Raw genomic sequence first — 55094 nt, forward strand, 5'->3', positions numbered from 1 at the left:
ATCTCGTCGGCGTGGCGATCGGCTATCGGGCCAAGGACGGCTGGATGACGGAAGGCTGGTGGCAGGTGCCGGCAACGACCTGCGCCGTGTTGATCGAGGGAGAATTGCAATCGCGTTATTATTACCTCTACGCAGAGGACGCCGCCCGGGGAGGACGATGGACGGGGGACGTGCAGATGTGCGTGGCGGAAAACGAGTTCAAGATCTCGGGTGTGCAGGATTGTTATGCCCGCGGTTACCAGAAGATGGGTTTCAAGGAATATGACACGGGCCGCCAGGGCAGCTGGATGGTTCAACTCTCCGACACCCCAGGGACGCAAGAAAGCCAGAATTGATGAAGCGTAATCGCAAAATTAAAATCCTCGCCACCCTCGGGCCCGCCTCCGCTGAGGAATCGATGATCGAGAAGCTGCATCAGGCCGGCGCCGATGTCTTCCGCATCAATATGAGCCATGCGAGCCACGATGTGATGCGTACGCTCATCCAGCGCATCCGCTCGGTCGAGGCGCGCTCCGGCCGGCCGATCGGCATTCTCGCCGACCTGCAGGGACCGAAACTGCGAGTCGGCAAGTTCGTCGACAGCAAGGTCGACCTGAAACCCGGCCAGACCTTCACGCTCGACAACAACGAAGCGCTCGGCGACCAGAACCGCGTCTATCTGCCGCATCCCGAGATCCTGGAATCGGTGCAGCCCGGCCACCGCCTGCTGATCGACGACGGCAAGCTCGCGCTGCGCGCCGAAAAATGCGATGGCAAAAGCATCGTTACCACCGTTATTTCGGGCACGCGCATCTCCGACCGCAAAGGCGTCAGCCTTCCCGACACGCTGCTCGGCGTCGGTGCGCTGACGGACAAGGACCGCGCCGATCTCGACGCCGTGCTTGCCACCGACGACGTCGACTGGGTGGCGCTTTCCTTCGTGCAGCGTCCTGACGACCTTGCCGAAGTGCGCAAGATCGCCCGCGGCCGTGTCGGCCTGATGTCGAAGATCGAAAAGCCGCAGGCTCTCGAGCGTATCGAGGAAATCATCGAGCTTTCCGATGCCTTGATGGTCGCTCGCGGCGATCTCGGCGTCGAAATGCCGCTCGAATCGGTTCCCGGCATCCAGAAGCAGTTGATCCGCGCCTGCCGCCGTTCGGGCAAGCCGGTGGTCGTCGCCACGCAGATGCTGGAATCGATGATCTCGGCGCCGGTGCCGACGCGCGCGGAAGTTTCCGACGTCGCAACCGCCGTCTTCGAAGGCGCCGATGCCGTCATGCTCTCGGCCGAGTCGGCCTCGGGGGACTATCCGGTCGAAGCCGTTTCGACCATGGCGTCGATTGCCACCGCCATCGAGCGCGAGCCGCATTATCCGGGCATCATCTATGCCCAGCGCGCCCAGCCGGAAGCGACTGGTGCCGATGCGATCTCGCTCGCTGCGCGCCAGATCGCCGAGACGCTGAAGCTGTCAGCGATCGTCTGCTACACCTCGTCGGGCACGACAGGCCTTCGCGCCTCACGTGAGCGTCCGCAGGTGCCGATCCTGGCGCTGTCGCCGATCATCAAGACGGCACGCCGTCTTGCCGTCGTCTGGGGCCTGCATTGCGTCGTCACGCATGACGCGACCGATCTCGACGACATGGTCAACCGCGCCTGCCGCATCGTCGCCGACGAAGGCTTCGGCAAGCCCGGCGACCGCATCATCATCTCGGCCGGCGTGCCGCTCGGCACACCCGGCGCCACGAATATGATCCGCATCGCCTATATCGGTTCCGACGGCCAGAGCGGCATCTGATCCGATCGCATCCCTTCGAAAGCCCGCCGCCTCAAAGAAGCGGCAGGCTTTTTCGTTGATGGCCGGGGCATTGCCAAGGGCGCCGGTGCATGCAAGTTTCCTCCCCTATAGCGCTAAAGCGCGTCGCGATCTTTCAGATTCGCTTGTCACGCTTTAGGTCTTTGTTTTTGCCCATGTCTTTATCGCAAAACCGCTGCACACTTTTGCGAGACATGCTCTAGGTTCGGAGGGATCATCATGGATATCGTTACGCTTATGGCTTTTGCAGCCGTTTCCTTTGTCGGTATCGCCACGCCGGGCCCGACAGTGCTGCTGGCGCTGACCAACGGTTCGCGGCATGGCCTCCGCCGGGCAATGGCCGGCATGATTGGTGCCGTCCTCTCCGATTTCGTGCTGATCGGTGCTGTGGCGGTGGGGCTCGGTGCGCTGCTGGCGGCATCGGAATTCTGGTTCTCGATGCTGAAATGGGCCGGTGCCGCCTATCTCGCCTTTCTCGGCATCATGCTGCTGCGCTCGAAGGGCGGGATCGATGCGGCGTTGAAAGCAGGTGCGCCGGCGGGGACGACGTCGACTTTCTCGATCGGGCTGAAGAGCTTCATGGTCGCGGCGACCAATCCGAAGGGCTATTTGTTCTTCTCGGCCTTCCTGCCGCAGTTCATCGATCCGGCGCTGCCGCAGGTAACGCAATATGGGCTGCTCGCGCTCACCTTTGCCGTGCTCGATTTCCTCATTATGTTCGGCTACGCCTTCTTCGGCTCGCAGGCGGTGCGTTTCCTGAAAACCTCGGGCGCCCTATGGCTGGAGCGCGCCTGCGGCGGCGCGCTGCTGGCGCTTGCCGGCTCGCTCGCCCTTTATCGCCGGGCAACCGTTTGAGTTCAGGTTCGAGGCAGGGATAGGTGACCGAGGCGATAGGCCTGCATGTGCTCGCCGCACTCGGGGATTTCTCGCCATAGCCTGAAGCGCACCCGCGTCCATGTCGTCGGCTCGAAACCGCGGATGGAGGCGAGGGCGCCTGCCCGAACCTCTGCTTCAGCCTCAGCGCTTTCGGCGTCGCGAATATCGGCAAGCGGCGCATACGGCTCCATTTGCAGGATCTCGCGGGTGGCAAACCTGGCAGCGGCAATATCGGGCGAGACTTCCGCCTGCCAGACGATCCAGGTTTTTACCTGCGGCCAACCGAAGGCGCCGGCGAGCGTTTGGAAAGCGGGGCCGCAGAGGAAGTCGCTTGCCCCTTGCGGCTTTTGCCAGAGGTAGAAGGGCGCATAAAGATTGTCGGGGCTGGCGAATTCGCCATGGCGGGCGCTGAGATAGGCCTTGAAGCCGAGATTGGGGAAACCGTCGAGCAGCGGTCCCTTGTCGCGGATGCGGCGGTCGATGATCGACATGTCGTAATCGGCGGGCAGGGTGAAGCTGTATTGCATGGCGATCATGATCGTGCCTCCACCGGCTGCAACCATTCGACGATGCTGCCGTTTTCCGTTGCTTGAATGCTGAGATAGCCGAAGGGACTGTCATGGGCCGCGCCATGCCAGTGACGCTCGCCGGCCGCAAACCAGACAGCGTCGCCGGCGCGCAGTTCCGCGACGGGACCACCCTCGCTCTGCGCCAGCCCATGACCCGAAAGCACATAGAGCAACTGGCCCCGAGGGTGCGTATGCCAGCGGGTGATGGTCCCGGGATCGAGTGTGGCGCGCATGGCCGTGTTTTCGCCATCGGCGCTGCCTTCGAGCAGCATCTCGACCCAGAAAGGCGCCGTGGCGACACCCTCCGGCGAGCGCACCGCCCTTCCGGGGCGGCTGACCGTCATGGCCTTCGGGTTCAAAGCGCTCATCGTTGGCCTCCGGCCGCCCGCAGCCGCCAATCGGGGTCGGTCATCTGGGCGATGCCGTTGCCGAAGGACCAGTCTTCCGGGGCACTAGTGCTGATGACGATCATCACATCCTCGGGCCGGAGGCCCGGTGACTGCGCCAGCAGATCGGCGAGCCGCCGATAGAGCGCCGCCTTCATCTCGACCGTGCGGGGCCGGCCGATGGTGATCGAGATATAGACGAAATCGTTTGAGCGCGGCCCGGCAAGATAGCTGCTGTCGAAGATCAGCTCGTTTTCATCATGCTGATGGATGGCCTGAAAGCGGTCGTTTTCCGGCACGTCGAAGGTTTCGACCAGGGCGCGCTGGATGGTGTCGGCGAGTGCCGTAAGATACTCCGGCGACTTGCCTCTGCGGAGAGAAATGCGAACGAAGGGCATCGGGGGCTCCATGGTTTGGGCCGTTCGTCGGCCTTGACAACAGCACCATCGCACGACACGATGGTACCGAAAATCAGAATTTTATGAACTGATAATCCTAAAAAATGGGATTGTATGATGCGACGGACGATCTTCGATCTCGATGTGCTTCGAGCCTTTTCGACCGGCATGGAACTCGGCAATTTCGCCAAGGCGGCCGAAAAGCTCGGACGTTCAACCTCGGCGGTGAGCGCGCAGCTGAAGAAGCTGGAGGAACAGGCGGGCACGCCGATCTTCCGCAAAGTGGGGCGCGGGCTGGCGCTCACCGATGCCGGCGAGACGATGCTCGGTTATGCCAGGCGGCTGCTGGAGTTGAATGACGAGGCGGCTGCGGCCGTGCACAGCATCGAGCTGGAAGGCTGGGTGCGGCTCGGCCTGCAGGAGGATTTTGGCGAGACCCTGCTGCCGGAGGTGCTCGGCCGCTTCGCGCGGGCGCATCCGAAGGTCCGCATCGAGGCGCGGGTGGTGCGCAATGTCGAACTGCTTGAGCGCGTCACCTCAGGCAAGCTTGATCTGGCGCTCGCCTGGAGCGACGGTACGGTGACGGCACATTGCGACCGGATCGGCGAGGTGCCGATGCGCTGGATCGGGCCTGTCGAGAGATCGCCCGGCTGGCATGCGGCAAGTGGCGAGCCGATACCGCTCGCCTCGCTGGAGGCGCCGTGCCTGATGCGCAGTGCGGCGACCCGGGCACTTGACGAGGCCGGCATTTCCTGGCGTCTCGCCTTCGTCAGCTCCAGCCTCGGCGGCCTCTGGGCAGCGGCGGCTGCAGGCCTCGGCATCACTATCCGCACACCGATCGGATTGCCGGCAAAGGTCCGGCCGCTGGCGCCGGAGACGATCGGCTTGCCTGATTTGCCGAAGCTCGGGCTGGTCCTGCATCGGGCCGAAGCCGAACCGCAGCCGGCGGCGTCCCGGCTTGCCGAGCTCGTGCTGCAGTCGGTGAATGGCGCGCTTCGCGGGACGGCGGCCTGACATTGCCGCATTGACCCTTCGATCGCGTGGCTATAGCTTCGGACTGCTATGAAGACGATCACTCTCAATATCGCTACGGCCTTCTTCTTGAGCCTTTAAAGCTCTGCCTTCGGGCATCGGAAGATGCGGCCGCTTGCCAACCTTCGCGGCTGGCGCGTTGCCGTGGACTGCAACCACCCTGCATCTGGCCAAGGAAAGAGCCAGCAGGATTGGCGATAGAGAGATATTTCATGACATCGAATGTTTACCCACCGGCGCTGAGCGCCGCGCAGATCGAGCAATTCATCGAGGATGGCTTTATCCGGATCGACGAGGCTTTTCCCCGCGAATTGGCCCAGGAAGCTCGTGCCATCATGTGGTGCGATATTCCCTTCGATGCGGATGATCCAAGGACATGGACGCAACCGGTCGTGCGGCTTGCCGGTTATGGTGGAGGCCCGTTCGAGAAAGCTGTCAACACACCGGTATTGCATTCGGCGTTCGACCAGCTTGTCGGCAGAGGGCGCTGGGAGCCACGCACCGGGCTTGGCAGTTTCCCGGTGCGCTTTCCCCATCCGGACGATCCCGGCGATGCCGGCTGGCATGTCGATCTGAGCTTTCCCGATGGGGGTTCCGATCCGAACGAGCAGCGGGACTTTTCCGCCTGGCGGGTGAATATCACCTCGCGCGGACGGGCGCTGCTGATGCTTTTCCTGTTCTCGGATGTCGGGGAAGAGGATGCGCCGACCCGCATCCGTATCGGCTCGCACAAGGATGTCGCGCGCCTTCTGGCACCGGCGGGTGAGGCGGGTATGGCCCATCTCCGGCTGGAGCATGTCGGTGAAGCCCGGCCGCTGGCCTTGGCGACGGGGCAGGCCGGCACGGTCTATCTGTGCCATCCATTCCTGATCCATGCAGCACAAAAGCATGGCGGCAATGAACCGCGCTTCATGGGACAGCCCGGCCTTGCACCGTCCGAACCGCTTCGGCTTGAGCGGAAGGACGGCGTCTATTCGCCGGTCGAGATAGCAATCCGCCGGGCGCTTCACTCCATCTGACGGTTGAATGCGGCATTCGGCTCAAGAGAGCCGGATGCCTCACGATGCCCTCAGCCGAAGCGTTCCAACGCCATGGCGAAGATATCTGCATCGACATTGCCGCCGGAGGTGACGGCGACCACCGTGTCGCTTTCCAGCGCCTCGCCATGGAAGAGGGCGGCGGCGAGCGCCACCGCGCCGCCCGGCTCGACCACGATCTTCAGCCTGACGAAGGCGAGCGCCATGGCGCGCAGCGCCTCTTCGTCGGTGACGACGATGCCGGCGCCGGCGAGGCGCTTGAGGATCGGGAAGGTGATATTTCCCGGCTGCGGCGTGACGATCGCATCGCAGATAGAGCCTGATATCGCCACGTTGCGCTCGATCCTGCCGGAGGCGAGCGAGCGGGCGGTGTCGTCGAAATCCTTGGGCTCGCAGGGCCGGACGCGAAAGCCGGGGGCGCTGGCTTCAAGCGCGAGCGCGATGCCGGAGGTCAATCCGCCGCCCCCGCAGGGCACGAGGACTTCGGCTGATGTCACGCCTTCCTCTTCCGCCTGCTCGGAGATTTCGAGGCCGGTCGTGCCCTGGCCGGCGATGACAAGCGGTTCGTCGAAGGGCTTGATCAGCGTCAGGCCGCGCTCGGCCGACAGCCTCGCGCCGATCTCGTCGCGGTCCTCGTTGACGCGGTCGTAGAGCACCACCTCGGCGCCGAAGGCGCGGGTGTTGGCGATCTTCAGCTTCGGCGCGTCGCTCGGCATGATGATGACGGAGGGCACATTGTGCAGCTTGGCGGCAAGGGCGACACCCTGGGCATGGTTGCCGGAGGAAAACGCGATAACGCCCTTCGCGCGCACTGCCGGATCGAGGCCGGAGACGGCCGACCAGCCGCCGCGAAACTTGAACGAGCCGGAATGCTGCAGGCATTCGGCCTTCACGAACAGACGCCGGCCGGCGATCTCGTTCAGGAAGGGAGAGGAGAGAAGCGGCGTGCGCCTCGCGTGGCCGCGCAGACGGGCGCGGGCGGCGACAATCATTTCAATGCTGGCCATTCGGGAATCGTCCTGCTTGCGGGTTCGCTCATGCTTAGGGCGCGGCCAGCCATTTGTGAACGGCGACTTTGTCACCGTGACATGAATGGCCTGTCGCATTTGCCGCCCGCTGCTGGCGACCGTCAGTAGCCGTTCGCCGAGCCTTCCGCCGCGCGGCTGTCCATGGCGCCGTTATAGCGCGCACCACCGCCCTTTTCGATGGCGGCGAGGCTTTTGCCGCCGACGAGGATGCCGGCGGCCTGGCCCCAGAGCGGCGCATCATTGCCGCCGTCGAAGCTGTAGCCCATGGCGGCGAGGGTCTTTTCCGTATCGGGCGAAATTGCATAGGGTTCGAGATAGACCTTGTCGGGCTGCCATTGATGGTGGATACGCGGCGCATTCACCGCCTGGCTGATATCCATGCCGAAATCGACGACGTTCAGGATCGCTTCCAGCGTGATGGTGATGATGCGCGAGCCGCCGGGGCTGCCGATCACCATGAAGGGCTTGCCGTCCTTGGTGACGATCGTCGGGCTCATCGAGGAGAGCGGTGTCTTCTTCGGAGCGATGGCGTTCGCCTCGCCCTGGACGAGGCCATAAAGGTTCGGCACGCCGGGCTTGGAGGTGAAATCGTCCATCTCGTTGTTGAGCAGGACGCCGGTGCCGGGCGCGACGACCGCGGCGCCGAAAGACCCGTTCAGCGTATAGGTGACGGCGACCGCATTGCCCTCGTCGTCGATGATCGAATAATGCGTCGTCTCGGTGCTTTCCTTGCCGCCGAGCGGTTTAAGGTTGGCCGACGTGCCGGCCTTGTAGGGATCGATCTTGGCAGCGATCTCCTTGGCATAGGTCTTGTCGATGAGCTTTGCGACGGGGTTCTCGACGAAATCGGGATCGCCGAGCGCAGCGTTGCGGTCGACATAGGCGTAGCGCATGGCCTCGACCATCACATGCGCGGTGTCGGCCGAGCCGTAGCCCAGGTAGGAAAGCGGATAACCTTCCAGAACGTTGAGGATCTCGCAGATTATGACACCGCCGGAGGAAGGCGGCGGCGAGGAGATGATGTCGTAACCGCGATAATTACATTCGACCGGCTTCAACTCGCGCACGGCATATTGCTCGAAATCTTGCCTGGCGAGGATACCGCCCTTGGCCTGGCTTGCCTTGACGATCGCCTCGGCGGGCGCAGCCTTGTAGAAGGCGTCAGGACCTTTTTCGGAAATGGCCGCCAGGACCGCGGCAAGGTCGGGCTGCTGGAGCTTTTCACCCGATGCATAGGCTTTGCCATCGGGTTTCAGGAAAATCTTCGCCGCCGCCTCGTCCTTGGCGAGCCGTTTGGCGCTGCCGGCGAAACTTGCGGCATCGCCCTGTTCCAGCGTGTAGCCTTCCCTGGCGAAACGAAGTGCCGGTGCGATCAGATCCTGGCGCGGCTTTGTGCCGTATTTCTCGCGCGCGGTTTCGAAGCCCATGACGGAACCGGGAACGCCGACGGCAAGATAGCCGTCGAGGCTGGCGCGCGGCACGATATCGCCTTTGGCATCGAGATACATGGTCTTCGTGGCGGCAAGCGGCGCGCGTTCGCGGAAATCGAGGAAGGTCTTGGTGCCGTCCTTCAGGCGGATGGTCATGAAGCCGCCTCCGCCGAGATTGCCGGCCGAGGGATAGACGACCGCCAGCGCATAGCCGACGGCGACGGCTGCATCGACGGCATTGCCGCCGCCCTTCAGCACCTCGACGCCGACATCGGTCGCCAAATGCTGGGCGGTGACGACCATGCCGTGCTCGGCCTCGACAGGCGCGGGCGAGGCGGCGAAGGCCGACGTCAGGCTCAGCGACAGTGCCGAAATGACGGAGATCGTGCCGATATGCAGGCGGTCCATGATTTCCCCTCCTATGGACAATGATGGAAAACATATGGGGCTGCGACGGCCCGAGGCAATGCAAGGGATTAGCTTTAGGCAAGAAGCTCGGCGAGTTTCCGGTTGGTGTCTTCATCGTCCAGCGGCGTGTAGACAACGAGCTTCATCTCCGGCCGGCTCGTCAATGTCAGCCCTGTATGCTCGAAGCACATGCGGCCTTTAACCGGATGATCGATGCGCTTGATACCCGACAGCGGGCTGACGACCTCGTGGCGCTGCCACCAATCACGAAATTCAGAGCTTGCCTGTTTCAGCAGTGCGATTAGGCGCTCGAAATCCGGATCACCGGCATAACGCGCGCTGTCGGCGCGAAACATCGCCAGTGAGACGCGGGCAACCGCCTCCCAATCGACGAGCAGCCGGCGATGCGCCGGGTCGGCGAAGAGGCGATGCATAGTGTTGCGCTCGTCACGGTCGAGTGTGTCATAACCACCGAAGAGTACTTCGGCGGCGCGGTTCCAGGCGAGCACATCCCACCGGCGGCCAAGCACATAGGCCGGTTGGTGGGTGAGGTTGGCGAGCATGCGCTTCAGCGGTTCGTCGACGAATTCGGGCGCGCTGGATACTGTCTGCGCCGTCTGGCGGTCGTTGAGGGTGAAGAGATGTTGGCGCTCGGCCTCGTCGAGGTGCAGCGCATCGGCAAGGGCATTGAGCACCTGTGCCGAGGGTCTGATGTCACGGCCCTGTTCCAGCCATGTGTACCAGGTGGTGCCGACGCCGGCGAGCATGGCGAGTTCCTCACGCCTCAGACCTGGCGTGCGCCGGCGAAAACCCTCCGGCAAGCCGACTTCGGACGGCGCCAGCCGCTCGCGACGAGAACGCAGGAAGGCTGCGAATTCACGGCGGCGGGCTTCGAATGTATCGGCTCTCTGGTCCATGCCGGGGATCATATCAGTATTGATACCAGGATAAAAATGGAACTGTTTGACATTTCCAGGCGGCGCATGATGCAGGCGTCGCGGGTGATTGAAGCGCCTGCGGCTCGACTGGAACAGGATGATTTTAGGCCCGGTCGGCCTAAAGTCTGAATCCTGTTCTAAATTCAAGAGTTAGAGCATGATGTCGTCCAAAAACCGCTCATACTTTTCGGCATCATGCTCTAATCAAGGAGCAGCATCATGTCTTTACAGCATGTCGTCGTCATCGGCGGTTCTTCCGGCATCGGCCTTACTACGGCGAAACTACTTTTGAAACAGGGATATACGGTCACCATTGCGGGCCGTGATGGTGACAAACTTGCCGCGGCAAAAGCATCGCTCGACGGTGATCTGCGCAGGCCTCGTGCTCGATGCGGCGAAGCTATCCGCACTCGGGAAGGCTTTTTCCGGGATCGGCGCGTTCGATCATCTGGTGCTGGCGATGGGCAGCGGTCACGGCGCCGGGCCTTTTGCTACACTCGACATGGCTGATCTGCTGGCCGGGTTCCAGACCAAGCTCATTCCGCATGCCGCGGCAGCCCAGGCGGCGCTGCCGTTGTTGCAGCCGGGCGGCAGCATCACCTTCGTTTCGGCGGTCAGTGCGCAGGCCGCGATGCCCGGTACGGCTGGGCTTGCTGCCGTCAATGCCGGCATCGAGGCAATGGTGCCGGTGCTGGCCGCCGAATTGAAGCCGTTGCGTGTCAACGGCGTTTCACCTGGGGTCATCGATACGCCGTGGTGGAGTTTCCTGCCCTCGGAGCAGCGTGACAACGTCTTTGCGGACTTCGCCAGCCGCACGCCGGTCGGTCGCGTCGGCAGGCCGGAGGATATCGCGGAGGCGATCGCCTTCCTGATCGGAAACGGCTTCATGAGTGGCCACGTGATCACCTGCGACGGCGGTGTGCGTCTCAGCGCCTGATGCGGGTTTCGGTGTTGCTGCCGATGGTTTCACCGGCGGAAACTCGAGCCGTAGAGGTTATGCGCCGTGAAGGGCGCCTGGCCGCAACGATGGCACGGCTGCAAGCGTTCGATCGCGTGATGCGGCGGCGAGCCTCTCTTCGGCCCGGCGCGCGATCGCCTGCAGGTCGCGCGGCATGCCGGCGATCTTCTCGATGGCGGCAATGGCGACATCGGTTGCGAGATAATCCGGCTTGTGGCCGACGCCGCGAACGGTGATGAGTTCGGAGCCTGCTATATCACGGGCCAGGCCGCGTGAATGCAGGTGCTCCCAGACGATCTCGTCACTGTCGCCTGTGATGATGACGGTCGGCGCGGTGATCTGAGAATAGCGCGGCGACTGTTCCTTCACATAGGCAAGCAGTCTCTTGAAATCGGCGGCATTGTTGTGGAAAGCGTCGGGCCGCAGCACCAGCGAGGGACCGGTCCTTTCGATGTAATCGGCGGGGCGCGGATTGGGGTGGAAGACGTTCCGCGTTCCGCGTTCCAGCCGGCTGAGACCGAGCGGCACGACGATCGCGTGGTTGAAGAGCCAGCCGAGGACCGGCACGGTTGCGACGTGATAATACCAGTCGATGCCGCCCGGCCAGGGGTGGGTGGCGGGGGCGAGGAAAAGCAGGCCCGAGGTCTTGTCGGGATGGCGCAGACCGAAAGCGGCGGTGATTGCGCCGCCGAAGGAATGGCCGACGATGACAGCTTTTTCGATGCCGCGCTTTTCCATCAGGCTGGCGATCGCATCGGCCTGACCGGAAGGGACAGCGTTGTCAGGGCCGCCGCGTTCGGAATAACCGTGGCCGGGACGATCGACGAAGAGCATCTCGGCCCGGCCTTCGAGTGCTGCGCGAAAGGCGACGACCTGGTCGAGCAGATTGCCGCTGGCGCCGTGAATGAAGACGAGGGCCGGCAGGTCGGCGCCTTCGGGACGCTCGATATGGACGGCATTCATGCGGTAGCCGCCGACATCCGTCAGTTCGCCGATATTCGGATAGGTCTGTTCGAATTGCCGCGCCTTGTAGGAGGAGTAACCGATAGCGGCGGCGAGCGGGGCGAGAAGAGCGGAAACTTCTGCAAGCATGATCTTAACGGGCGATAGTTGCGGCGGTTTTGCCGAGAGCGGACGCGCTGCGTCGTTTCCCGTCTAAAGTTCTAAATTGCGCGGCTTGGCCGGAGGTCAAGATCAACGCCCGAGGATCAGGTGCGGTTGCCGGCAAGTTTTTCAGCAAGCGTGTTGACCTGTTCCTGCGCGGTGCGTTCGGCGGGGTAGATGTCAAGAAAACGCTCCCAGGCCTTCAAGGTCAGCTGGTCGTTGCCGGAATTGCTGAGGATCGCCGCCATGCCGGAGAGCGCGCCGAAATGGCGCGGCTCGAGATCGAGCACCCGTTCGATATCGGACATCGACTTGCGATAATTGCCCATGACGAAGTTCAGCGTCGCGCGGCGGTTCCAGCTTTCGGCATAATCGGGTTTCAGCGCGATCGCCTCGTCAAGGAAATCGAGGGCGGCGGGATTGCGCTTTTCCTCGATCGCCTTGTCGGCCCACTGCATCAGCAGATTGATCGTGGCGCTGCCGGAATCGTTCCATTCGATGCGGATCTCATTGGCGATGCCGCTGGCTTTGTCGGGGTCGCGCTCGCGTTTCAGCTGGCTGAAGAGTTGGTCGAGGTGCTGTTTCGGCGAATTGTTGGCATCCGCCGGCTCGACGATAACCTCCTTTTTCGTGGCGGCGGCCGGCTTTTCCGCGGCGGCGGCCGGAAAGGAGGAGGTGAGCAGAATGAGGGCAAGCGGCAGCGCCGCTGATGTCAAAGCAAAAAAGCGCATGGCGGGCATATTAGCCCGCCAGCGCCGAAGATCAAACAAATTTGACGTGATCACCGCAGCGACCCACCGGATATATCCGCCAGCGCAAGCTCACGCGGCAGGGCGATCCGGACGCGCGAAATCAGCCCTGACGAGCCTTGAAGCGCGGGTTCAGCTTGTTGATGATGTAGATGCGGCCCTTGCGGCGAACCAGACGGTTGTCACGGTGACGAGCCTTGAGCGACTTGAGCGAATTCTTGATCTTCATTTTTCTGATCCGCGATCTCTATGGGGGAATTCACATTCGCCCGTATCTTTTAACAATCAAAAGCGCGCCATCGGGCGCGCTGTTTAGGTGGGGGAGCAGATACCCCGTCACCTTTTCCGTGTCAACCACATGAAGGTGTTTTTCCCAAGGCAACGGGGTGTTTTCTCAGGCCAAAACCGGCGATTTCGGCGTCAAGGTGGTGACATGGCCCATCTTGCGGCCGGGGCGCCACTCGGTCTTGCCATAGAGATGAACCAGTGTATCGGGGCGCCGCAGCCAGTCCGGAACGGCAAGAATATCGTCGCCGATCAGGTTCTGCATGACGCAGTCGGAATGGCGCTCGGCATTGCCGAGCGGCAGGCTGGCGACGGCGCGAATATGCTGCTCGAACTGGCTGACGACGCAGGCGGCTTCCGTCCAGTGACCGGAGTTGTGAACACGCGGCGCCATCTCGTTGGCGATCAGACCGCCATCGGCAAGCACGAAGAATTCGATGCCGATGACGCCGACATAATTCAATGCGGCAAGGATTTTCTCGGCCGATTGCCGCGCGGCGTCCGCCGCCGGCGCAGAGATCGCAGCGGGAACCGTCGAGGTGTGGAGGATGCCGTTGCGGTGGACATTCTCGGCGGGATCAAAGCAGACGACCGTTCCGTCGCTGGCGCGGGCGGCGATGATCGAGACCTCGCGCTCGAAGGCGACGAAGCTTTCGAGGATGAGCGGCACGCCGCCAAGGGCTGCATAGGCGCCATCCGGGCTGTCTGCCGCCGAGCGAAAAACCTTCTGGCCCTTGCCGTCATAACCGAGACGGCGGGTTTTCAGCACGCCTTGGCCGCCGAAATCTTTCAGTGCCGTCTCAAGATCGGCCTGGCTGTCGATCGTGTGGAAGCGGGCAGTGGTTATGCCGCAGCCATTGAGAAAGCGCTTCTCGACCAGGCGGTCTTGGGCGGCTTCCAGCGCCTTCGGCGGCGGATAGACGGACACGCTCGCCGAGAGCCTTTCGGCTGCTGCGACGGGCACGTTTTCGAATTCGTAGGTGACGACGTCGCATATGTCGGCGAGTTCGGCCAGCGCAGCCGGATCGTCATAGGCGGCGGTAATCTGCCGGTTGGCGAGCTGGGCGGCCGGGCAGTTGGCCTGCGGCTCGAGGATGACCGTGCGAAAATTCAACCTGGCGGCGGCAATGGCCAGCATGCGGCCGAGCTGGCCGCCGCCGATGATCCCGATCGTTCTTGCCGTCATAGATCGTCCATCGGGTATTCGGCGACGGCAGCACTCTGGCGCTCGCGCCATTCGTCTAGCCGGTCGGCGACTTCTTCGTCGGAAAGGGCAAGCACCGCGGCGGCGAGAAGGGCGGCGTTGACCGCGCCGGCCTTGCCGATGGCGAGCGTACCGACAGGAATGCCGGCCGGCATCTGCACGATGGAAAGCAGGCTGTCCTGGCCGGACATGGTTTTGGACTGGACCGGCACGCCGAAGACCGGCAGCGGCGTCATCGCGGCGGTCATACCCGGCAGGTGGGCGGCGCCGCCGGCGCCTGCGATGATGACCTTGAAGCCCTCCGCGCGCGCGCCCTTGGCGAAATTGACCAGCCGGTCGACTGTGCGGTGCGCCGAAATGATGCGCGCGTCATAGGGAATTTCCAGCGCCTCGAGCGTGTCGGCTGCGTTTTTCATGGTCTCCCAGTCGGACTGGCTTCCCATGATGATGGCGACGGGTGGTCTGTCTGTCATCGTTGCTGCTCTTCCCTCTCAGGCGATGATGTCAGGGATGATCTGATCTTCCAGCTTGGAGAGCTTGTCCTTGATAACGAGTTTTTTCTTTTTCATGCGCTGGATCCGCAGAGCATCGCATCCGGTTAGGATCATGGCATTGATCGCGGCGTCGAAATCCTCGTGCTCCTGGCGCAGCCGCGCCACGGTGAGCCTGATTTCCGCCTGTTCCTGATCGGCCATATGCATTCCCCGTTATCGTCCCCGGACTTTGTCCGATCTGCCGATGATTTCCGCAAGCTCCTATCACCAAATACGGGTAACGGCTAGTTAGTCTTGATCATGAAATTGCCATCCAGTCTTCATCTTTTGGCCTTCGACAAGCCTTCAAAAATATGTCACAGTCCGCCGCGTTGACACCTTGATCCCCGACGATGTTGGCCGGGGAGGGTAAGAGGAAGGAAGGGTCAAATGACAGTTCAAGCTCATCTTGAATCACTCCAGAAAAAGCATGTCGCTCTCGAAGAGGAGCTGCACGCGCTCAGAACAGCTCCCTCTATCTCCGATACGGAAATTGCCGAATGCAAGCGCCGCAAGCTGCGCATCAAGGACGAGATTATGCGTCTCAAGTCATCCGTCCACTGATCTTCCCAGGGGTCGCCGGTCGATCATCTTGCGAAAGAAAAGGTAAATCCATCCATTCCGCCTGAAATCAGCAAGAACCGGTGAGTTCACACCAGAATTGCGCCAGCCCGATGCCAGCGGCATCGCGGCTGGCGCTTTTGCGAGCGCCGCGCTTCAAGTCACAGCCATACGAGGGGCGGGGCTGTCATGTGAGCCGGCTTCAAGCCCAGAACTGATCCAGCCATAAATTGAGCATGTCGAAACCGCGGTTGTTGACCGTGTAGATGCGTTTCGTGCCTTCCGAGGTCACCGAGACGAGGTTGCTGTCGAGCAGCGCCTTCAGATGTTGCGACACGGCGGGGCGGCTGATCGGCAGGCCCTCAGCCAGTTCGTTGACGGTCCGCGGCGCACGACGCAATTCCTCCAGCAGAAACCGCCGGTTCGGATCGGCAATCGCAGAGAAGGGGTCCGTGTTCGACATAGCGGGAAAGCTACGTCAAACCGGACGTTCCAGCAAGGAAATTGTGCATTGCAGCGTACTACGGCGTCGCAGTCTTTCAGACGCGCCAAGGATGGTTACACTTAGAATTGCTGCATAATTCTTCAGGTCGGTTCCGATTGAAGGAATATGCAGCAGGGCTGCCCTACCAGCCAAGACCCTCGCGCACGATGAGGAAGGCGGCGATGAGGGCCATCGCATACATGAAGGGGTAGAAGATCGCCGGCTTCATGCGGCGCACACACCAGGCGCCTGCAAGGGTGGCGAGCGGGGCGAAGGGTAGAAGCGTTGCGGAGGTCGCGAGATTCTGGGTGTCGAGCTGACCGAGTGCGAAATAGGGAATGAGCTTGATGGCGTTGAGGATCGCGAAGAAGCGCACGCTGGTGCCCGTATATTCGCGTGGCTGCAGCTTGAGCGGCAGGGCATAGATTTGAAAGGGTGCGCCTCCCGCATGGGCGACGAAGCTGCCGTAGCCGGAAAATGTACCCCAAAGGCCGGCGGCCACCGGCCGCTGTCCGCGCGGCGGGACGATCTTGCCGGCGCCCGGGCCGTAATTGTTCCAGAAATAGCGCAGGCAGAAGAGGATGGTCACAGCGCCGATGACGATGCGCAGCATGTTGCCCGGAACGAGCGCCGAGGTCGCCCAGCCCATCGCGATGCCGAAGACGGCGCCTGGCAGCATGATCTTCAGCGTCGCCCAGTCGCCGTGCTGGCGCCAGATGACGAGCGAGATCATGTCCATGAAGACCAGGATCGGCAGCAGGATGGCCGCCGCCTCGACCGGCGAGACGACGAGGGCGAGGAAGGGCAGGCCGATCAGCGACAAAGCGTCGCCCATGCCGCCCTTCGCGAGGCCCACCAGCAGAACCGCGGGCACGGCGGCGTAGTAGAATGATAAATCCTGCGGCATGCTTTCGACGTCCTCCTCTTGCAAGCCTCGTCTAACGGAACTACTCACACAAAACGAGTGCGGATCCCTCATCTCAACGAGGAATTCGCGAGGAAACGGGAAGACCTGATGACCGAACCGGAAAACCGCTGCCGCCTTGTGCTCATCGTACCCGATATTGCCGATGCCGATGAGCAGGCAAGGATCGTTGCCGGCGCGCTGAAGGGCGGCGATGTCGCTTCGGTGATCGTGCCGCAGTACGGGCTCGACGACGGTACCTTCCAGAAACATGCGGAGAAACTGGTGCCGCTGATCCAGGATGCCGGGGCGGCCGCCCTGATTGCAGGCGACAGCCGCGTTGCGGGACGGGCCAAGGCCGACGGCCTGCACCTTTCCGGCAATGCCGAGGCACTTTCGGAAGCGATCGAAAAACATGCGCCGAAGCTGATCGTCGGCGGCGGTAACGCAGCCGACCGGCACAATGCGCTGGAGATCGGCGAAGCCAGGCCGGACTATATTTTCTTCGGCAAGCTCGACGGCGATATCAAGCCGGAGGCACATCCGAAGAACCTTGCGCTCGGCGAATGGTGGGCCTCGATGATCGAGATTCCCTGCATCGTCATGGGCGGCACCGATCCGGCCTCGGCGCTTGCCGTCGCCGAGACCGGAGCGGAATTCGTGGCGCTGCGGCTGGCTGTCTTCGGCGAGCCCAACCGGGCGCCGTCTATCGTCGCCGAAGTCAACGCGCTTCTCGACGAAAAAGCGCCACGGTTTGAGGATTGAAATCGCGCTCATGCCGATCCCCACCGCCCGCCTGTTGAATCTTATCCTTGCCAGCATGGCCGCCTTGGTTGCGGCCGGGCCGGGTGTCGTCTTGGCGCAGGCCACCGACAGCGTCATCAGCCAGCCGGGCTCGGCGCCAGCATCGACCTTCCGCACCGACCGCCCCTCTGTCCCGGGTGTGCGGCCCTCCGATGGTGTCGGCGTGTTCGACCGCATGGGTGCGAAGCTGCCGGACCTGCCGCCGGAGAAGGATTACAAGGGACCTGTCGACGAGGCTTACGGCGCCTTCCAGCGCGGTTATTACCTGACGGCAATGGACAAGGCGCTGCCACGCGCCCAGCTCGGCGATGCAGCGGCGCAGACGCTGATCGGCGAAATCCTCTCGCAGGGGCTTGGTGTCAAGAAGGACATCAAGAACGCCGCCTTCTGGTACGGCAAGGCGGCCGAAGGCGGCGATGCGGCGGCAATGTTCAAATATGCGCTGATCCTGATGGAAGGCCAGGGCGTGCCGCGCGACAAGGTCAAGGCCGACGACTACATGCGTAAGGCCGCCGAGGCCGGCAATCCTTCGGCGGAGTTCAACTGGGCGCAGCTTGTCATCGCCGATCATCCCGGCGAGACGGGACTGAAGCTCGCGCTGCCATTCTACGAGAAATCGGCCGAGCAGGGCATTGCCGATTCGCAATATGCCGTGGCGCAGATCTATGCGACGCTGAAGGACTTGCCTGTGGAAAAGAAGCAGCTCGCCCGCGAGTGGATGGCACGTGCGGCGCGCGCCGGTTTCGACACCGCTCAACTTGATCTCGGCATCTGGCTCGTCAACGGCGTCGGCGGGCCGAAGGATTACGTCAAGGGCTTCGAATGGCTGAAGCTTGCCGCCAATGGCGGCAATGTCGTTGCTCAGAACAAGCTCGCCCATCTTTATATCAACGCTATCGGCACGGCGCCGGATCCTGTCGAGGCGGCAAAGTGGTACGTCCTGTCGCGCCGGGCAGGGCTCGCCGATCCCTCGCTCGAGGATTTCTATCTCGGCATTGAGGATGATCAGCAGAAGGCGGCGATCGAGGCCGCCAACAAGTTCCGGCGGCGATAGATTACAGCATCTTTTGCGCGTCCCAAGCGGGAACGTTTTTAAAACAGCGCGTCGGCGAAAAGATCCTCGTCGCTTTCGGCTTTGACGGTCTCGGCGGGCGCCGGGGCGCTGTCTTCGCTCGCCGGGATGATGTCGCGGTGAATGCTGCGCTCCTGGACCATCGTATAGTGTTTGAAGATCTTGCGGTCGAGCGGAGCGATCGCATCGGTAAGATCGGAGATATCGGCGACCTCGGTGCCGGCAGCGCTTTCGAGCAGATCGGCACAGCTGGCAAAGACTTCGCCGAGATCGCGCTGAAAATCGAGCTTGCCGATCAGCAGGCTGATCTTGGTGGCGACCTCGCGGCCGTTCTCGGCGAGCACCTTCAGCTCATTTTCCATCATATTGGCTGCGGAGCGGATATTGCCGACAGCTGATGTCAGGCTTTCTCCGAGACCGCCGGTCCCGACATCGGCGGCGGGGGCGACGCGCCCGGCCGCGGCCTCGAGTGCCGGCAGGCCGGTGACGATAGCGTCGGCAGATTCGTCGAGCTTGCCGGCGAAGATGCGCAGCTCGGCGGTGACGACGTTGATGGACCTGCCTTCCTCGCCGAGGCGGCTGCAACGCAGGTTGGTATTCAAAGCCATATAGTGAATGTCGGTCTTGACGGCGCGGATGTTGGCGATCGCTTCGGAGAGCTTGGCTGCCGTGCCGATCGTCGACTGGCTCACCTGGTCGGCCTGGCGGCTTGTCGTGTCGACCTGCTTGACGATTTCGTGGGCGGCCGAAACGCTGGATTCCAGCGCGCGCATGAAATTGCCGCCGGCTTCGCCGCTCTCACCGCTCATCTGATCGCGCAGCTTGAGGATCTCCCGCATGTCGTGGTCGAAACTGGCGATCGTCTTGACGACATTCTCCGAATCCCGCTGGAAATTGGCGCACATGTCGCTCATCTGCGCTGCTGTGAGATGGTGGATGACGTTCTGCAGGCGCTTGCGCGCGCCGGCATCGAGCTTTGCGCCCTCCTCGCCGGCAAAGAATTCCTCAAGCAGCGAAAGGGTGGCCTGCACATGCTCGATGCGTTGACGGGTGATGTCGCCGATCTGCAGGGCAGAGAGCGTCGAGGCGACCTTGCTCTGGACGCCGCGGGCAATCGCGCCGACCTCGCGGGCGACGACGCCGAGATGCTTGCGGTGTTCGGCGATCTTGGCGGCATCGTCGCGCAGGGCGGCGGCGACGGCTGGAACGGTATCGGCATAACCCTTGGAGACACTGGCGCCGAAGGAGGCGGCGAGTTTGACCTCCTTGTCGAGGCTGTCGAGTTGGGTGGCGAAACGGTTGACTTCATCGGTGCCGGAATAGATTCGCTCCAGGATCTCCTGTGCGAAGCCGGAGAATTCCGCAAGACCGGCGCCGGTGATCTTCACGGTGACGGCGAAGGTTCTGAGATAACGCATCGTCTCCTGCATGTCGGAGACATGTTTGCGCAGTTCCCTGCCGGTCTGCGCCAGCGAGACGAGTGCCTGCTGGCGGTTTTCCTCGGTGACCGGCAGCGCCGTCAGGTTCTCCACCGTGACACGGAGATCGGCGCCGGTATCGCTCGACTCCCCATTGTCGAGCGCGGCGGTGACACTCTCAAGAGAATTCAACAGATGGTTGAGAACATCCATCACCGAGAGCAGTACCCTGCCGCCTTCGAGAAAACGTTCCTCGACCCGGCTGCGGGCGGATTCCAGGGTCCGGCCGATGTCCCGTCCGGATGTGCAGGCTGCAGCGGTCGGCGATACCAGAGCGTGTGCCAACATTTATCCCTTTTCTTAAACACAGGCATATTCGACTCTCGTTTTACGGGCAGGATGAAAACGTCCGGTAAACGCGCCGGACTCGTCACCGTTGTGATTAACGAAAGATGTGGATGGGCGTCGGTACAAATCGAACATCTAGTTAATATTGCTTAACTTGTTGCTTTTATTTCATTTATCTCTAATTTTTGAGAAAAAAATACAACTTATTCCGGATGAGAAATTGGGAGTCCGAGGACTCGTTATACGACAGTTTCATACAACCGCTGTTTACCCTGCATTAACGCTACCGTGAGAGTCCTTTAAAGGTCGTCAAGTATTTCTCCGGCCAAGGGGGCTGCATTGGATACTCCTAAGCAATATTGCGAATCTATAAATTTGCCTGATGGGCTAAGTATTCGTACGGCGTCCGAACTATATTCAAAGTTTACTGACGCAATTCGCGCCAACGATGCAATCACAGTTAGCATTCCCGAAAGTGCGGAAGCGGATCTGAGTTTCGTTCAACTCATCGAGTCCTCGCGCCGTCAAGCAAAAGCTGAGGGGAAGACATTCAAACTATCTACGCCTGCAAGCGGCTCGGTGCTGAAGGTACTTGAACGCGCAGGTTTCATCGAATCCTTCGATCAAGAAGATTCCAAGTTCTGGTTGCATAAAGAGGTGTAAGGTTATGAGTGCAAATATCCTGACTGTTGACGATTCCGCTAGCATCCGCCTGACCACCAAGGTCACGCTGAGCAATGCCGGTTACAGCGTCACCGAAGCCGCCGACGGGGCCGAGGGCCTGGCGACGGCCAAGGGTGGCCGCTTTGATCTGATCGTGACTGATCTCAACATGCCGGTCATGGACGGCCTGACGATGATCGAGGAACTGCGGAAACTGCCCGGGCAGGCCGGCGTCCCGATCATCTTCCTGACGACGGAATCGGATGCGGATCTCAAGGCCCGCGCCAAGGCCGCGGGTGCTACGGGTTGGCTGACCAAGCCGTTCGACCCCGAACATCTCGTGAAGATCGTGAAGAAGGTCCTCGGACGATGAGCACGCTCGATCCCGTTGCCGTGTTCCGCATGGAGGCTGCCGAATGCCTTGAAGCGATTGAGGCGGGTCTTCTCGACCTGACCCACCAGCTCGACAACAAGGATCTCGTCGACGCCGTGTTCCGCGGGCTTCACACGCTCAAGGGCTCCGGCGCGATGTTCGGTTTCGAGGCGCTCGCCGCCTTCACCCATCATTGCGAAACCGCCTTCGACCGCGTCCGCAAGGGCGAGGTCGCGGCGACCAGCGAACTCGTCGCCGCCGTTCTTGCCGCCGAGGACCATATGCGCGCCCTCGTCGACCAGCCAGACGCCGATCACGGCGATACTGGCAGCATGCTTCTGGCGCAGCTGCAGGCGGCCGTCGGCGGCAGGCCGGCGGCGCCGGCCGCTGTTGCCACACCCGCAATCGTGCGTGAGGTGTCGACGAAGAAGAAAAGCAGCTGGCGCATCCGCTTCAGCCTGCCGGCCAACTCGATGGCCAACGGCACCAACCCGCTTGGCCTGCTGGACGAGGTGCGCGACCTCGGCGAATGCACCGTGCGCGCCAACACCTCGGCCATTCCGCCTCTTGGCGAGCTCACGCCGATGGAACTCCATATCTCCTGGGACGTGATGCTGACCAGCGAACAGGACCGCTCGGCGATCGACGACGTCTTCATCTTCGTGCTCGACGATATGGAACTCAGTGTCGAGGAGATCGACGGGCCGGCCACGGTAGATGTTGCTCCGATCGAGCAAAAGGCAGCACGTCTCCCCGTCGCCGCAGTCTCTGCGGCTGTTCCCGAGTTTCGTCCCGTCGAGGCGGTGCCGGCGAGGCGCGAGCCGCCCGCCGCCGTCAGCCAGGCGAAGGCGGCTGAGAATGTCCGGGTTCCCGCCGAGCGTCTCGACGAGCTGATGGACCGCGTCGGCGAGCTCGTCATCGCCCAATCGCGTCTCAGCCAGCTTGCCAGCGCCAGCGCCGATATCGCGCTACGCTCCGTCTCGGAAGAAATCGAACGCCTTTCCGGCGAGTTGCGCGACACGATGATGGTGCTGCGCATGGTGCCGGTCGCCACCCTGTTCTCCCGTTTCCGCCGCCTCGTCCACGATCTCGCCCGCGAAACCGGCAAGGTGATCGAGTTGGTGACGGAGGGCGAGAGCACCGAAGTCGACAAGACCGTCATCGAGCGGCTGGCCGATCCGCTGGTGCATCTGGTGCGCAACTCGATCGATCACGGTCTCGAAACGCCTGCCGACCGCCTTGCCGCCGGCAAGACCGAAGCCGGCACGGTGATCCTTTCGGCTCGCCAGGCCGGCGGCGAGGTGATCATCTCGATCAAGGACGACGGCCGCGGCATCAACCGCGAACGGGTTCGCGCCAAGGCGGAATCCTCGGGCCTTATTCATCCCGGCCAGCCACTCTCCGATTCCGAGCTGCTGCAGCTGATTTTCGCTCCCGGCTTCTCGACGGCGGCGGCGATCACCAATCTATCGGGTCGCGGCGTCGGCATGGACGTGGTCAAGAAGACGGTCGAAGCGCTTCGCGGCGCGATCGACATCGTCAGCGTGCCGGGACAGGGTTCGGAAGTGTCGCTGCGCATCCCGCTGACGCTTGCCATCATCGACGGCCTGCTGGTGCGTGTCGGTTCCGGCCGTTACGTCATCCCGCTCTCGGCGGTCGAGGAATGCCTAGAGCTGTCGCTCGAGGAAGATCTCCGCTCGCGGGGCCGCAGCTTCATCTCGCTGCGCGACAGCCTGGTGCCGTTCCTGCGCCTGCGCGACCTCTTCCGCACCGGCACCAAACCCGACGTGCACCAGAAGGTCGTCGTCATCTCGACCGGCACGGAACGTGTCGGCCTCGTCGTCGATCAGATCATCGGCGACCACCAGACGGTCATCAAGTCGATGTCGAAACTGCATAACGACGTCGCGACCTTCTCGGGCGCGACCATTCTCGGCGACGGCAGCGTCGCTCTCATTCTCGACGTCGGGCACCTGGTTGCCGCGGGTCAGCAACAGGAGGCGCAATTGCGGGTAGCAGGATGAGTGCAACGGCAACGATAGCCGAACGATTCGACAATCATTGGAGCTATGCCGAGGAAGTCGAAGTGCTGACCTTCGATCTCAACGGCGAGACCTTCGCGCTGGAAGCGGTCATCGTCCAGGAAATCCTGGACCTGCTTCCGGAGACCGCGGTGCCGGGAAGCCAGCCCTTCGTCGCCAGCGTCATCAACTTCCGCGGCAAGGTCATTCCTCTGGCCGATCTGCGTCTTGCCTTCGGGATGGAGGCAGCGGAGACGACGATCGACAGCCGCATCATCGTCATCGAGATCGATCTGCAGAGCGAGCAGACGCTCGTCGGCCTCAGAACCGACAAGGTGAACGAGGTGACGACACTTGCAAAATCCGCGAGCGAGGCGCCGCCGAGCATCGGCATGCGCTGGCGCGCCGACTACATCAACTGCCTGGTGAAGAGGGGCGGAGAGTTTATCATTCTCCCGAACCTGCAGGCCATTTTTTCATCGAGGCACAAGGCGGCGGGAGCCGCCAGTTGACCCGGATGAATTCAAACTTGGGGGTTTGACGATGCGAATGACAATTAAGACGAAACTGGTGACGGCGTTCACGTTCATCATTCTGATGCTGGTGGGTACCGCCGCCTACGGTGTCCTCAGCCTTGGATCGCTGAACGACACGATCGATAGACTTCTCTCCGGTCCGGCAGCTCGTCTCGATCTCGCGCAGCAGATCAACATTGCCCAGCTTGAGGCCATCCGCCAGCAGAAGAACCTGCTCACCGCCCGGACCGCTAATGAGACGGCCGGTTCGATTGCCAAGGGCGATCAGGCCCGCAAGGACTTCGCCGACGCTTTCGGCCAGGTGCTGGCGCTGGCAACGGAAGAGGGCAAGGCGCGCTGGGCGCGCATCGCCGAGCTTTCCAAGACCTTCAATGCAGCCGACGATCAGATCCGTGACTATGTGAAAGCCGGCAATGCCGAAAGCGCGAATACGATTTCCGTCACCACGGCGCGGGCCGCTGCCAACGACATCGACGCAACGCTCAGCGAAATCCTGACCCTTGAAAAGCAGCGCATGAAGGCTGCCGACGACGGTGCCGAAGCGCAATATATGACGACGCGCACGACGATGGTTGCGGTGGCCGCCGCAGCTCTGCTGATTGCCGCCGTCACCGCCTTCTGGATCGCCAACTCGATCAGCAAAGGCCTCAACCGCGCCAACATCGTGGTGCGCGAAGTGTCGGAAGGTGATCTGACGAAGATGGCCGATATCACCAGCCACGATGAAATCGGCGAGCTTCTGGGCAACGTCAACACGATGATCGAACGCCTGCGCGGTGTCGTCGCCGACGCCTTGTCGGCTGCCGACAACGTCTCTTCCGGCAGCCAGCAGCTTTCGGCAAGTTCGGAACAGGTGTCGCAGGGCGCCACCGAACAGGCCGCTTCGGCTGAAGAGGCTTCCGCTTCGATGGAGCAAATGGCCGCCAACATCAAGCAGAATGCCGACAATGCCGCCCAGACGGAAAAGATCGCCCGCCAGTCGGCCAAGGATGCCGAGATGAGCGGTGAGGCGGTGACGCGCGCTGTCGACGCCATGCGCACGATCGCCCAGAAAATCAGCATCGTCCAGGAAATCGCCCGCCAGACCGATCTGCTGGCGCTCAATGCTGCCGTCGAAGCGGCGCGTGCCGGCGAACACGGTAAGGGCTTTGCGGTCGTCGCTTCGGAAGTGCGCAAGCTTGCCGAACGCAGCCAGTCGGCCGCGGCCGAAATCAGCTCGATGTCGAGCGATACGGTCAAGGCCGCTGCCGATGCCGGCGACATGCTCGGCCGTCTGGTACCCGATATCCGTAAGACGGCCGAACTGGTCTCCGAGATCAGTGCGGCCTGCCGCGAACAGGACATCGGCGCCTCGCAGATCAACGAAGCGATCCAGCAGCTCGACAAGGTGACGCAGCAGAATGCCGGCGCTTCCGAGCAGATGTCGGCAACTTCAGAGGAACTCGCCTCCCAAGCCGAAGAACTGCAGACCTCGATTGCCTTCTTCAAGGTCGATACGGCGGGCAGCCCGCGGCCCGGCATCAACAAGGTGCAGCCAAAAGCGTCGCCCAAGGGTCTCCTTTCCTCTGCCTCTGTCCGCAAGTCCGCTCCGCAGGCCTACGGCCAGGGCCGCGGCCAGACGGTTTCGGCTCAGCAGCAGCGTCTCAAGGGCTTTGCTCTCGACATGTCGATGGGCGGTCCAGACGCTGGCGATGACGACTTCAGGGAGAGCGCATAGGCGCTCCCCCAAAGCGCATAAGTGCTTTCGCCAACGTGATCCTCGGGTTGCCCCAGCGACCCGAGGCGGGAATACCCCCCAACGCGTGTAGGCGTTGGTGCTGCGATCGATAGATGTCGGCCACCGGGAAGCGAATGAGTCGCTTGTCCCCTTTCAGACACATCCTTCCAAGCTCGACGTCCCGCCAGGGGGACATGTTTCTCTCCATTCGTTTTGACCGCAAATCGGGGGTATCACATGCGTCTCACCATCAAACTCAAACTAGGCCTTGCCTTCGGCATCATGACGTTGCTGCTGATCGGCATCGCCGTCTACGGAAGCATGAGTCTCGGAACTTTGAATGATGCAAGCGCCCAGATGATCAACGGCTCAGTCCGTCGTCTGGAGCTGGCACTGACCGCCAATGTTGCCGAAGTCAACGCCATTCGTTCCCAGAAGAACGCACTTCTCTCCACGGATCCCGAAACTGCTGCCGCTTTCTATAAGGACGCCGACCAATACCTGCAGGAGATGTTCGGAGCTGTCGATAGCGGCCTTGCCATCGCCTTGCCGGAGGGGAAGCCATATTGGGAGAAGTTGCAGACGATTGGCGCGAAGTTCCGCGAAAGATCCGCCGAACTGCAGCAACTTGACGCAAGAGGTGACCAAGCCGGCGCGCTGGCGCTTTCACTGGGTGAGCTGAGAACAATGACCGACGATATGGGCACCGCAATCGCGGCTCTCGTCGAAATCCAGCGCAAAGGAATGAAGGCGACCGCCGCGTCAAACACCGAGCTCTATGGCTCGACCAAGCTGATCCTCGGCAGTGCTTCCGGATTTGCAGTGCTCATCGCGCTCGGCGCCGCCTTGTGGATCACCCTTGGAATCAACCATGGTCTGCGAAAGATCACGATGGTCGCAAACGCTGTCGCAATCGGTGACCTCAACCAGAAAGTCGATGTCAAGACCAACGACGAGATCAAGGATCTTATCGATACGGTTAACGCCATGACCGCCAATCTGCGCGCCACGGCGGCCCTTGCCGACCAGATCGCCATGGGTGACCTCAGCACCGATGCAAAGCCGCTGTCGGACAAAGATGCGCTCGGCATCGCCATGCAGAGCATGATCTCCAACCTTAGAACCACCGCCGGCATCGCCGATCAGATCGCAAACGGCGACCTGACGGTGTCCCCGAAGCCGCTCTCCGACAAGGATGCGCTGGGCCTCGCCCTGGAGCAGATGGTCGAGCGCCTGCGCGGCGTCGTTGCCGATGCGATCTCAGCGGCGGAAAATGTCTCTTCCGGCAGCCAGGAGCTTTCAGCAAGCTCCGAGCAGGTATCGCAGGGCGCTACCGAACAGGCGGCTTCCGCCGAAGAAGCTTCTGCCTCGATGGAAGAGATGGCGTCGAACATCAAGCAGAATGCAGATAATGCGGCTCAGACGGAAAAGATCGCCCGCCAGTCGGCCAAGGATGCGGAAGCCAGCGGCGAGGCCGTTTCCCGCGCCGTCGATGCCATGCGCACGATCGCCCAGAAGATCGGTATCGTTCAGGAGATCGCCCGCCAGACCGATCTGCTGGCTCTCAATGCCGCCGTGGAAGCAGCGCGTGCCGGCGAACACGGCAAGGGTTTTGCCGTCGTCGCCTCCGAAGTGCGCAAGCTTGCCGAACGCAGCCAGTCGGCGGCCGCCGAAATCAGCTCGATGTCGAGCGATACGGTAACGGCCGCCCAGGAAGCGGGCGAAATGCTTGGCCGCCTGGTGCCGGACATCCGCAAGACGGCCGAGCTGGTTTCCGAGATCAGTGCGGCCTGCCGCGAACAGGATATCGGCGCGGCGCAGATCAACGAGGCGATCCAGCAGCTCGACAAGGTAACCCAGCAGAATGCCGGCGCCTCCGAGCAAATGTCTGCGACCTCGGAAGAGCTTGCGAGCCAGGCGGAAGAGCTGCAGACGTCGATCGCTTTCTTCAAGGTCGATATGGCGGGCGGACGCCGTGAGCGCGCGCCGGTGGCAAAGGCTGTCGCCCGCAGCCGGCCTCAGGCCGCCCCGCGCAAGCCGGCCACCAAGACGCCGGCCAATACGGTCGCCGGCCAGCAGGCCCGCGTGAAGGGCTTTGCCCTCGACATGTCGATGGGCGGTCCGGACATGGCCGATGACGAGTTTCGGGAGAGCGCGTAGGTACTCTCTGGGGAAAGCGCATGAGCGCTATCCCCTTCGCAACTGTGATGGGCCAGCCAGAATGGCCCGTGACGCAGGCTTTCGGCGCTTGGGGAAGCGACACGGAAGTTTATTCATGTCCTCCGTCGGTTTCGCCGGATGGGAATTTCTTTGCTGCATGATGCCGCGCCACTTGGACCATATTTATTGCTTCGCTCTCTGAGAGGAATATTGAGATGCGTATTACGATCAAACTCAAACTCGCGGCTGCATTCGGCTTTGTCATATTATTGCTGGTGGGCAGCGCGGTTTATGGGATCTTCAGCCTCAGCTCGCTGAACGATGCCGTCAGCGATCTCATTGCCGGTCCTGCAAAGAGGCTGGAACTGGCTCTGGAAGCGCAAACTGCCGAGCTCGACGCTGTTCGTTGGCAGAAGAACGCTCTTCTGGAAATGGACCCCGAAATCGCCAGGAAAGACTATCAGAATTCGGCGAAAAGCGTGGATGAAATGCTCACGCTGGTGACAAGCGGCCTACAGCTGGCAACCGCTGAGGGCAAGCCTAGCTGGGACAGGCTGGTCGAGCTTGCCAAACGTTTCGATGAAGGCTCCAACAAAGTCGCCTCCATACAGGAAAGTGGCGACAGAGCAGGCGCCGTGGCGCTTTCCTCAGGGGAGGTTCGCGCCCTCGTCGCGGAAATGGAAGAGGTTTTCGGAAGACTCGTCGGGCTACAGCAGAAGGCGATGGCGCAGGCCGATAACGACACCGATGTTCTTTATAGTTCCACGAAGAACATGTTGATCGGTCTCGCAATCGGCGCCTCCGTCATCGCTTTTGCCGCTGCGCTGTGGATCGCGTTCGGCATCAACAGCGGGCTGCGCAAGATCATCGACGTTGCCGGCGCCGTCGCAATCGGCGACCTGAATCAGAAGGTCGAGATTAAGAGCAACGACGAGATCAAAGATCTGGTCAAAATGATCAACACGATGACGGACAACCTTCGCGTCACCGCTGACATCGCCGCGCAGATCGCCGGCGGCGACCTGACGGTGTCCCCGAAGCCGCTGTCTGACAAGGATACGCTGGGCATTGCACTCGAACAGATGGTCGAGCGCCTGCGCGGTGTCGTCGCCGATGCGATCGTGGCTGCAGAAAATGTTTCGGCCGGCAGCCAGGAACTTTCGGCAAGCTCGGAGCAGGTATCGCAGGGCGCCAGCGAACAGGCGGCTTCGGCCGAAGAGGCCTCCGCTTCGATGGAGGAAATGGCCGCCAACATCAAGCAGAATGCCGACAATGCCGCGCAGACCGAGAAGATCGCCCGCCAGTCGGCCAAGGATGCTGAGATGAGCGGCGAAGCGGTGTCGCGCGCCGTGCAGGCGATGCGGACCATCGCCGAAAAGATCGGCATCGTCCAGGAAATCGCCCGCCAGACGGACTTGCTGGCGCTCAACGCCGCCGTGGAAGCCGCGCGTGCCGGCGAACACGGCAAGGGCTTTGCCGTCGTCGCTTCGGAAGTGCGCAAGCTTGCCGAACGCAGCCAATCGGCCGCCGCCGAAATCAGCTCGATGTCGAGCGATACGGTCAAGGCCGCCCAGGATGCGGGCGACATGCTTGGCCAGCTGGTGCCTGATATCCGCAAGACGGCCGAGCTGGTTTCGGAAATCAGCGCCGCATGCCGCGAACAGGATATCGGTGCCGGCCAGATCAACGAAGCGATCCAGCAGCTCGATCGGGTGACGCAGCAGAATGCCGGCGCCTCCGAGCAAATGTCTGCGACCTCGGAAGAGCTTGCGAGCCAGGCGGAAGAGCTGCAGACGTCGATCGCTTTCTTCAAGGTCGATACGGCAGGCGATCGCCAATCCCGCCTGCCGGCCGCCAGGGTAACCGTCCGCAACCCGGCGCCGGTCGCCGGGCGCAGCCTCGGCGGCAGGAAGCTCGCCGCCAACAGCATCGCCGGTCAGCAGGCGCGGGCAAAGGGCTTCGCACTCGATCTCTCCATGGGCGGTCCCGATGATGGGGACGTCGAATTCAAGGAAAGCGCCTGATCATGGCTCCAACATCTCTGGAAGCGCAATTCGTGACCTTCAGCCTCGGCGAGGAGATTTTCGCCGTGCCGGTTGAGGTCGTCCGGGAAATCCTCGACTATGCGGAAGCTTTCAAGATTCCGAATGGTCCCGACTATCTGCTCGGCCTGCGCGATGTGCGCGGGCAGGGCGTGCCGACGATTGATCTTCGATTGAAGCTCGGCATGACGAAGACCGAGCCGACCCCGCATACGCGGGTGCTGGTCCTCGACGTGCCGATGGAAAGCCGGCTTCTCACCCTCGGCCTTGTTGCCGACCGCGTCTTCGAGGTCACGCCGTTTCGGCGTGACCAGATCGAGGCGGCGCCCGATATCGGCGTGCGCTGGCGTTCGGACTATATCGCCGGCGTCGTTCGCCGTGAAAACGGCTTTGTCGTCATCATCGATCTGGCGCGGTTGCTGTCGCGCGAGGACGCCTCTGCACTGCAATCGGCGGCCTGACCGCTACGTCACTCGGAGTACTACGTTTTATGAGTATGGCAACAGCGGTGGAAACCCAATTGCCGGGCGACCGGATCAGCAAGCGCAATTTCGACAAGCTTGCCCGGTTCATCTACGACTATAGCGGCATCAAGATGCCGCCGACCAAGCTGACGATGCTCGAGGGGCGGCTGAGGCGCCGCCTTCGGGCAACCAATCACGCGACCTTCGACGATTATTGCGACTTCCTGTTCAATCAGGACGGTCTTGCCCAGGAAACCGTCTACCTGATCGACGTAGTGACGACGAACAAGACCGACTTCTTCCGCGAAGCCAAACATTTCGACTATATGCAGAGCGTGGCGCTACCGGCGATTGCCGGCAGCGGCGTCCGCACCATTCGCACCTGGAGTTCGGCCTGCTCGACGGGAGCCGAACCCTATACGATGGCGATGGTGCTGGCGGAATTCACCGAAGGCCGCAACGACGTATCCTACAGCATACTGGCGACCGATCTTTCCACCGACGTTTTGCAGACGGCGCGCCGGGGCATCTACCCGGAAGATCTCATCGCGCCGGTGCCGTGCGACCTGCAGCGCAAATATGTGCTGACGGCCAAGCAACCGGATCGGCGGGAGGTGCGCATCACGCCGAAACTGCGCAGCAGGATCGGTTTTGCCCGCATGAACCTGATGGACGAGAAATATCCGATCGGCGAGCCGATGCACGTGATCTTCTGCCGCAATGTGCTGATCTACTTCGACAAGCAGACTCAGGCCGGCGTGCTCAACCGCCTCTGCGATTGCCTGGCGAAGGGAGGGTACATGTTCATCGGCCATTCCGAATCGATCACCGGCTTCGATCTGCCGTTGAAGCAGGTCTCGAACACGGTGTTTCAGCGCATTTAGAGGCTTCATGGCTAAGAAAATCCGCGTTCTCATCATCGACGATTCCGCCAGCATCCGTCAGACGCTGACGCATGTGCTGGAGCAGGATCCCGATATCGAGATCATGGCGGTGGCGTCCGACCCCTTCGTGGCCGCGCGCAAGCTGCTGGAGGAAATCCCCGACGTCATCACGCTCGATGTCGAGATGCCGCGCATGGACGGCATCACCTTCCTGCGCAAACTGATGGCGCAGCGGCCGATCCCTGTCGTGATGTGCTCGTCGCTGACGGAAGCCGGTTCGGAAACGCTGATCCAGGCGCTGGAGGCCGGCGCCGTCGACGTCATTTTGAAATCGAAGATCGGGGCCGCCGACAGTCTTTCCGATGATGCGATACGCATTCGCGAAATCGTCAAGAGCGCCTCGCATGCGCGGCTTACCACCGTCCGCCGCGCTGCCGGAACCATCCGCTCGGCTTCGGCCGACGGACCGACCAAAAAGCTGACGGCGGATGCGATGCTGCCGCCGCCGACGGGACGGGCGATGGCGAAGACGACCGAGATGGTGGTCTGCGTCGGCGCCTCCACCGGCGGCACCGAAGCGCTGCGCGAGTTACTGGAGGAACTGCCGGCCAATGCGCCCGGCATGGTGATCGTCCAGCATATGCCGGAGAAATTCACTGCCGCCTTCGCCAAGCGGCTAAACGGGCTCTGCGAGGTGGAGGTCAAGGAAGCCGTCGACGGCGATCCCGTGTTGCGCGGCCACGTGCTGATCGCGCCAGGCGACAAGCATATGCTGCTCGAACGCCAGGGTGCGCGCTATTATGTGAGCGTAAAGACCGGGCCGCTGGTGTCGCGGCACCGGCCTTCGGTCGACGTGCTCTTTCGCTCGGCGGCGCGCTCGGCCGGCTCGAACGCCATGGGGATCATCATGACCGGCATGGGTGACGATGGTGCGCGCGGCATGCTGGAAATGCATGAGGCAGGCGCCTACACGGTGGCGCAGGACGAGGCGAGTTCGGTCGTTTTCGGCATGCCGAAGGAGGCGATCGCCAAAGGCGGCGTCGACCGTATCCTGCCGCTCGATCAGATCGCTCGCGAAGTGCTGATAACGCAGCAGAAGTTTTAAGTCGGTTTCAACGGAAGCGGCTGAAGCCGGCGGTATCGCAAGATGCCGCCGGCTTTTGATTATCACCCTGCAGATTCTCTTTTCAGGCGAGATAACCGCCGTCGATCGTCAGGCTGGCGCCGGTGACGAAGGCGGCCTCGGCACTGGCGAGATAGGCGGCGAGGCCGGCAATCTCGCGGTCCTCACCCAGGCGGCCAAGCGCCATCAGTGGCTTGAGGCGTTCATGATCGTCTTCATTGGGGTTCATGTCGGTCGCCGTCGGGCCGGGCTGGATGTTGTTGACGGTGATGCCGCGTGGACCGAGATCGCGGGCGAGGCCGCGGGTCATCGAGGCGATCGCGCCCTTCGTCATGCTGTAGACTGCGGAGGTCGGAAAGCCGCTGCGATCGGCGGTGACGCTGCCGATGGTGATGATGCGGCCGCCTTCCTTCATATGTCTTGCCGCTGCCTGGATGCCGACGAAGGCGGCGCGGACATTAACGGCGAACATCCGGTCGAAATCTTCGAGCGAATAGTCGTCGAGCGGGTTGAGGATGAGAATCCCGGCATTGCTGACGAGAATGTCGAGACCGCCAAAGGTCTCGGCTGTCAGCGCAACGGCATCCTTTACGGCTTTCGCATCGGCACTGTCGGCCCGGATCGCCAGCGCCTTGCCGCCAGCAGCCTCCAGCTCGGCGACGATTGCCTTCGCCCTGTGCTCGGAGCTGGAATAGGTGAAGGCGACGGCGGCGCCGTCAGCGGCGAGCCTTCGGACGATGGCGGCACCGATGCCGCGCGAACCGCCGGTGACGAGGGCGATCTTGGTGGAAAGGGATTGAGACATGCAGGTTTCCTTTGTTTTTGGATTGTTCAGTCTATAATTGGCCGTGGAAAGGCCGGTTCGGAATTGCCCGTCGTCAGCGAAGGCTTCTGATTGCCATGCGTGCGATAGCGCGGAGCGTCTCGGGTGGGGCGCCGTTTCGGGCGCTAACTTTCATGCCCGCCAGGGCAGCGCCGAGAAACGGAATGGCGTTGGCGATATCGATATCTGTTGCGAGGTCTCCGGTCCTGCGAGCCTCACCGAGAAGGCTCTCGATCGCCGCGTGAAGCGCGTGGCCGGCGCTGTCGGTAAGAGCTGCGACCTCGGCATCGGTGCGGCCGAATTCGCAGATGGCGCTGACACCGAGGCAGCCGCGCCGCGCCTCGGCAGCGGGACGCGAGGCGAAGGCGACGAGAGCACCTTCCAGCGCCTCGATCGGCCGGCCTTCGCGGCGAAGATCGGCGATGATCTTGTCGATGCTCTCCACATTGTAGCGCTTCAGCGCTTCCAGATAGAGGCCGCGCTTGTCGCCGAAGGTGTCGTACATGCTTTGCCGACTGATCTTCATCGCCGTCAGCAATTCCTCGGTCGAGGTGCCTTCATAGCCGTGCTCGGAAAATACGCCGATGGCGGCATGAAGGGCGGTGTTGCGATCGAATTCCTTGTGTCGTGCCATGACGAGGCTTCTACTCTTATTGGACTAATCTGTCCAGAATAAATTTATGGTTTCCGGCGCCGCAGGGCAGCCATGCGCGCCTCCCCTTGAAATTTCCCTGATTTTGTGGTCTTGAGGCCGCCAATCTTCGCAGCGCTGCCTGTCATGCATGTTCAGGGACACTTCCCGCCCCTGGCAGCGCGCGCGCCCCGTATCAGTCCCAAGGAAAAATGCGCCGATGGCCCGTTCAGCTCTTCTCAATGTCATGGTTCAGGCTGCCCTCAAGGCAGGAAAGTCGCTGGGACGTGATTTCGGCGAAGTGCAGAACCTGCAGGTTTCCGTGAAGGGGCCGGGCGATTTCGTTTCCACCGCCGACCGCAAGGCCGAAAAGATCGTCAGGGAAGAGCTGCTCAAGGCGCGTCCGACCTATGGCTTCCTCGGCGAAGAGAGCGAGGAAATCAAGGGCACCGACGGCGCGCATCGCTGGATCGTCGACCCGCTCGACGGCACGACGAACTTTTTGCACGGCATCCCGGCCTTCGCGGTCTCGATCGCGCTCGAACGCAATGGCGAGATCGTTGCCGCCGTCGTCTTCAATCCGGCGACCGACGAGCTCTATACCGCCGAGCGCGGCGGCGGCGCCTTCCTTAACGACCGGCGCCTGCGCGTCGCCGCGCGCCGGGCGCTGTCGGATTGCGTCATCGGCTGCGGTGTGCCGGCGCTCGGCAAGCGCAATCACGGCAAGTTCCTGGTCGAGCTTCGCCACGTGATGGGCGAAGTTGCGGGCATCCGCCGCCTGGGCTCGCCGACGCTCGATCTTGCCTATGTCGCTGCCGGGCGGTTCGACGGTTTCTGGGAAGCGGAGCTTGCGCCGTGGGACATGGCGGCCGGCATCCTGCTCATCCGCGAAGCCGGCGGTTTCGCCACCGACTGGGACGGTGGTGCAACGATGCTGGAGAGCGGCACGATCGTCGCCGGCAACGAGATCATCCATAAGGCGTTGATCGAAGTCGTCAAGCGGCCAATTCCCGCCAAGTGAGCGGACGAAAATCCGGCTGTTGTAAAGTCACGGTTTTCGCCTCGGCATACTTCAATTCGGCACAATGTTGCTCTAGTCTCCGCCAGCAATGACTCCGGAGGCAGCGGACCCTATGGAAAATGTGAATGTGGCGGAGATCGGCTCCACCGAAAAGACGGCCAGCGGTTATGCCTACAGGCTTTCGAGCCCCATGCCCTTCCTCTGGACTATGCTGCTTTTCCTCGTCATCGTCGGCTTTATCGCCGCCATCCTCTTCCGGCAGACGCAGACCGCTTTCATGCACAATCCGGGCCTCAACGGCCTGATCGTCGGTGTTCTCGCAGTCGGAATCATTCTTGTTTTCAACCATGTGCTGGCGCTTCGCCCCGAAGTGCGCTGGTTCAACTCCTTCCGCGCCGCCGGCAGCGCCGACAAGGTCAACCGCAATCCGCGGCTGCTCGCGCCGATGCGGGCGCTGATCGGCAGCCGCAAATCTTCGGTGGCGCTATCGACGACGGCGCTGCGCTCGATCCTCGATTCCATCGCCACCCGCCTCGACGAATCGCGGGATGTCTCGCGGTACCTGATCGGCCTTCTGGTTTTCCTCGGCCTGCTCGGCACCTTCTGGGGCCTGATCGGCACGATCGGTTCGATCAGCATGGTGATCCAGTCGCTCGATGCCGGCTCGAACGGCACGGGAGATGTGCTTGCGGCGCTGAAGGAAGGGCTTTCCACCCCGCTTTCGGGCATGGGCCAGGCCTTTTCCTCCTCGCTGCTCGGCCTTTCCGGCTCGCTCATTCTCGGCTTCCTCGACCTTCAGGCCGGCCGCGCGCAGAACCGCTTCTACATGGAGCTGGAAAACTGGCTCTCCTCGGTCACCGATGTCGGCTCCGACCTGGCGCCGGCCCTCGACGCCGTTGCCGGCGCTTCCTCGGACGATATGCGTGCGCTCTCCGATTATCTGCGCAAGGTCTCCGAGGAGGGGGGCGCCGGCAGCCAGCGCTCGGTCGCCGCCATGGCGAGCCTTGCCGAAGGCATTCAGGGTCTCGTCAAGAACATGCGCAACGAGCAGCAGATGCTGCGCGACTGGATCGAGGCGCAACAGGACGAGGCCAAGGCGATGCGCCGCACGCTCGATCGGCTGGCCGAACGCATCGGCGTTCAGGAGCGCGCCGGCGACCGAAGCGAGCGCGTGCGCGACCGCGCCAGTCAGGCAGAAAAGAGCGAGGGCAAGTAAGCCATGGCTCTTGCCCGCAACCGGCGCCGTGAACGCACGGTGGATTATTGGCCGGGCTTCGTTGACGCGCTGTCGACGCTGCTCATCTCAATCATGTTCCTGCTGACGGTCTTCGTCGTCGGGCAGTTCATCCTCAGCCGCGAGATCACCGGACGCGATGAGGTGCTCAGTCGCCTCAACAGCCAGATCAACGAGCTGACGCAGCTTCTTGCGCTCGAAAAGGGCAGCAATCAGGACCTCCAGGATTCGGTCGCCAATCTTCAGGCCTCGCTTGCCAGCGCCGAGGGCGATCGATCGCGGCTGCAGGCGCTGCTGAATGCCGGGTCCGGCGGGCAGGACGCGGCGCAGAAGCGAATCGGCGCGATGACGCAGGAGCTTGACGAGCAGAAGCAGGTCAGCGAGCGGGCGCTGAGCCAGGTGGAGCTGCTGAACCAGCAGATTGCAGCACTTCGCAGCCAGATCGCCGCCGTCGAAGCCGCTCTTCAGGCTTCGGAGGAGAAAGACCGGGTCTCGCAGACCAAGATCGCCGATCTCGGCAGCCGCCTCAACGTTGCGCTCGCCGCGCGCGTGCAGGAGTTGAACCGCTATCGTTCCGACTTTTTCGGGCGCCTGCGCGAGATCCTTTCCGACCGCGAGAATATCCGCATCGTCGGCGACCGCTTCGTCTTCCAGTCGGAAGTGCTGTTTCCCTCGGGCGGCGCCGATCTAAACCCGGAGGGACAGACCGAGATGGGCAAGCTCGCCGCCGCTCTTCTCGATCTCGCCAAGGAAATTCCGCCGGAGATCAACTGGGTGCTGCGTGTCGACGGCCACACCGACAATGTGCCGCTGGCCGGGACGGGCCGCTATCGCGACAATTGGGAGCTCTCCTCGGCGCGCGCGATTTCGGTTGTCAAGTTCCTGATTGCGCAGGGCGTGCCGGCCGACCGGCTGGTTGCCGCCGGCTTCGGCGAGTTCCAGCCGATTGCGCCCGGCGAAACACCGGATGCGCGCGCCACCAATCGCCGCATCGAGCTGAAGCTGACAGAGAAATAATCAGCGTGGCGTGGCTTGTCGCACCTCCTTCAGCCGGTCGGCGAGAAAATCGCGCACGGCGGGGCTGTCGCTGAGGCCGATCGCCGTCATGTAGGCATCGACTGCTGCGGCATCGTCGCCGGCGCGTGCGAGAAGAAAGGCACGCACGGCCCAATAGGGCTGATAGGCCGCGGCATCGCGCGGATCGAGCCTATTGAGCCGCTCCAGACCGGCGGCGGCGCTCAAGGCCCTGCCGATCACCGCTGCTTCGGCGACACGTGCGCCGAGCGTGTGTTTTATCTTTACCAGCGCCGCGTAGAGCGTTGTCAGCGCCGGCCAGTCGGTCATTCCCGAAACCCGGCGCGTTGCATGCACGGACTGGATCGCAGCATGGCACTGAAAGGGACCGAAACGGTCGAAAGCTCCGGCCTTGCGCAGCAGCGCATCCGCCTCGGCGATCATGATCACGTTCCAGGCCGCCGTATCCTGCTCGTCGAGCGGCACGTATCGGCCATTACGGTCGCGCCGGGCGCTGCGGCGGGCCTCGCAGTGAAGCATCAGCGACAGCAAGCCGATCGCTTCCGGTTCATCAGGCAGCACCGCCAGAAGCGCGCGGCCGAGCCAGATCGCTTCGCCGGCAAGCGAATGGCGCTCCTCCTCGCCGTCGAGACCGTCCCATCCGAGGCCGTAGGCGGCATAGATCGCCGAAAGCACGGCAGCGAGCCGCTCCGGCAGAGCGGAGCGAGGGGGAATGGCGAAGGGAATGCCGGCATCGCGGATCTTCACCTTGGCCCGCACCAGCCGTTGGCTCATCGCCTCCGGTGAAACGACGAAGGCCCGTGCTATGGTTTTCGCCTCGATGCCGAGAACCGTCTGCAGCATCAGCGCCGTATGCACGGAGCTGTCGATGGCGGGATGGGTGCAGGCGAAGAGCAGCTTCAGCCGCTCATCGGGAAAGACGGCTTTGCCGGCCTCGTTCATGCGTTCCTCCGCCTCCTCGAAGGCGACGGTTATCGTCGTCTGCGCGTTGGCCGCGACGGTGCGGTGGCGGGCCGCCTGCATCAGGTTGCGGCGTGCGGCCACCAGCAGCCAGGCTTCCGGCTTGTCGGGAACGCCGCGCTCCGGCCAGACGCGAAGGGCCGACGCCAGCGCTTCCGACAATGCGTCTTCCGCCGCCGGCACGTCACGCGAGCGGGCGGCCAGAAAAGCGATTAGCTTGCCGTAGGACTGACGCGCCACCTGTTCGGCGGCGCGTCCCGCATCGGGCGGCATCGCCGTTTCACATTTGCAGGCGCGGACGCACCTCGACCGAACCCCTGTCGGAGATCGGAACGCGTGTTGCCCATTCGAGCGCGGTGTCCATGTTGGGGACTTCGATCAGATAGAAACCGCCGAGCTGTTCCTTGCCTTCCGGATATGGGCCGTCCTGAACGTCGTGATCCTCGCCTTTGCGGCGCACGATCGTACCGGTCTCCGGTGCCGTCAGCCCGGCTCCGCCGGTCATGATCCCTGCCTGGGCAAGCGCCTTGCTGTAGGCGACCCAGCCGTCGCGATAGGCGGGATCGCTGCGGTTGGCGAAATCCTCGGCGGCTTCGCGAATGATGAGAGCATATTGCATGGGAAACTCCTGATCTCTTTGTGGCGTTGATCCGGGCATCGCCATATCGGGAATATTCCGAAAGCCGTGACGCCCGGTGGAGCGGTTCAGCCGTTCCGAGACAATGAGGCGCGACCAGCGGTCATTTCGACATGGTTTTCAAGAAATCTGCAAAAAAGAAAAATGGCGCGGAGATCACAAGGAAACAGGCCGGGCGCGAGGTGCCGCATCGCTCATCGGCGCGCGGAGAGGCAGGGCGGCGCTTTACGCCGCCGCCGCCATTTTGCTCAGGCCTCGGCCTTCGTCTGGTCGACGACGTCAGCGCTTGGCGTGTTCTTCTTGATCGATTCGATGGCACTCATGGCGGACGCCTTCGCCTTGTAGCCTTCGGAAAGGAACATGGTTTCCCCGTTCGATGCCTTGAAGCGGAAGCGGAACTCGCCGGCCTTATCCTTATAAACTTCGAATTTATACATTGGATGTCTCCCGAAACGCTGAATTGCAACCATCAGCGTTAGGGAGGCTAGATCAAAATGGCGAGCTTTTCCACTGCCTTAATTAGAATTGGATGCTCGGCGTCCAATTGTCGCCGTTCCCAGGGACGCAACCGGAGGGGTCTGCGCCGCCGACGTCATTCCATCTGGATGTTCGCGCCCTTGACCACCGGTCCCCATTTGGCGAGCTCGGCCTTGACATGGGCGGCGAGTTCATCCGGCGTCGAGCCGACGATGGTGGCGCTGAATTCTTTCATCCGTTCGGCAACGGCCGGGTCTTTAAGCGCTTTGTTGGCCGAGGCGTTGAGACGCATCACCACCTCGTTCGGCGTCTTGGCCGGGGCGAAAAGCGCATTCCAGGTATAGGTCTCGTAACCCGGTATGCCTGACTCGGCGACCGTCGGCACATCGGGGAAGGAGGGCGCGCGCGCGGCCGTGGTCACCGCCAGCGCCCGCAAAGTGCCGGCCTTGATATGGCTCGATGACGAGGGCAGGTTGTCGAACATGATCGGCACCTGATTGCCGATGACGTCATTCAAGGCCGGGCCAGCGCCCTTATAGGGAATATGCTGCATGCTGACGCCGGCCATGGATTTGAAAAGTTCGCCGGACAGATGCAGCGGCGTGCCGTTGCCAGACGAGGCATAGCTGTATTTGTCGGGCTCGGCCTTCAGCAGCGCGATCAGCTCCGGCACGGTCTTTGCCGGCAATTCCGGATTGACGACCAGCACGTTCGGCACGACGACGAGCAGCGAGACCGGCGCGAAATCCTTCTCGGGATCATAGGGGGTCGATTTGAGGATCAGCGGATTGAGCGCGTGGGTCGCGACAGTGCCCATCAGAATCGTGTAGCCGTCGGGTTCGGCGCGGGCGACGTTACCGGCGCCGAGATTGCCGCCGGCACCGGCGACGTTCTGAACGATCACCTGCTGGCCCAGATCCTCCGACATCTTCTGCGCGACGATGCGCGCAACGACATCGGTCGAGCCACCGGCCGCAAACGGCACGACCATGGTGATCGCGCGATCGGGAAAATCGGCAGCAGCGGCGGATGCGCCTGATGCAAAGGCCGCAAGCATACCGAAGCCGAGCGCAAGGCTCGCACGTCGCGTCATATCGAAAGGCGCCATTCCTATCTCCTCCCAAGAATCTCAACAGCGATATCCCCACCCCGGGGCATGAAGAGGGTAGGGCGGAAGACGCGAATGACAACCGTGGGCTGGCGCGTGAGGGGTCAGACTTTAGTCGCGGAGAAGCGGATGGCCGCCTATTTCGCGGCGGCGAGCACATCCTCGTTGGCGGCATCGAATTGCAGCCGCGCCAATCGTGCATAGATGCCGCCGTGGCGGATCAGGCTCTGATGGGTGCCTTCCTCGACGACGCGGCCCTGATCCATCACGAGGATGCGGTCGGCCTTCAATACGGTTGCCAGGCGATGGGCGATGACGAGCGTCGTGCGGCCGTCGACAAGGCCGTCGAGCGCCTTTTGCACCAGGGTCTCGCTTTCCGCATCCAGCGCCGACGTGGCCTCGTCGAGCAGCAGCACGGGCGCGTTCTTCAGGATGGCACGAGCGATGGCGATGCGTTGGCGCTGGCCGCCGGAGAGCGTAATGCCGCGTTCGCCGACCTCGGTCTCATAACCCTGATCCAGCCGCGTGATGAACTCGTCGGCCTGGGCGGCAAGGGCTGCGGCGCGGACCTCGTCTCGCGAGGCTCCGGGACGACCGAAGGCGATGTTGTCATAGATCGAGGCGGCAAAGATAGTGACATCCTGCGGCACGATGGCTATGCGCCGGCGCAGTTCTTCGGGGGTCGTCAGCTGCGCGTCGACACCATCGATCGTCACGCTGCCTTGTTGCGGATCGTAGAAACGCAGAAGCAGCGAAAAGACGGTGCTCTTGCCGGCGCCGGAAGGGCCGACAATGGCAACGGTCTCGCCCGGCGCAATGGTCAAGCTCAAGCCATGCAGCGCCGATTTGCCGGGGCGCGAGGGATAGGCAAAATGCACGTCGGAAAATTCGACGCGGCCAAGGCCGGGCGAAGGAAGAACCTGCGGATGGTCGGGGGCGGCGATCGGCGAGACTTCGTCGAGAAGCTCGGTCAGCCGGTCGGCGGCGCCGGCTGCCTGCGAGAGTTCGCTCCAGACCTCCGACAAGGCGCCTAGCGAACCGGCAGAGATGACGGCATAGAGCAGGAACTGGCCCAGCGTGCCGGCCGAAAGCGTGCCGGCAAGCACGTTGTGGGCGCCGACCCAGAGCACGGCGACGACGCTGCCGAAGATCAGCGTGATGGCGATCCCGGTCAGCAGCGCGCGCGAGCGGATGGCGGCACGGGCCGCTTCATAGGCGGATTCAACGGCGCTGCCGTAGCGTGTCGCTGCGGCATCCTCGCCGTTGAAGGCCTGGACGGTGCGGGTCGCGGCGATCGTCTCGTTGGCGAAGGCGGAGGCATTGGCGAGCGTATCCTGGGCGGCGCGGGAGCGCTTGCGCACCGAGCGGCCGAAAGCGACGAGCGGGAAGACGATCAGCGGGATCGCCCCGATGACGAGGCTCGAAAGCTTCGGCGAGGTGACGATCATCATACCCATCGCGCCGATACAGAGGATGAGGTTTCTGAGCGCCACCGAGGCCGTGGCGCCAACGGCGGATTTAATCTGCGTTGTATCGGCGGTCAGGCGCGAGACGATCTCGCCGGACTGGTTGACGTCGAAGAAGGATGGCGACAGCCTTGTCACATGAGAAAAGACATCGCGGCGAAGATCGGCGACAATGCGCTCGCCGATGGTGATGACAAAATAATAGCGCAGTGCGCTTGCGACAGCGAGCACGACGGCCATGATCATCAGCATGGCGAAGTAGCTGTTGATGAAGCGGCCGTCGGACTGGGTGAAGCCGTGGTCAATCATGCGACGCACGGCGAGCGGCAGCGCCAGCGACGTGATGGCGGCAAGCGCCAGCGACGTCAGCGCACCGGCCACCAGGCCGCGATAACGCATGACGTAGGGCATCAGCCTACCGAGCGGCCGTAGCGACCGCCTTTTGTTTTCCTCAGCCCGTGCCTGCTCTGCCAAATTGTCTCCGATCGCCCTCAGGCCCCGCGCAATGCGGCCTGTTGGCTCTTGTTATCTAGGCGCCCTTCATGTATAGGCACGCCATCCTAATGGGAAGCCGTAGCCATCACGACTGCGGCTTCATTTATTCAATCGGTTCGGTGGCCGCAACTGCATGCGGCAAATTGAACTCTGGTATCGCAGGAAGATTGTTATGAAGGCAGGCATCCATCCCGACTATCACATGATCAAGGTGGTCATGACCGATGGCACCGAATACGAAACCCGTTCGACCTGGGGTTCGGAAGGCGCTGTCATGAACCTCGAAATCGATTCCAAGTCGCACCCGGCCTGGACCGGCGGCAACCAGCAGCTCATGGACCGCGGCGGCCGCGTTTCCAAGTTTAACAAGCGTTTCGGCGGCCTCGGCCTCTAATCCCTTCTGCTCGATGGAATTCGAAAAGAGCCCGGTTTTGCCGGGCTTTTTTGCGTTGTCGGGAAGGGGCGTTTTCAGGCAAAGAAAAACCGGCCGCGTCGGACGCGGCCGGTTTGTATGGAATTCCCGCAGATCTGGTCAGTTGTTGCCGAAGGCGGTCTGCAGCAGGGAAAGCTGGGCCTGGACGCTGTTTTGATTGTCGTGAACGATCACGGCTTCGGACGGGCGGTAGATCTCGCGATCGAGCAAAGCGATACGGTTCTGCAGACGCAGCGAGCGCTCGACGAGGTCGCGGAAGGATTCCGGCAGGTCGCCCCAGCCGGGCGCGGCGCGGTCGACGTTGAAGCCGTCGAGGCGAACCTTGTTCTTCTCGGCCAGCACCTGGTCACGGGACATTTCGCCATTGTTGACGGCGCGCTGCAGCAGCAGCCAGGAGGCCATCTGCATTAGACGGGTGGTGAGACGCATCGATTCTGCGGCGTAGAGAACCGAGGCCATCCGCGGCAGAACCTTGGACGCGGCGCGGCCCTGGCCGTCGAGATAGGCGGCGGTCTCTTCGACCAGCGACATGCCTTCCGCATAAAGTGCCTTGAACTGCGAGGATGCAGCGGCGCGACCTGCAAAACTGATCGTGTTCAATCCAACTTCCGACATCGCAATAGTCCCTGTTGCACGCAGCTACATATGTTCAGGTAACGCGGGCACCGACGGAAAAGTTTCCGAGCCCGGTCTTTATGACTTTAAGATGGTATCATTAGCCCAAATGCGCAAGCCGTTTCTTAAGAAAGGGTTAATCTCCACAGTTTCGTGGAGAAGCGCCGGGCACAAGGAAAAAGAAGAGCCGCAAAAGCGGCTCTCAAGGTAAAACAGGGAGAAAAATCAGACCAATTCACCGCTTGGAAAACTGTCTGAGATCCAGAGAAAATCCGGATGAGTACAGTAATATCTTATAAAGCTTAATATTTTATTAACATTGTGCCGAACTAAGACTTGAGGCGGGTTCATTTATCCGCCTATAGCCTTGTTTTTTGGGGTTTATCGGATCACGAGCGGAAGAAACTTTCCGCTGCCTGCCGTCCGGAGGCCTTGCGGGTGGCCTCGGCTTCGAGACGGGCGATCTCCGCCTTCAGCAAATCCACCCGCGCCTTTAACTCATCCACCGAAAGCATGGAGAGATCGGAACCGATCTCGTGGGCTATCTTCTTCTGCGGCCGGTCGTCATCGATGAAGCTCATGGGTTCTCCTCCATTACTGCCTGGAGCATCATGCCGAAAGGTACGGAATCGGAATTTAGGCCGATCCGGGCTAAATTCATCCTTTAGTCCCTTGTTTTACGCAGATCGTTATCCCGGAACCGCTGCACAGCTCCGGGCGACATGCATTAGCCGAACTTTACAGCAGGATCGCCGCTTTCGGGAGATTTGCCAGTTTCAGCCGCTTTGCCTGCGCCGCGATCGGCAAGCGACATGCTCTGCGGCGTCAGCATCGGCGAGGTGCCGGTCGGGATCGTCGTATAGGCGTCGCGATCGCTGGCCGGGACGGCGGCGCGGATGCGGCTCCGGATAATGGCGTAAACGGTGATCAGCACGTGAGCGACGGCGGTGACGAGGAAAAGCGCATGCGGGGTAATCACCGACATGACGGGGCCGCCGATCGTCGGGCCGATCACCGTGCCGATGCCGTAGAGCAGCAGCAGGCCACCGGAGACCTTGACGAAATCCTCCGATGCCGCGAAGTCGTTCGCATGGGCGACGGCGATCGGATAGAGCGTATTAGCGACCGCGCCGTAAAGGACAACGAGCCCGATCAGCAAGGCTGGTGACGTCGGGTGGAGTATGAAGATCAGCAAGCCGGCAAGGGCGGCGACGCTGGACATGGCGGCGAGCACATAGCGCCGGTCGATACGATCGGAAAGCCGGCCGGCGGGCAGCTGCATCATGGCGCCGGCGAAGATGGTGGCGCTCATCATGATGGCGATGCTGGTGTCGGAGAGGCCGGCGCCGGCGCCGAAGACGGCGCCGAGCGTGCCATAGGCGCCGTTGGCGATGCCGACGAGCAGGATGCCGAGGCAGGAGACCGGCGAATTGCGATAGAGCGCCGGCAGGTCGAGGCGGACAGCCTTCAGCGGCTGTGGCGAAGCGGCGGTCGAAAGCGTTGTCGGCAGCATGGCGATGCAATAAAAAATGCCGCAGATCATGAACAGCACCGGCGTGCGCACGTCCTCGAGCGGGATCATCATCTGGCCGCCGACGACGCCGAGCAGCGTGATGCCGATATAGAGCGAGAAGATCGCGCCGCGGCTCTCGTTGCTGGCGCGCTCGTTCAGCCAGCTTTCGATGATCATCGAGGTGCCGGCGGTCGAGAAGCCGGTAACGGCGCGCAGAACCACCCACCAGACCGGATGGATGATGATGCCGCTCACCAGGGCGATGATGGCGATGATCGAGATGAAGCCGGAGAAGGCTCTGACATGGCCGACGCGGCGCACCAGTTTCGGCGCCACCAGGCAACCGATGACGAAGCCCCCGGCCCATGAGGTGCCGAGCAGGCCAAGCGTCGTGGTGGCGTAGCCTTCGAGATTGCCGCGGACGGGAAGCAGGATGCCCTGCAGGCCGTTGCCCATGAAAAGGAAGAGCGTGCCAAACAGCAGCGCGGCGACGGACAGAAGGTTTCTCTTCATTTCCCCAGACTCGGTCTCAGTGATATTGGAATGGACATAAGGCATGACCTGCGTCAGCCCAGCCTCAAGATGATTGATTGTGCCCCGGAATATCTTTACGGCGTGCGAAGCACCTGTGTTGGCGCGGAAAAATGTCCGTCCTGTGACATTCCGAAAAATGGAAAAAATAAAGCATGACAAAGCTGATAGCCTTGCTGCTCATCCTTGCCATGGCGATACAGCTGATCAAGCCGCTCGGGCTCCCCGGCCTCAGGCGGCGGACGGATTTCTGGAAGATGGCGCTGATCGCTTTCGGGATCTGGGCAGTTGACCTGCTTTTGCGCGATTTCCTGATGTAGGCCTGTCGTCGGCCTGCGATCGTCAGTCCTGCAGGATGATTTCTCCGCGCATGACGGGAACACAGCTGCCCGAGATGACCACATCGGTGACGGTGCCGCGGAATTTCGAGACATCGAGGGAGATGATACTGCGCCGGCCCATTTCGACGCCTTGTTCGACGGTAATGCGGACGTTCATGTCGGCGTCCAGCGCAAGTGAGACAAGATAGGCGCCAAGCGCAGCTGAAGCGCTGCCGGTTGCCGGGTCCTCGGGCACGTTGTCGAGCGGTGCGAACATCCGGGCGCGAATATGCCACGGATTTTCGGATGTTCTGGCATAGACGAAGAGCGAGAAGTCGTGGCCGCTCGTCGTCTGGCGGCCGGCGGCCGCCTGGAAGCCGGCAAGGTTGGGACGGGCGGCTGCCAACGCTTCAAGCCCGCCCACTTCGGCAATGGCGAAGTTCAGGCCGACCGAGGCAAAGACCGGAGCGTGGGTGGTTGTGACGACGGCGCGAGATTCGAGCGAGACGCAGCGGGCGATGGTTTCCTCGGCGATGGTATTGCCGACCGTCAGCGGCTGCGGCGCGCGGATGGCTGTTGCCGCGACCCTTCCGCCGTTGCGTTTCAGGCTGACCTCGACGATGCCGGCCTTTTCCTCGAAGCGCAGTTTCTCGCCGACCGGCTTGCCGAAGATCTCCGCCTGCTGGCCGAGCACATAGGCTGTGCCTACATTCGGATGGCCGGCGAAGGGTACTTCCATCGTCGGGGTGAAGATGCGCACGCGGGCGGAATTTTCAGGATTTTCCGGCGGCAGGACGAAGGTGACTTCGGAGTAGTTGAACTCGGTGGCGATCCTCTGCATCGCCGCATCGCTCAGGCCCCGCGCATCGGAGATGACGGCAAGCGGATTGCCCTCGAAGCGGGTGGAGGTGAAGACATCGACGGTGACGTAGGAGAGGGTGTCCATGGCGGCTCCTGTTGCGGCTGCGGCTATGGATAATCACGATTTTCCGGCGAGGCGAGCCGGTTTCTTGTCGCCGTGACAATGCAAGAAGGGGCGGCAACGATGTGTTGCCGCCCCTTCTTCATCTGAGTTAAGGCTGCCGAAAAATCAGGCGGCCTTTTCCAGGTCCTTCTTCCAGCTGCCCTTGGCGGCGAGGCTGTTCATCTCGGCGCGGTGGGTGAACTCGCGCTGGCCGGCGGCGACGTTCTCAGGCTTGCCGTTCCAGGCCTTGAGCGCGCTGTCCTGCAGGGCGCGGCCATAGGAGAAGGTGACGAGCCAGGGCAGGTCAAAACCATTGATCGCGGAAAGATGCGCGGTCGCTTCTTCCGTGGTCTGGCCGCCGGAAAGGAAGGCGATGCCGGGAACAGCAGACGGAACCGTGCGCTTCAGCACTTGGACAGTGCGCTCGGCAACTTCCTCGACCGAGGCCTTGCGGGCGTTCTTGCCGTCGATGACCATGTTCGGCTTCAGGATCATGCCTTCGAGGCTGACGCGGGCATCGGCCAGTTCTTCAAAAACGACGCGCAGCGTGGCTTCGGTGACTTCGGCGCAGCGGTCGATGTTGTGGTCGCCCGGCTTGCCGTCCATCAGGCATTCCGGCTCGACGATCGGTACGATCTTGGCCTCCTGGCAGAGGGCGGCATAGCGGGCAAGCGCCTGAGCGTTGGCGCGGACCGAGCCGCGGGTCGGCAGCGAAGAGGAGATGGCGATGACGCCGCGCCACTTGGCGAAACGGGCGCCGGCGTCATAATACTTGGCAAGGCGCTCGCCGAGACCATCGAGGCCCTCGGTGATTGTTTCGCCCGGATATTTGGCCATCGGCTTGGCGCCGGTGTCGACCTTGATGCCGGGAATGGAACCGGCCGCGCGGATGATATCGACGAAAGGCGTGCCGTCGGCGGCCTTCTGGAAAAGCGTCTCTTCGAACAGGATGACGCCGGAGATATATTTCTTCATCGCCTCGTCAGAGCGGAAGAGCATCTGGCGGTAATCGCGGCGGCTGCTTTCGGTCGATTCCAGGTTGATCGTATCGAAACGCTTCTTGATGGTGGAGGTCGATTCATCTGCCGCAAGCAGTCCCCGGCCGCCTGCAACCATCTGCACTGCAATGTCTTCCAGTCGTTCGCTCATTCTCGTTCTCTCCACAGCATTAAACATCGGCGGTTTAAGAATATAGGACGGCGATAACAGAAGTTTATAGAGAGGAAAATGGAAGCCTAAGTCACTGAAACGATTGAAATCAATTCAATCGTTTGAAAAAATGGGAATTTTTCCAACGCGTGAGCAAAAGACCGCGAAAGGCTCTTCGCCGCCGCGGTCTATCCACATGTAAAACCTGTCAAATCGGGCTTGCCGCGCCGCGCGCCTTTTGCGGGCGCAAAGGACGCTGCCAACATTTTAAACGGACGCATCGGCCCGATTGTCGGGCCGATGCGTGGGGCAGGTTACCGAGCGGCGTTGAGGACGGCGACGCCGGGAAGCTCTTTGCCTTCCATCCATTCGAGGAAAGCGCCGCCGGCTGTGGAGACATAGGTGAAATCGTCGGCAACGCCGGCGTGGTTCAGCGCAGAAACCGTGTCGCCGCCGCCGGCAACGGAGGTGAGCTTGCCAGCCGCGGTGCGCTCGGCTGCGTATTTCGCGGCGCCGACGGTTGCGGCGTCGAAGGGCTCGATCTCGAAGGCGCCGAGCGGGCCGTTCCAGACAAGGGTCGAAGCGCGCTCGATCCAGGCGCTGATGGCTTGGACGGATTTCGGGCCGACATCGAGTACCATGGCATCGGCGGGAATGGCGTCGATATCGACCGTCTCGTTGGCGGCACCCGCCTTGAACTCGCGGGCAATCACGCCGTCTTCCGGCAGGATGATGGCGCAGCCTGATGTCGCCGCCTCGATCATGATCTGCCTGGCGGTTTCGGCGAGATCATGCTCGCAGAGCGATTTGCCGACATTGGTGCCCCGGGCGGCGATGAAGGTATTGGCCATGCCGCCGCCGATGACCAGCGCATCGACCTTTTTCACTAGGTTCATCAGCAGGTCGATCTTGGTCGAGACCTTGGCGCCGCCGACAATTGCGACCACCGGGCGGGCGGGATCACCCAGGCCCTTTTCCAGCGCCTCCAGCTCGGCCTGCATGGTGCGGCCGGCATAGGCCGGCAGATGGTGTGCAAGCCCCTCGGTGGAGGCATGGGCGCGGTGGGCGGCGGAGAAGGCGTCGTTGACATAGATGTCGCCGTTGGCGGCGAGCGCCTTGGTGAAGTCGGGATCGTTCTTTTCCTCGCCCTTGTGGAAACGGGTGTTTTCCAGCAGCAGGATATCGCCGTCATTCATCGCGGCGACGGCGGAGGCGGCGGCCTCGCCGATGCAGTCGGAGGCCGTCGACACGGCATGATCCAGTACTTCCTCGACGGAAGGGGCGATCAGCGACAGCGACAGTTCAGGCGACGGGCCGTCCTTCGGCCGGCCGAAATGGGCCAGCAGGATTACCTTGGCGCCCTTCTCGGACAGTTCGAGGATCGTCGGCGCCACACGCTCGATGCGCGTCGTATCGGTGACCTTGCCGTCCTTGACCGGGACGTTGAGATCGACGCGGACGAGAACGCGCTTGCCGCGGATGTCGGAAAGATCGTCGAGGGTCTTGAAGGAAGGCATGGGGAGATCCAGTCTTGGTTGGCGGAAATTGCGCCGACCATAGCAAGGATCATTCGAGACGCAAGGCGTTCAACGACCGTTTTCGTGTGTGCCTTCGTCGCGTCCGACCGCTGTTTTCGGAGCGGCTTCGGAGGCCGCCGCTTCTCGCCTCCGGCGCCCCTTCAACCGGTCGCGGATCCGCTCGATAATGTCCTTGAGATTAATGAAGATCGGCAGCGTGATGGCCGGTTCGACGGCTTCGAGTGACATGCCGACGGAGGCGACATGGTCGTGCTCATCGAGATCGCGGACGATCAGGATGATCGAGCCGAGACGGACGCGGTCGGCATAATCGGCCTTGCCGCCGAGGCGCTGCCGCATCAATTCGGCGATGGTCAGGCCTTTTTCGGATTCGTTTAGCAGGCCGGGACCGTAGGCGGCATCGAGATCGGCGGCGGGGCGGGCGGGCGAGAGCGCGAAGGCGCCGAAGAATTCGGCATCGTCTTCATCGACAGGCGCACGGCTGGCGAAGAGCCGGTCGAGAAGGCGGGAGTAGCTCGGCACGATGAAGAGATAGACGAGATCGTTCTCGCGCAGCCGCCCGGCATATTGATAGCGCATCGATTTTCCGTCGCGGATGACGAGCGAAGGTGTGGCCCAGCGCGGAATGCGCTCACCGCGCAGCACCGGACTATCCTTGATGACGCGGTAGGAGAGCAGTTCGTGATTGGCAGCACCCGGCAAGTCGACCTCGACCTTGTCGACCGCGCCGATGCGGGGCGGAATGATCAGGCCGAGCTTCTTGGCGACGGGTTTGATCGTCCAGCCCTGGACGAGCAGTGAGACCAGCACGATGATGAAGGCCGTGTTGAAATAGATCTGGCCGTTTTCCAATCCGCCGAGGATCGGCATGATGGCAAGCAGAATGGAGACGGCGCCGCGCAGGCCGACCCAGGCAACGAAGCCGATTTCCTGCTGCGTGTAATCGAAGGGGAGCAGCGACAGCCAGATCGCCAGCGGCCGGGCGACGAAGATCAGGAAGAGGGCAAGCAGAATGGCCGGCACGATGATCACCGGGAATTGCGACGGCGTGGCGAGCAGGCCGAGCACCAGGAACATGATGATCTGCGCCAGCCAGGTCATGCCGTCCTGGAAGCGCTTGATGGTGCCGATCGCCTGCATCTTGCGGTTTCCGGCGTAAATGCCGGCGACATAGACGGCGAGGAAGCCGCTGCCGCCGACGGCGCCGGTGAAGGAGAAGACGAGAAGAGCGAGCGCGAGCACGAAGATCGGCGTCAGACCGCGATCGGTGTCGAGCTTGCTGACGATCAGCACGATCATCATGCCGCCGAGCAGGCCGAGAATGACGCCGAGGCCCATCTGCTGGACGAACATGGCGAGCATGCCGATATTGATGCCGGCGTAGCGCTCGCCGCTTGCCAGCACCTCGACAAGGGCGATGGTCAGGAAAATCGCCATCGGGTCGTTGGTGCCGGATTCGACTTCCAGAGTCGAGCGCACCTTGTCGCGGATGTTGATGCCGCCGATGCGCAGCAGGAAGAAGACGGCGGCGGCGTCCGTCGAGGCGACGATCGAGCCGAGCAGCAGACCTTCCAGCCAGGTGAAGTTCAAGAGCCACATGGCGGCGAAGGCAAAGAGCGAGGCGGTAATCAGCACGCCGACCGAGGCGAGCGCCAGCGAGGGCACGGCCGCGAGCCGGAAGGCATGCATCGGCGTGCCGAAGCCGGAATCAAACAGGATGACGGCGAGCGCGATGGAGCCGAGAATATAGGCGAGGTAATTGTTGCTGAACTCGATGCCGAGGCCGTCGACGCCGGCGGCAAGCCCGATCATCAGGAAAAGCAGCAGCAGCGGGGCGCCGAACCGGAAGGCGAGCAGGCTTGAAAAAGCGGCAAGAAGCACGAGCGCCGTCGAGACCAGCACCACGATATAGAACGCTTCCATGCCCACCCCTTTCCATCGACTGCTTCACGAATACGGCCACCCGGCCGATCCGTCTTCATCCAACCCCTCCACACGCGCGGCGGCCCATCAGTAAACGGCAAAACGCCAGAGAAGGGTAGGCCTTGCGGCTTAACCTCGTCGCGATGCTGCATCATGCTGCTGAACGGCTGCCGGACGGCTAACCGCCACGGAATGCTACGGGAGAAATTCTCTACAAAGAATGTATAAGAAAATCAGGCGAGAGCAGGGCAAAAAAGACAGGCACGGATTTTTCCTGCCGGTCCGCCGCCGCTCCGCTATCCCAATACTGCCTGAAGGATGATGATGGCGAGAAATGCGAGGCCGATGAACGCGGCAACCCAGATGACCAGACGATTAGCCTTTGCCAGCACGGCGGGTCTGACGTCCCGCTTGGGGTGAAACCGTTGCCGCCGTTTGAGGGTGGTGGGGGACAAGCGTTTTTGTGCCTCTGCCATTTATCGCCTCCACTTGGATCATTTCAGCCATTGTGCAGCGCTGGGCCTGTCCTCATTCTATCACGCCTGGCGAGCGGATTGCCAATCCGCGATTGATCCTTGCCTGCGAGCGGCAACGCCACACCGAAGCCGTCGCTTCGATGTGGCTTCAAAGGCCGGTGTCAGTCTTCGCTGTCCTCGCCCTCGTCGGTCAGATCCGCGACCGGCACAAGGAAAACGACGAACTCGTCCTCGATTGTTCTTTCGGGGTCGTCGTCGAATTCATAGGCATGCTCAACTTCGCTTGCCTCTTCGGCGGTCGCCTTGCGCAGGCTCAGCGCGGCCTTGCGGTCCCACAGGGGTTTACCCTCGGACTCCAGGATGGTCAGGTCGTCGCGAAAGTCTTCCGCCTCGAAGAAATGCGTCGCATCCTCGCTATTTTCGGAGCGAAAGCTGGCAACGGCGCGGCCGGCGATTTCTACGGTAAAATAATCCATCCATCTCTCTCATATTGGCGACAGCGCTGCCGCACGGTATTGGCGTTCCGCGCCTGGCCGGTGGCCGATGCGGCGCGAGGAACTGGGCATTGTGGAATGTCCAGGTGAGTTATTCTAACAGATCTCGTCCCGGCCATGAGCGAAAAGATACCAGTCCGGGGTAGACTGGTTTCGTTTGCGACATGGCAACAAAAAACGGCCCGGTTTCCCGGGCCGCTTGTCTGTCGATGCTTTAACAGCGCTCAGATGAGCTTGGCGAAAGCAACGGCCGTGTCGGACATGCGGCTGGAGAAGCCCCACTCGTTGTCGTACCAGGACAGGACGCGCACGAAGTTGCCTTCCATGACCTTGGTCTGATCGCTTGCGAAGATCGAGGAGTGGTTGTCGTGGTTGAAGTCGCGCGAGACGAGCGGTTCGTCGGTGTAGCCGAGGATGCCCTTCAGCTTGCCGTTTGCAGCCGCCTGGATGGCTTCGTTGATTTCGCCGACGCTGGTCGCCTTCTTGGCGACGAACTTGAAGTCGACGACCGAAACGTTCGGGGTCGGAACGCGGATCGAGGTGCCGTCGAGCTTGCCCTTCAGATGCGGCAGAACGAGGCCGACGGCCTTGGCAGCGCCGGTCGAGGTCGGGATCATCGAGAGGGCGGCGGCGCGGGCGCGATACAGGTCCTTGTGCATCGTGTCGAGCGTCGGCTGGTCGCCGGTGTAGGAGTGAATGGTCGTCATGAAGCCATGGTCGATGCCGACGGCGTCATCGAGCACCTTCACGACCGGCACCAGGCAGTTGGTGGTGCAGGAGGCGTTGGAGATGACCATGTGCTCCTTGGTGAGCTGGTCATGGTTGACGCCGAAGACGACTGTCAGGTCGGCACCGTCTGCAGGCGCCGAAACGATGACGCGCTTGGCGCCGGCCGTCAGGTGAGCGGCGGCCTTGTCGCGCGCCGTGAAGATGCCGGTGCATTCCATCGCGATGTCGACGCCGAGTTCGCGGTGCGGAAGCGTTGCCGGATCCTTGATCGCGGTGACCTTGATCGGCTTGCCGTTGCCGACGATGATCGTGTCACCCTCGACCTTTACGGTTGCAGGGAAACGGCCGTGGATCGAGTCGTAGCGCAGCAGATGGGCGTTGGTCTCGACCGGACCGAGATCGTTGATGGCGACGACTTCGATGTCGGTGCGGCCGGATTCGACGATAGCGCGGAGAACGTTGCGGCCGATGCGGCCGAAACCGTTGATGGCAACCTTGACTGTCATGTTCGTTCACTCCCGATAGAATAGAGCCCGATAGAAAGGGCCTGGAATTGAGGAGATGGAGAGCGCCTCAAGGCGCCCTCATTAAAGCTTTGCTTCCGCGGCCGCAACGACGGCGTCGGCAGTGATGCCGAAATGCTTGTAAACGTCCTTTACCGGGCCGGAAGCGCCGAAGCCCTTCATGCCGACGAAAGTGCCTTCCGGTCCGATGAAAGCATCCCAGCCTTCGCGGACGGCGGCTTCGACGGCGATCTTGATCGGCGAGTTGCCAAGGATTTCCTTGCGGTAGGCGTCCGGCTGCTCGAAGAACAGTTCCGTGCAGGGAACCGATACGACGCGCACCGTGACACCCTTGGCTTCAAGGGCTGCGCGGGCGGCAACGGCGATTTCGACTTCCGAGCCGGAGGCGAAGATCGTCACCTTGGCGTCGGCATTGCCGGCCAGCGTATAAGCGCCCTGTTCGCAGAGGTTCTTTTCGCTGTATTCGGTGCGGACCGGGCTAAGGTTCTGGCGTGTCAGCGCAAGGCCCGAAGGACGATTGTGCGTCTTGACGGCGATCTGCCAGCATTCCGCCGTTTCCGTGGCGTCGGCCGGACGGAAGACCATCAGGTTCGGGATGGCGCGCAGACCGGCGAGCTGTTCGACTGGCTGGTGCGTCGGACCGTCTTCGCCGACGCCGATCGAGTCATGCGTCAGGACGTGAATGACGCGGATGCCCATCAGCGCAGCGAGGCGGATCGGCGGGCGGCAATAATCCGAGAAGATCAGGAAGCCGCCGCTATAGGGAATGAGGCCGCCATGCAGCGCAATGCCGTTCATGGCAGAAGCCATGCCGTGCTCGCGGATGCCCCAATGCATGTAACGGCCGGCGAAATCCGTCGGCGTGATCGAATGCATCTGGCTGGTCTTGGTGTTGTTCGACGGCGTCAGGTCGGCCGAGCCGCCGAGCGTTTCCGGCAGGAAGCCGTTGATGACCTCGAGCGCGTCTTCCGAAGCCTTGCGGGTGGCAACCGTCGGCTTGGTCTCGGCGAGCTTCTTCTTGTAGGTGCTGATCGCGGCATCGAAGCCTTCCGGCAGCTCGCCTGCCATACGACGGGTGAACTCGGCCTTGGCCGGAGCCTTGGCCAGACCCTGTTCCCAGGCGTTGACGAGATCGACGGAGCGGGCGCCGGCTGCACGCCAGCTGTCCAGGACGTCCGACGGGATGACGAAAGCTTCGGATTCCCAGTTCAGCGCCTTGCGGGTGGCGGCGATTTCCTCGGCGCCGAGCGGGTTGCCGTGGACCTTATGGGTGCCCTGCTTGTTGGGCGCGCCGAAGCCGATGATCGTCTTGCAGGCGATGAAGGTCGGTCGGTCGGACTTGTGGGCGGCTTCGATCGCGGCGGCGATGGCGGCCTGATCGTGACCGTCGATCTCGATCGTGTTCCAGTGAACGGCCTTGAAACGGGCGATCTGATCGGTGGAATCCGACAGAGACACGGCGCCGTCGATGGTAATCGAGTTGTTGTCCCAGAACAGAACGAGCTTGTTGAGCTTCAGGTGGCCGGCGAGCGCGATGGCTTCGTGGCTGATGCCCTCCATCAGGCAGCCGTCGCCGCAGATCGCATAGGTATAGTGATCCTGAAGATCGGAACCGAACTCCTCGCGCAGCTTGCGTTCGGCAATCGCCATGCCGACGGAATTGGCAATGCCCTGGCCGAGCGGGCCGGTCGTCGTTT

56 protein-coding genes and 1 pseudogene (2 of these 57 running past the window's edge) are annotated in these 55094 nt (G+C 62.2%); 24 read left to right on the plus strand and 33 right to left on the minus strand.

From position 1 onward, the window contains the following. The 3 genes from OS035_RS15595 to OS035_RS15605 all read left to right on the plus strand — a co-directional run. Positions 1-335, plus strand: the 3' portion of a protein-coding gene (locus tag OS035_RS15595) for a DUF1036 domain-containing protein (protein ID WP_088930282.1). Its footprint begins 151 nt before the window's first position; only the last 335 of its 486 coding nucleotides appear in the window; its start codon lies beyond the left edge, outside the window; the stop codon is at positions 333-335. Beyond that, positions 335-1774: a pyruvate kinase gene (gene pyk / locus OS035_RS15600; protein ID WP_003585763.1), complete on the plus strand. Its 1440-nt coding sequence runs from the start codon at positions 335-337 to the stop codon at positions 1772-1774. Before OS035_RS15595 ends, pyk begins: the two co-directional genes overlap by 1 nt. 237 nt (positions 1775-2011) lie before the next feature. Beyond that, the gene (locus tag OS035_RS15605) at positions 2012-2647 is read left to right on the plus strand and encodes a LysE family translocator (RefSeq protein WP_183778647.1); all 636 of its coding nucleotides are present in this window, start codon (positions 2012-2014) and stop codon (positions 2645-2647) included. 2 nt (positions 2648-2649) lie between these two features. On the opposite strand, the gene OS035_RS15610 is transcribed toward OS035_RS15605, so the two are convergent. Genes OS035_RS15610 through OS035_RS15620 form a run of 3 tightly spaced genes read right to left on the minus strand, consistent with a single transcriptional unit; the run spans position 2650 to position 4021 of the window. Further along, entirely contained in the window at positions 2650-3204 is a 555-nt protein-coding gene (locus OS035_RS15610) for a DUF4865 family protein (protein ID WP_331813855.1), read from the minus strand. Continuing rightward, positions 3201-3605, minus strand: coding sequence for a cupin domain-containing protein (locus tag OS035_RS15615; protein WP_097628770.1), 405 nt, complete (start codon positions 3603-3605; stop codon positions 3201-3203). Before OS035_RS15615 ends, OS035_RS15610 begins: the two co-directional genes overlap by 4 nt. Next, a complete protein-coding gene (locus OS035_RS15620; protein ID WP_310807946.1) occupies positions 3602-4021 on the minus strand; it encodes a tautomerase family protein in 420 nt (139 codons plus the stop codon). Before OS035_RS15620 ends, OS035_RS15615 begins: the two co-directional genes overlap by 4 nt. A gap of 117 nt (positions 4022-4138) precedes the next feature. Here OS035_RS15620 and OS035_RS15625 point away from each other — a divergent pair, with 117 nt between their 5' ends. Further along, complete coding sequence (locus OS035_RS15625; protein WP_183778653.1) at positions 4139-5035, plus strand: LysR substrate-binding domain-containing protein; 897 nt, start codon at positions 4139-4141, stop codon at positions 5033-5035. Between the two features lie 230 nt (positions 5036-5265). Continuing rightward, the gene (locus tag OS035_RS15630; protein WP_183778655.1) at positions 5266-6072 is read left to right on the plus strand and encodes a phytanoyl-CoA dioxygenase family protein; all 807 of its coding nucleotides are present in this window, start codon (positions 5266-5268) and stop codon (positions 6070-6072) included. Positions 6073-6122: 50 nt separating this feature from the next. Here the strand turns inward: OS035_RS15630 and OS035_RS15635 are convergent, their stop codons facing one another. From OS035_RS15635 to OS035_RS15645, 3 genes are all read right to left on the minus strand, one after another. Further along, on the minus strand, positions 6123-7097 hold the full coding sequence (locus OS035_RS15635; protein WP_097628773.1) for a threonine ammonia-lyase: 975 nt from the start codon (positions 7095-7097) through the stop codon (positions 6123-6125). Between the two features lie 122 nt (positions 7098-7219). Further along, a complete protein-coding gene (gene ggt / locus OS035_RS15640) occupies positions 7220-8956 on the minus strand; it encodes a gamma-glutamyltransferase (RefSeq protein WP_097628774.1) in 1737 nt (578 codons plus the stop codon). Positions 8957-9030: 74 nt separating this feature from the next. Beyond that, the gene (locus OS035_RS15645) at positions 9031-9885 is read right to left on the minus strand and encodes a helix-turn-helix transcriptional regulator (RefSeq protein ID WP_183778657.1); all 855 of its coding nucleotides are present in this window, start codon (positions 9883-9885) and stop codon (positions 9031-9033) included. A gap of 228 nt (positions 9886-10113) precedes the next feature. Between OS035_RS15645 and OS035_RS15650 the strand changes: the two are divergent. Then, a pseudogene (locus OS035_RS15650) lies at positions 10114-10831 on the plus strand (SDR family oxidoreductase). A gap of 57 nt (positions 10832-10888) precedes the next feature. On the opposite strand, the gene OS035_RS15655 reads toward OS035_RS15650, so the two are convergent. The 6 genes from OS035_RS15655 to OS035_RS15680 all read right to left on the minus strand — a co-directional run bounded on the left by OS035_RS15655 (position 10889) and on the right by OS035_RS15680 (position 14889). After that, positions 10889-11944: an alpha/beta fold hydrolase gene (locus OS035_RS15655; RefSeq protein WP_097628775.1), complete on the minus strand. Its 1056-nt coding sequence runs from the start codon at positions 11942-11944 to the stop codon at positions 10889-10891. A 116-nt stretch (positions 11945-12060) separates the two neighbouring features. Then, positions 12061-12696 carry a tetratricopeptide repeat protein gene (locus tag OS035_RS15660; RefSeq protein ID WP_097628776.1) on the minus strand — a complete coding sequence of 212 codons (636 nt, stop codon included), beginning with the start codon at positions 12694-12696 and terminating at the stop codon, positions 12061-12063. A gap of 112 nt (positions 12697-12808) precedes the next feature. Continuing rightward, positions 12809-12934 carry a type B 50S ribosomal protein L36 gene (gene ykgO / locus OS035_RS15665; protein ID WP_003566454.1) on the minus strand — a complete coding sequence of 42 codons (126 nt, stop codon included), beginning with the start codon at positions 12932-12934 and terminating at the stop codon, positions 12809-12811. Between the two features lie 165 nt (positions 12935-13099). Further along, a complete protein-coding gene (locus OS035_RS15670; RefSeq protein WP_097628777.1) occupies positions 13100-14176 on the minus strand; it encodes a 5-(carboxyamino)imidazole ribonucleotide synthase in 1077 nt (358 codons plus the stop codon). Next, a complete protein-coding gene (gene purE, locus OS035_RS15675; protein ID WP_097628778.1) occupies positions 14173-14667 on the minus strand; it encodes a 5-(carboxyamino)imidazole ribonucleotide mutase in 495 nt (164 codons plus the stop codon). Before purE ends, OS035_RS15670 begins: the two co-directional genes overlap by 4 nt. Positions 14668-14685: 18 nt before the next feature. Further along, on the minus strand, positions 14686-14889 hold the full coding sequence (locus tag OS035_RS15680) for a YdcH family protein (protein WP_097628804.1): 204 nt from the start codon (positions 14887-14889) through the stop codon (positions 14686-14688). Positions 14890-15117: 228 nt separating this feature from the next. Between OS035_RS15680 and OS035_RS15685 the strand changes: the two genes are divergently transcribed. Then, positions 15118-15291: a YdcH family protein gene (locus OS035_RS15685; RefSeq protein ID WP_003566443.1), complete on the plus strand. Its 174-nt coding sequence runs from the start codon at positions 15118-15120 to the stop codon at positions 15289-15291. A gap of 199 nt (positions 15292-15490) precedes the next feature. Here the strand turns inward: OS035_RS15685 and OS035_RS15690 are convergent, their stop codons facing one another. Together OS035_RS15690 and OS035_RS15695 are read right to left on the minus strand one after the other, a co-directional pair. Then, on the minus strand, positions 15491-15751 hold the full coding sequence (locus OS035_RS15690) for an ArsR/SmtB family transcription factor (protein ID WP_097628779.1): 261 nt from the start codon (positions 15749-15751) through the stop codon (positions 15491-15493). Positions 15752-15914: 163 nt separating this feature from the next. Beyond that, positions 15915-16679: a sulfite exporter TauE/SafE family protein gene (locus tag OS035_RS15695; RefSeq protein WP_097628780.1), complete on the minus strand. Its 765-nt coding sequence runs from the start codon at positions 16677-16679 to the stop codon at positions 15915-15917. A 108-nt stretch (positions 16680-16787) separates the two neighbouring features. Between OS035_RS15695 and OS035_RS15700 the strand changes: the two genes are divergently transcribed. Then, the gene (locus tag OS035_RS15700) at positions 16788-17441 is read left to right on the plus strand and encodes a thiamine phosphate synthase (RefSeq protein ID WP_097628781.1); all 654 of its coding nucleotides are present in this window, start codon (positions 16788-16790) and stop codon (positions 17439-17441) included. 10 nt (positions 17442-17451) lie between these two features. Then, complete coding sequence (locus tag OS035_RS15705) at positions 17452-18534, plus strand: tetratricopeptide repeat protein (protein WP_097628782.1); 1083 nt, start codon at positions 17452-17454, stop codon at positions 18532-18534. Positions 18535-18572: 38 nt separating this feature from the next. Here OS035_RS15705 and OS035_RS15710 read toward each other — a convergent pair whose 3' ends face one another. Then, positions 18573-20315, minus strand: coding sequence for a chemotaxis protein (locus OS035_RS15710; protein ID WP_183855060.1), 1743 nt, complete (start codon positions 20313-20315; stop codon positions 18573-18575). Positions 20316-20657: 342 nt separating this feature from the next. On the opposite strand from OS035_RS15710, the gene OS035_RS15715 reads away from it, so the two are divergent. From OS035_RS15715 to OS035_RS15760, 10 genes are all read left to right on the plus strand, one after another. Beyond that, positions 20658-20981: an STAS domain-containing protein gene (locus OS035_RS15715; protein WP_331813856.1), complete on the plus strand. Its 324-nt coding sequence runs from the start codon at positions 20658-20660 to the stop codon at positions 20979-20981. 4 nt (positions 20982-20985) lie between these two features. After that, a complete protein-coding gene (locus OS035_RS15720) occupies positions 20986-21354 on the plus strand; it encodes a response regulator (protein WP_003585726.1) in 369 nt (122 codons plus the stop codon). After that, positions 21351-23378 carry a chemotaxis protein CheA gene (locus OS035_RS15725; RefSeq protein ID WP_331813857.1) on the plus strand — a complete coding sequence of 676 codons (2028 nt, stop codon included), beginning with the start codon at positions 21351-21353 and terminating at the stop codon, positions 23376-23378. Before OS035_RS15720 ends, OS035_RS15725 begins: the two co-directional genes overlap by 4 nt. Beyond that, positions 23375-23887, plus strand: a complete 513-nt coding sequence (locus OS035_RS15730) for a chemotaxis protein CheW (protein WP_183778659.1) — start codon at positions 23375-23377, stop codon at positions 23885-23887. Before OS035_RS15725 ends, OS035_RS15730 begins: the two co-directional genes overlap by 4 nt. A gap of 31 nt (positions 23888-23918) precedes the next feature. Beyond that, a complete protein-coding gene (locus OS035_RS15735; protein WP_097628787.1) occupies positions 23919-25628 on the plus strand; it encodes a methyl-accepting chemotaxis protein in 1710 nt (569 codons plus the stop codon). 237 nt (positions 25629-25865) lie between these two features. Beyond that, positions 25866-27788: a HAMP domain-containing methyl-accepting chemotaxis protein gene (locus OS035_RS15740; protein ID WP_331813858.1), complete on the plus strand. Its 1923-nt coding sequence runs from the start codon at positions 25866-25868 to the stop codon at positions 27786-27788. 215 nt (positions 27789-28003) lie between these two features. Further along, positions 28004-29812 carry a methyl-accepting chemotaxis protein gene (locus OS035_RS15745; protein ID WP_183854972.1) on the plus strand — a complete coding sequence of 603 codons (1809 nt, stop codon included), beginning with the start codon at positions 28004-28006 and terminating at the stop codon, positions 29810-29812. Between the two features lie 2 nt (positions 29813-29814). After that, positions 29815-30291 (plus strand): chemotaxis protein CheW, encoded by a 477-nt coding sequence (locus tag OS035_RS15750; protein WP_003590275.1) that lies wholly within the window; start codon positions 29815-29817, stop codon positions 30289-30291. A 29-nt stretch (positions 30292-30320) separates the two neighbouring features. Further along, positions 30321-31178 (plus strand): CheR family methyltransferase, encoded by an 858-nt coding sequence (locus tag OS035_RS15755; protein WP_097629202.1) that lies wholly within the window; start codon positions 30321-30323, stop codon positions 31176-31178. A gap of 7 nt (positions 31179-31185) precedes the next feature. Next, positions 31186-32283, plus strand: coding sequence for a protein-glutamate methylesterase/protein-glutamine glutaminase (locus OS035_RS15760; RefSeq protein WP_183778664.1), 1098 nt, complete (start codon positions 31186-31188; stop codon positions 32281-32283). 82 nt (positions 32284-32365) lie between these two features. Here the strand turns inward: OS035_RS15760 and OS035_RS15765 are convergent, their stop codons facing one another. Then, complete coding sequence (locus OS035_RS15765) at positions 32366-33106, minus strand: 3-oxoacyl-ACP reductase family protein (RefSeq protein WP_183778665.1); 741 nt, start codon at positions 33104-33106, stop codon at positions 32366-32368. A 73-nt stretch (positions 33107-33179) separates the two neighbouring features. After that, on the minus strand, positions 33180-33758 hold the full coding sequence (locus OS035_RS15770; protein WP_097629205.1) for a TetR/AcrR family transcriptional regulator: 579 nt from the start codon (positions 33756-33758) through the stop codon (positions 33180-33182). Between the two features lie 217 nt (positions 33759-33975). Between OS035_RS15770 and OS035_RS15775 the strand changes: the two genes are divergently transcribed. From OS035_RS15775 to OS035_RS15785, 3 genes are all read left to right on the plus strand, one after another. Continuing rightward, complete coding sequence (locus tag OS035_RS15775; RefSeq protein ID WP_097629206.1) at positions 33976-34776, plus strand: inositol monophosphatase family protein; 801 nt, start codon at positions 33976-33978, stop codon at positions 34774-34776. A gap of 112 nt (positions 34777-34888) precedes the next feature. Next, complete coding sequence (locus tag OS035_RS15780; RefSeq protein WP_054185080.1) at positions 34889-35992, plus strand: MotA/TolQ/ExbB proton channel family protein; 1104 nt, start codon at positions 34889-34891, stop codon at positions 35990-35992. 3 nt (positions 35993-35995) lie between these two features. Then, positions 35996-37027: a peptidoglycan -binding protein gene (locus OS035_RS15785; RefSeq protein WP_003590279.1), complete on the plus strand. Its 1032-nt coding sequence runs from the start codon at positions 35996-35998 to the stop codon at positions 37025-37027. Here the strand turns inward: OS035_RS15785 and OS035_RS15790 are convergent, their stop codons facing one another. The 5 genes from OS035_RS15790 to OS035_RS15810 form a co-directional block, all read right to left on the minus strand. Next, positions 37028-38278, minus strand: a complete 1251-nt coding sequence (locus tag OS035_RS15790; RefSeq protein ID WP_183854976.1) for an RNA polymerase sigma factor — start codon at positions 38276-38278, stop codon at positions 37028-37030. A gap of 7 nt (positions 38279-38285) precedes the next feature. Next, positions 38286-38624, minus strand: coding sequence for a YciI family protein (locus OS035_RS15795; protein WP_097629208.1), 339 nt, complete (start codon positions 38622-38624; stop codon positions 38286-38288). Between the two features lie 266 nt (positions 38625-38890). Next, entirely contained in the window at positions 38891-39079 is a 189-nt protein-coding gene (locus OS035_RS15800) for a YegP family protein (protein WP_003566419.1), read from the minus strand. A 155-nt stretch (positions 39080-39234) separates the two neighbouring features. Continuing rightward, positions 39235-40227, minus strand: coding sequence for a Bug family tripartite tricarboxylate transporter substrate binding protein (locus tag OS035_RS15805; protein ID WP_097629209.1), 993 nt, complete (start codon positions 40225-40227; stop codon positions 39235-39237). Between the two features lie 137 nt (positions 40228-40364). Beyond that, a complete protein-coding gene (locus OS035_RS15810; RefSeq protein ID WP_183854978.1) occupies positions 40365-42167 on the minus strand; it encodes an ABC transporter transmembrane domain-containing protein in 1803 nt (600 codons plus the stop codon). Between the two features lie 193 nt (positions 42168-42360). Between OS035_RS15810 and rpmE the strand changes: the two genes are divergently transcribed. Further along, positions 42361-42582, plus strand: coding sequence for a 50S ribosomal protein L31 (gene rpmE, locus OS035_RS15815; protein WP_003566413.1), 222 nt, complete (start codon positions 42361-42363; stop codon positions 42580-42582). A gap of 138 nt (positions 42583-42720) precedes the next feature. On the opposite strand, the gene rcdA is transcribed toward rpmE, so the two are convergent. The 3 genes from rcdA to OS035_RS15830 form a co-directional block, all read right to left on the minus strand. Beyond that, a complete protein-coding gene (gene rcdA, locus OS035_RS15820) occupies positions 42721-43236 on the minus strand; it encodes a protease adaptor protein RcdA (RefSeq protein ID WP_003542804.1) in 516 nt (171 codons plus the stop codon). 389 nt (positions 43237-43625) lie between these two features. Then, on the minus strand, positions 43626-43817 hold the full coding sequence (locus OS035_RS15825) for a DUF1192 domain-containing protein (protein WP_183854980.1): 192 nt from the start codon (positions 43815-43817) through the stop codon (positions 43626-43628). A gap of 146 nt (positions 43818-43963) precedes the next feature. Then, positions 43964-45262 carry an MFS transporter gene (locus tag OS035_RS15830; protein WP_183854982.1) on the minus strand — a complete coding sequence of 433 codons (1299 nt, stop codon included), beginning with the start codon at positions 45260-45262 and terminating at the stop codon, positions 43964-43966. Positions 45263-45435: 173 nt separating this feature from the next. Here OS035_RS15830 and OS035_RS15835 point away from each other — a divergent pair, with 173 nt between their 5' ends. Beyond that, on the plus strand, positions 45436-45600 hold the full coding sequence (locus OS035_RS15835; protein WP_183778669.1) for a hypothetical protein: 165 nt from the start codon (positions 45436-45438) through the stop codon (positions 45598-45600). Positions 45601-45622: 22 nt separating this feature from the next. Here the strand turns inward: OS035_RS15835 and OS035_RS15840 are convergent, their stop codons facing one another. The 8 genes from OS035_RS15840 to tkt all read right to left on the minus strand — a co-directional run. Further along, positions 45623-46546, minus strand: coding sequence for a PhzF family phenazine biosynthesis protein (locus tag OS035_RS15840; RefSeq protein ID WP_183854984.1), 924 nt, complete (start codon positions 46544-46546; stop codon positions 45623-45625). A 144-nt stretch (positions 46547-46690) separates the two neighbouring features. Continuing rightward, positions 46691-47713 (minus strand): class I fructose-bisphosphate aldolase, encoded by a 1023-nt coding sequence (locus OS035_RS15845; RefSeq protein ID WP_331813859.1) that lies wholly within the window; start codon positions 47711-47713, stop codon positions 46691-46693. A gap of 314 nt (positions 47714-48027) precedes the next feature. Then, positions 48028-49230 carry a phosphoglycerate kinase gene (locus OS035_RS15850; RefSeq protein ID WP_183778672.1) on the minus strand — a complete coding sequence of 401 codons (1203 nt, stop codon included), beginning with the start codon at positions 49228-49230 and terminating at the stop codon, positions 48028-48030. Between the two features lie 69 nt (positions 49231-49299). Continuing rightward, positions 49300-51174: a potassium/proton antiporter gene (locus OS035_RS15855; RefSeq protein ID WP_097629217.1), complete on the minus strand. Its 1875-nt coding sequence runs from the start codon at positions 51172-51174 to the stop codon at positions 49300-49302. A 296-nt stretch (positions 51175-51470) separates the two neighbouring features. Beyond that, complete coding sequence (locus OS035_RS15860; protein ID WP_183854986.1) at positions 51471-51650, minus strand: hypothetical protein; 180 nt, start codon at positions 51648-51650, stop codon at positions 51471-51473. A 161-nt stretch (positions 51651-51811) separates the two neighbouring features. Next, positions 51812-52126: a hypothetical protein gene (locus tag OS035_RS15865; RefSeq protein WP_183854988.1), complete on the minus strand. Its 315-nt coding sequence runs from the start codon at positions 52124-52126 to the stop codon at positions 51812-51814. Between the two features lie 242 nt (positions 52127-52368). Then, positions 52369-53379 (minus strand): type I glyceraldehyde-3-phosphate dehydrogenase, encoded by a 1011-nt coding sequence (gene gap / locus OS035_RS15870; protein WP_097629294.1) that lies wholly within the window; start codon positions 53377-53379, stop codon positions 52369-52371. 81 nt (positions 53380-53460) lie between these two features. Then, positions 53461-55094 carry the 3' portion of a transketolase gene (tkt, locus tag OS035_RS15875; protein ID WP_097629219.1) on the minus strand. The gene runs 340 nt beyond the window's last position, so only the last 1634 of its 1974 coding nucleotides appear in the window; its start codon lies beyond the right edge, outside the window — the gene reads right to left on this strand; its stop codon occupies positions 53461-53463.

The sequence above is a fragment of the Rhizobium sp. 268 genome (assembly GCF_036571585.1).
GTDB classification, from domain to species: Bacteria; Pseudomonadota; Alphaproteobacteria; order Rhizobiales; family Rhizobiaceae; genus Rhizobium; species Rhizobium redzepovicii.

What these genes read in the sequence shown, in the direction of transcription:
- pyk (WP_003585763.1), top strand. Translation starts at nt 335, where the DNA reads ATGAAGCGTAATCGCAAAATTAAAATCCTCGCCACCCTCGGGCCCGCC.
- OS035_RS15605 (WP_183778647.1), top strand. Translation starts at nt 2,012, where the DNA reads ATGGATATCGTTACGCTTATGGCTTTTGCAGCCGTTTCCTTTGTCGGT.
- OS035_RS15610 (WP_331813855.1), bottom strand. Translation starts at nt 3,204, where the DNA reads ATGATCGCCATGCAATACAGCTTCACCCTGCCCGCCGATTACGACATG.
- OS035_RS15615 (WP_097628770.1), bottom strand. Translation starts at nt 3,605, where the DNA reads ATGAGCGCTTTGAACCCGAAGGCCATGACGGTCAGCCGCCCCGGAAGG.
- OS035_RS15620 (WP_310807946.1), bottom strand. Translation starts at nt 4,021, where the DNA reads ATGCCCTTCGTTCGCATTTCTCTCCGCAGAGGCAAGTCGCCGGAGTAT.
- OS035_RS15625 (WP_183778653.1), top strand. Translation starts at nt 4,139, where the DNA reads ATGCGACGGACGATCTTCGATCTCGATGTGCTTCGAGCCTTTTCGACC.
- OS035_RS15630 (WP_183778655.1), top strand. Translation starts at nt 5,266, where the DNA reads ATGACATCGAATGTTTACCCACCGGCGCTGAGCGCCGCGCAGATCGAG.
- OS035_RS15635 (WP_097628773.1), bottom strand. Translation starts at nt 7,097, where the DNA reads ATGGCCAGCATTGAAATGATTGTCGCCGCCCGCGCCCGTCTGCGCGGC.
- ggt (WP_097628774.1), bottom strand. Translation starts at nt 8,956, where the DNA reads ATGGACCGCCTGCATATCGGCACGATCTCCGTCATTTCGGCACTGTCG.
- OS035_RS15645 (WP_183778657.1), bottom strand. Translation starts at nt 9,885, where the DNA reads ATGATCCCCGGCATGGACCAGAGAGCCGATACATTCGAAGCCCGCCGC.
- OS035_RS15655 (WP_097628775.1), bottom strand. Translation starts at nt 11,944, where the DNA reads ATGCTTGCAGAAGTTTCCGCTCTTCTCGCCCCGCTCGCCGCCGCTATC.
- OS035_RS15660 (WP_097628776.1), bottom strand. Translation starts at nt 12,696, where the DNA reads ATGCCCGCCATGCGCTTTTTTGCTTTGACATCAGCGGCGCTGCCGCTT.
- ykgO (WP_003566454.1), bottom strand. Translation starts at nt 12,934, where the DNA reads ATGAAGATCAAGAATTCGCTCAAGTCGCTCAAGGCTCGTCACCGTGAC.
- OS035_RS15670 (WP_097628777.1), bottom strand. Translation starts at nt 14,176, where the DNA reads ATGACGGCAAGAACGATCGGGATCATCGGCGGCGGCCAGCTCGGCCGC.
- purE (WP_097628778.1), bottom strand. Translation starts at nt 14,667, where the DNA reads ATGACAGACAGACCACCCGTCGCCATCATCATGGGAAGCCAGTCCGAC.
- OS035_RS15680 (WP_097628804.1), bottom strand. Translation starts at nt 14,889, where the DNA reads ATGGCCGATCAGGAACAGGCGGAAATCAGGCTCACCGTGGCGCGGCTG.
- OS035_RS15685 (WP_003566443.1), top strand. Translation starts at nt 15,118, where the DNA reads ATGACAGTTCAAGCTCATCTTGAATCACTCCAGAAAAAGCATGTCGCT.
- OS035_RS15690 (WP_097628779.1), bottom strand. Translation starts at nt 15,751, where the DNA reads ATGTCGAACACGGACCCCTTCTCTGCGATTGCCGATCCGAACCGGCGG.
- OS035_RS15695 (WP_097628780.1), bottom strand. Translation starts at nt 16,679, where the DNA reads ATGCCGCAGGATTTATCATTCTACTACGCCGCCGTGCCCGCGGTTCTG.
- OS035_RS15700 (WP_097628781.1), top strand. Translation starts at nt 16,788, where the DNA reads ATGACCGAACCGGAAAACCGCTGCCGCCTTGTGCTCATCGTACCCGAT.
- OS035_RS15705 (WP_097628782.1), top strand. Translation starts at nt 17,452, where the DNA reads ATGCCGATCCCCACCGCCCGCCTGTTGAATCTTATCCTTGCCAGCATG.
- OS035_RS15720 (WP_003585726.1), top strand. Translation starts at nt 20,986, where the DNA reads ATGAGTGCAAATATCCTGACTGTTGACGATTCCGCTAGCATCCGCCTG.
- OS035_RS15725 (WP_331813857.1), top strand. Translation starts at nt 21,351, where the DNA reads ATGAGCACGCTCGATCCCGTTGCCGTGTTCCGCATGGAGGCTGCCGAA.
- OS035_RS15730 (WP_183778659.1), top strand. Translation starts at nt 23,375, where the DNA reads ATGAGTGCAACGGCAACGATAGCCGAACGATTCGACAATCATTGGAGC.
- OS035_RS15735 (WP_097628787.1), top strand. Translation starts at nt 23,919, where the DNA reads ATGCGAATGACAATTAAGACGAAACTGGTGACGGCGTTCACGTTCATC.
- OS035_RS15740 (WP_331813858.1), top strand. Translation starts at nt 25,866, where the DNA reads ATGCGTCTCACCATCAAACTCAAACTAGGCCTTGCCTTCGGCATCATG.
- OS035_RS15745 (WP_183854972.1), top strand. Translation starts at nt 28,004, where the DNA reads ATGCGTATTACGATCAAACTCAAACTCGCGGCTGCATTCGGCTTTGTC.
- OS035_RS15750 (WP_003590275.1), top strand. Translation starts at nt 29,815, where the DNA reads ATGGCTCCAACATCTCTGGAAGCGCAATTCGTGACCTTCAGCCTCGGC.
- OS035_RS15755 (WP_097629202.1), top strand. Translation starts at nt 30,321, where the DNA reads ATGAGTATGGCAACAGCGGTGGAAACCCAATTGCCGGGCGACCGGATC.
- OS035_RS15760 (WP_183778664.1), top strand. Translation starts at nt 31,186, where the DNA reads ATGGCTAAGAAAATCCGCGTTCTCATCATCGACGATTCCGCCAGCATC.
- OS035_RS15765 (WP_183778665.1), bottom strand. Translation starts at nt 33,106, where the DNA reads ATGTCTCAATCCCTTTCCACCAAGATCGCCCTCGTCACCGGCGGTTCG.
- OS035_RS15770 (WP_097629205.1), bottom strand. Translation starts at nt 33,758, where the DNA reads ATGGCACGACACAAGGAATTCGATCGCAACACCGCCCTTCATGCCGCC.
- OS035_RS15775 (WP_097629206.1), top strand. Translation starts at nt 33,976, where the DNA reads ATGGCCCGTTCAGCTCTTCTCAATGTCATGGTTCAGGCTGCCCTCAAG.
- OS035_RS15780 (WP_054185080.1), top strand. Translation starts at nt 34,889, where the DNA reads ATGGAAAATGTGAATGTGGCGGAGATCGGCTCCACCGAAAAGACGGCC.
- OS035_RS15785 (WP_003590279.1), top strand. Translation starts at nt 35,996, where the DNA reads ATGGCTCTTGCCCGCAACCGGCGCCGTGAACGCACGGTGGATTATTGG.
- OS035_RS15790 (WP_183854976.1), bottom strand. Translation starts at nt 38,278, where the DNA reads ATGCCGCCCGATGCGGGACGCGCCGCCGAACAGGTGGCGCGTCAGTCC.
- OS035_RS15795 (WP_097629208.1), bottom strand. Translation starts at nt 38,624, where the DNA reads ATGCAATATGCTCTCATCATTCGCGAAGCCGCCGAGGATTTCGCCAAC.
- OS035_RS15800 (WP_003566419.1), bottom strand. Translation starts at nt 39,079, where the DNA reads ATGTATAAATTCGAAGTTTATAAGGATAAGGCCGGCGAGTTCCGCTTC.
- OS035_RS15805 (WP_097629209.1), bottom strand. Translation starts at nt 40,227, where the DNA reads ATGGCGCCTTTCGATATGACGCGACGTGCGAGCCTTGCGCTCGGCTTC.
- rpmE (WP_003566413.1), top strand. Translation starts at nt 42,361, where the DNA reads ATGAAGGCAGGCATCCATCCCGACTATCACATGATCAAGGTGGTCATG.
- rcdA (WP_003542804.1), bottom strand. Translation starts at nt 43,236, where the DNA reads ATGTCGGAAGTTGGATTGAACACGATCAGTTTTGCAGGTCGCGCCGCT.
- OS035_RS15825 (WP_183854980.1), bottom strand. Translation starts at nt 43,817, where the DNA reads ATGAGCTTCATCGATGACGACCGGCCGCAGAAGAAGATAGCCCACGAG.
- OS035_RS15830 (WP_183854982.1), bottom strand. Translation starts at nt 45,262, where the DNA reads ATGAAGAGAAACCTTCTGTCCGTCGCCGCGCTGCTGTTTGGCACGCTC.
- OS035_RS15835 (WP_183778669.1), top strand. Translation starts at nt 45,436, where the DNA reads ATGACAAAGCTGATAGCCTTGCTGCTCATCCTTGCCATGGCGATACAG.
- OS035_RS15840 (WP_183854984.1), bottom strand. Translation starts at nt 46,546, where the DNA reads ATGGACACCCTCTCCTACGTCACCGTCGATGTCTTCACCTCCACCCGC.
- OS035_RS15845 (WP_331813859.1), bottom strand. Translation starts at nt 47,713, where the DNA reads ATGAGCGAACGACTGGAAGACATTGCAGTGCAGATGGTTGCAGGCGGC.
- OS035_RS15850 (WP_183778672.1), bottom strand. Translation starts at nt 49,230, where the DNA reads ATGCCTTCCTTCAAGACCCTCGACGATCTTTCCGACATCCGCGGCAAG.
- OS035_RS15855 (WP_097629217.1), bottom strand. Translation starts at nt 51,174, where the DNA reads ATGGAAGCGTTCTATATCGTGGTGCTGGTCTCGACGGCGCTCGTGCTT.
- OS035_RS15860 (WP_183854986.1), bottom strand. Translation starts at nt 51,650, where the DNA reads ATGGCAGAGGCACAAAAACGCTTGTCCCCCACCACCCTCAAACGGCGG.
- OS035_RS15865 (WP_183854988.1), bottom strand. Translation starts at nt 52,126, where the DNA reads ATGGATTATTTTACCGTAGAAATCGCCGGCCGCGCCGTTGCCAGCTTT.
- gap (WP_097629294.1), bottom strand. Translation starts at nt 53,379, where the DNA reads ATGACAGTCAAGGTTGCCATCAACGGTTTCGGCCGCATCGGCCGCAAC.